The organism is Candidatus Binataceae bacterium (assembly GCA_035508495.1).
GTDB lineage: Bacteria > Desulfobacterota > Binatia > Binatales > Binataceae > JASHPB01.
In genome coordinates this window covers 1-57,671 of record DATJMX010000022.1, presented here as the reverse complement: position 1 = coordinate 57,671, position 57,671 = coordinate 1, and the positions used below count along the sequence as shown (strand labels likewise).

Annotated in this window: 58 protein-coding genes (1 of these 58 running past the window's edge); 17 read left to right on the top strand and 41 right to left on the bottom strand. The window is 60.8% G+C overall.

Annotation, left to right across the window (positions count from 1 at the left end; genetic code table 11):
* On the top strand, positions 1-352 hold the final stretch of the coding sequence (aroE, locus tag VMA09_07360; protein ID HUA33406.1) for a shikimate dehydrogenase. It extends 542 nt beyond the left edge of the window; only the last 352 of its 894 coding nucleotides appear in the window; the start codon falls outside the window, past its left edge; its stop codon occupies positions 350-352.
* Here aroE and VMA09_07355 read toward each other — a convergent pair whose 3' ends face one another.
* The gene (locus VMA09_07355; GenBank protein HUA33405.1) at positions 353-1,159 is read right to left on the bottom strand and encodes an ABC transporter permease; all 807 of its coding nucleotides are present in this window, start codon (positions 1,157-1,159) and stop codon (positions 353-355) included. It lies immediately after the preceding gene.
* Positions 1,143-1,874 carry an ABC transporter ATP-binding protein gene (locus VMA09_07350; protein ID HUA33404.1) on the bottom strand — a complete coding sequence of 244 codons (732 nt, stop codon included), beginning with the start codon at positions 1,872-1,874 and terminating at the stop codon, positions 1,143-1,145. The genes VMA09_07355 and VMA09_07350 overlap by 17 nt, the downstream gene beginning before the upstream one ends.
* A gap of 250 nt (positions 1,875-2,124) precedes the next feature.
* Here VMA09_07350 and VMA09_07345 point away from each other — a divergent pair, with 250 nt between their 5' ends.
* From VMA09_07345 to VMA09_07325, 5 genes are all read left to right on the top strand, one after another.
* Positions 2,125-4,236 carry a glycosyltransferase gene (locus VMA09_07345; GenBank protein ID HUA33403.1) on the top strand — a complete coding sequence of 704 codons (2,112 nt, stop codon included), beginning with the start codon at positions 2,125-2,127 and terminating at the stop codon, positions 4,234-4,236.
* 68 nt (positions 4,237-4,304) lie between these two features.
* On the top strand, positions 4,305-5,159 hold the full coding sequence (locus tag VMA09_07340) for a hypothetical protein (GenBank protein ID HUA33402.1): 855 nt from the start codon (positions 4,305-4,307) through the stop codon (positions 5,157-5,159).
* 9 nt (positions 5,160-5,168) lie between these two features.
* Entirely contained in the window at positions 5,169-6,017 is an 849-nt protein-coding gene (locus VMA09_07335; protein HUA33401.1) for a Stf0 family sulfotransferase, read from the top strand.
* Between the two features lie 41 nt (positions 6,018-6,058).
* Positions 6,059-8,050 (top strand): hypothetical protein, encoded by a 1,992-nt coding sequence (locus VMA09_07330; protein ID HUA33400.1) that lies wholly within the window; start codon positions 6,059-6,061, stop codon positions 8,048-8,050.
* An 8-nt stretch (positions 8,051-8,058) separates the two neighbouring features.
* The gene (locus VMA09_07325; protein HUA33399.1) at positions 8,059-8,433 is read left to right on the top strand and encodes a VOC family protein; all 375 of its coding nucleotides are present in this window, start codon (positions 8,059-8,061) and stop codon (positions 8,431-8,433) included.
* A gap of 6 nt (positions 8,434-8,439) precedes the next feature.
* On the opposite strand, the gene VMA09_07320 is transcribed toward VMA09_07325, so the two are convergent.
* Positions 8,440-9,090, bottom strand: coding sequence for a DJ-1/PfpI family protein (locus VMA09_07320; GenBank protein ID HUA33398.1), 651 nt, complete (start codon positions 9,088-9,090; stop codon positions 8,440-8,442).
* 26 nt (positions 9,091-9,116) lie between these two features.
* On the bottom strand, positions 9,117-10,166 hold the full coding sequence (locus VMA09_07315; protein HUA33397.1) for a GlxA family transcriptional regulator: 1,050 nt from the start codon (positions 10,164-10,166) through the stop codon (positions 9,117-9,119).
* A gap of 165 nt (positions 10,167-10,331) precedes the next feature.
* Here VMA09_07315 and VMA09_07310 point away from each other — a divergent pair, with 165 nt between their 5' ends.
* Entirely contained in the window at positions 10,332-10,739 is a 408-nt protein-coding gene (locus VMA09_07310; GenBank protein HUA33396.1) for a nuclear transport factor 2 family protein, read from the top strand.
* 47 nt (positions 10,740-10,786) lie between these two features.
* On the opposite strand, the gene dnaJ is transcribed toward VMA09_07310, so the two are convergent.
* The 4 genes from dnaJ to hrcA all read right to left on the bottom strand — a co-directional run bounded on the left by dnaJ (position 10,787) and on the right by hrcA (position 15,789).
* Complete coding sequence (gene dnaJ, locus VMA09_07305; GenBank protein HUA33395.1) at positions 10,787-11,923, bottom strand: molecular chaperone DnaJ; 1,137 nt, start codon at positions 11,921-11,923, stop codon at positions 10,787-10,789.
* Between the two features lie 84 nt (positions 11,924-12,007).
* Positions 12,008-13,939: a molecular chaperone DnaK gene (gene dnaK, locus VMA09_07300; GenBank protein HUA33394.1), complete on the bottom strand. Its 1,932-nt coding sequence runs from the start codon at positions 13,937-13,939 to the stop codon at positions 12,008-12,010.
* Between the two features lie 62 nt (positions 13,940-14,001).
* The gene (gene grpE / locus VMA09_07295; GenBank protein ID HUA33393.1) at positions 14,002-14,634 is read right to left on the bottom strand and encodes a nucleotide exchange factor GrpE; all 633 of its coding nucleotides are present in this window, start codon (positions 14,632-14,634) and stop codon (positions 14,002-14,004) included.
* A 108-nt stretch (positions 14,635-14,742) separates the two neighbouring features.
* Positions 14,743-15,789, bottom strand: a complete 1,047-nt coding sequence (gene hrcA / locus VMA09_07290) for a heat-inducible transcriptional repressor HrcA (protein ID HUA33392.1) — start codon at positions 15,787-15,789, stop codon at positions 14,743-14,745.
* Positions 15,790-15,907: 118 nt separating this feature from the next.
* Between hrcA and VMA09_07285 the strand changes: the two genes are divergently transcribed.
* Genes VMA09_07285 through VMA09_07275 form a run of 3 tightly spaced genes read left to right on the top strand, consistent with a single transcriptional unit; the run spans position 15,908 to position 19,004 of the window.
* On the top strand, positions 15,908-17,506 hold the full coding sequence (locus tag VMA09_07285; protein ID HUA33391.1) for a VWA domain-containing protein: 1,599 nt from the start codon (positions 15,908-15,910) through the stop codon (positions 17,504-17,506).
* A 6-nt stretch (positions 17,507-17,512) separates the two neighbouring features.
* Complete coding sequence (locus tag VMA09_07280) at positions 17,513-17,998, top strand: GNAT family N-acetyltransferase (GenBank protein ID HUA33390.1); 486 nt, start codon at positions 17,513-17,515, stop codon at positions 17,996-17,998.
* A 25-nt stretch (positions 17,999-18,023) separates the two neighbouring features.
* Entirely contained in the window at positions 18,024-19,004 is a 981-nt protein-coding gene (locus VMA09_07275; protein HUA33389.1) for an amidohydrolase family protein, read from the top strand.
* A gap of 29 nt (positions 19,005-19,033) precedes the next feature.
* Here the strand turns inward: VMA09_07275 and VMA09_07270 are convergent, their stop codons facing one another.
* The 20 genes from VMA09_07270 to bioF form a co-directional block, all read right to left on the bottom strand.
* On the bottom strand, positions 19,034-19,534 hold the full coding sequence (locus tag VMA09_07270; protein HUA33388.1) for a hypothetical protein: 501 nt from the start codon (positions 19,532-19,534) through the stop codon (positions 19,034-19,036).
* Between the two features lie 165 nt (positions 19,535-19,699).
* Entirely contained in the window at positions 19,700-20,149 is a 450-nt protein-coding gene (locus VMA09_07265; protein HUA33387.1) for a PIN domain-containing protein, read from the bottom strand.
* A 106-nt stretch (positions 20,150-20,255) separates the two neighbouring features.
* The gene (locus VMA09_07260; GenBank protein ID HUA33386.1) at positions 20,256-20,450 is read right to left on the bottom strand and encodes an AbrB/MazE/SpoVT family DNA-binding domain-containing protein; all 195 of its coding nucleotides are present in this window, start codon (positions 20,448-20,450) and stop codon (positions 20,256-20,258) included.
* A gap of 23 nt (positions 20,451-20,473) precedes the next feature.
* Complete coding sequence (locus VMA09_07255) at positions 20,474-21,739, bottom strand: MFS transporter (GenBank protein ID HUA33385.1); 1,266 nt, start codon at positions 21,737-21,739, stop codon at positions 20,474-20,476.
* 102 nt (positions 21,740-21,841) lie between these two features.
* Complete coding sequence (locus VMA09_07250) at positions 21,842-22,840, bottom strand: ferritin-like domain-containing protein (GenBank protein HUA33384.1); 999 nt, start codon at positions 22,838-22,840, stop codon at positions 21,842-21,844.
* Positions 22,833-23,381: a TetR/AcrR family transcriptional regulator gene (locus VMA09_07245; protein ID HUA33383.1), complete on the bottom strand. Its 549-nt coding sequence runs from the start codon at positions 23,379-23,381 to the stop codon at positions 22,833-22,835. Before VMA09_07245 ends, VMA09_07250 begins: the two co-directional genes overlap by 8 nt.
* A gap of 218 nt (positions 23,382-23,599) precedes the next feature.
* Positions 23,600-24,529 (bottom strand): hypothetical protein, encoded by a 930-nt coding sequence (locus VMA09_07240; GenBank protein ID HUA33382.1) that lies wholly within the window; start codon positions 24,527-24,529, stop codon positions 23,600-23,602.
* 294 nt (positions 24,530-24,823) lie between these two features.
* Positions 24,824-25,681 (bottom strand): CPBP family glutamic-type intramembrane protease, encoded by an 858-nt coding sequence (locus tag VMA09_07235; protein HUA33381.1) that lies wholly within the window; start codon positions 25,679-25,681, stop codon positions 24,824-24,826.
* Entirely contained in the window at positions 25,678-26,502 is an 825-nt protein-coding gene (locus VMA09_07230; GenBank protein HUA33380.1) for an enoyl-CoA hydratase-related protein, read from the bottom strand. Before VMA09_07230 ends, VMA09_07235 begins: the two co-directional genes overlap by 4 nt.
* A 61-nt stretch (positions 26,503-26,563) precedes the next feature.
* Complete coding sequence (locus VMA09_07225; protein HUA33379.1) at positions 26,564-27,043, bottom strand: DUF2231 domain-containing protein; 480 nt, start codon at positions 27,041-27,043, stop codon at positions 26,564-26,566.
* Positions 27,044-27,047: 4 nt separating this feature from the next.
* A complete protein-coding gene (locus tag VMA09_07220; protein ID HUA33378.1) occupies positions 27,048-27,458 on the bottom strand; it encodes a hypothetical protein in 411 nt (136 codons plus the stop codon).
* 67 nt (positions 27,459-27,525) lie between these two features.
* Positions 27,526-27,714: a hypothetical protein gene (locus tag VMA09_07215; GenBank protein HUA33377.1), complete on the bottom strand. Its 189-nt coding sequence runs from the start codon at positions 27,712-27,714 to the stop codon at positions 27,526-27,528.
* 38 nt (positions 27,715-27,752) lie between these two features.
* The gene (locus VMA09_07210) at positions 27,753-28,730 is read right to left on the bottom strand and encodes a LysM peptidoglycan-binding domain-containing protein (protein ID HUA33376.1); all 978 of its coding nucleotides are present in this window, start codon (positions 28,728-28,730) and stop codon (positions 27,753-27,755) included.
* A gap of 56 nt (positions 28,731-28,786) precedes the next feature.
* Positions 28,787-29,779: an ROK family protein gene (locus VMA09_07205; GenBank protein ID HUA33375.1), complete on the bottom strand. Its 993-nt coding sequence runs from the start codon at positions 29,777-29,779 to the stop codon at positions 28,787-28,789.
* A 4-nt stretch (positions 29,780-29,783) separates the two neighbouring features.
* Positions 29,784-30,524, bottom strand: a complete 741-nt coding sequence (locus VMA09_07200) for a TlyA family RNA methyltransferase (protein ID HUA33374.1) — start codon at positions 30,522-30,524, stop codon at positions 29,784-29,786.
* 117 nt (positions 30,525-30,641) lie between these two features.
* The gene (locus VMA09_07195) at positions 30,642-30,923 is read right to left on the bottom strand and encodes an exodeoxyribonuclease VII small subunit (protein HUA33373.1); all 282 of its coding nucleotides are present in this window, start codon (positions 30,921-30,923) and stop codon (positions 30,642-30,644) included.
* A gap of 10 nt (positions 30,924-30,933) precedes the next feature.
* Positions 30,934-32,355, bottom strand: coding sequence for an exodeoxyribonuclease VII large subunit (xseA, locus tag VMA09_07190; protein HUA33372.1), 1,422 nt, complete (start codon positions 32,353-32,355; stop codon positions 30,934-30,936).
* Between the two features lie 319 nt (positions 32,356-32,674).
* Complete coding sequence (gene bioD / locus VMA09_07185) at positions 32,675-33,346, bottom strand: dethiobiotin synthase (GenBank protein ID HUA33371.1); 672 nt, start codon at positions 33,344-33,346, stop codon at positions 32,675-32,677.
* 6 nt (positions 33,347-33,352) lie between these two features.
* A complete protein-coding gene (gene bioA, locus VMA09_07180) occupies positions 33,353-34,720 on the bottom strand; it encodes an adenosylmethionine--8-amino-7-oxononanoate transaminase (protein ID HUA33370.1) in 1,368 nt (455 codons plus the stop codon).
* Between the two features lie 24 nt (positions 34,721-34,744).
* The gene (bioF, locus tag VMA09_07175; protein HUA33369.1) at positions 34,745-35,923 is read right to left on the bottom strand and encodes an 8-amino-7-oxononanoate synthase; all 1,179 of its coding nucleotides are present in this window, start codon (positions 35,921-35,923) and stop codon (positions 34,745-34,747) included.
* 154 nt (positions 35,924-36,077) lie between these two features.
* On the opposite strand from bioF, the gene VMA09_07170 reads away from it, so the two are divergent.
* Positions 36,078-36,623 (top strand): DUF1003 domain-containing protein, encoded by a 546-nt coding sequence (locus VMA09_07170; protein HUA33368.1) that lies wholly within the window; start codon positions 36,078-36,080, stop codon positions 36,621-36,623.
* A gap of 77 nt (positions 36,624-36,700) precedes the next feature.
* On the opposite strand, the gene VMA09_07165 is transcribed toward VMA09_07170, so the two are convergent.
* The 3 genes from VMA09_07165 to VMA09_07155 all read right to left on the bottom strand — a co-directional run bounded on the left by VMA09_07165 (position 36,701) and on the right by VMA09_07155 (position 39,640).
* Positions 36,701-38,116 carry a S41 family peptidase gene (locus VMA09_07165; GenBank protein ID HUA33367.1) on the bottom strand — a complete coding sequence of 472 codons (1,416 nt, stop codon included), beginning with the start codon at positions 38,114-38,116 and terminating at the stop codon, positions 36,701-36,703.
* Positions 38,117-38,194: 78 nt separating this feature from the next.
* Complete coding sequence (locus VMA09_07160) at positions 38,195-38,794, bottom strand: TlpA disulfide reductase family protein (protein HUA33366.1); 600 nt, start codon at positions 38,792-38,794, stop codon at positions 38,195-38,197.
* A 3-nt stretch (positions 38,795-38,797) separates the two neighbouring features.
* Positions 38,798-39,640, bottom strand: coding sequence for a prolipoprotein diacylglyceryl transferase (locus VMA09_07155; GenBank protein HUA33365.1), 843 nt, complete (start codon positions 39,638-39,640; stop codon positions 38,798-38,800).
* 91 nt (positions 39,641-39,731) lie between these two features.
* Between VMA09_07155 and dtd the strand changes: the two genes are divergently transcribed.
* From dtd to VMA09_07140, 3 genes are read left to right on the top strand one after another with little or no spacing between them, the layout of a single operon-like run.
* A complete protein-coding gene (gene dtd, locus VMA09_07150; GenBank protein ID HUA33364.1) occupies positions 39,732-40,178 on the top strand; it encodes a D-aminoacyl-tRNA deacylase in 447 nt (148 codons plus the stop codon).
* A gap of 7 nt (positions 40,179-40,185) precedes the next feature.
* Positions 40,186-40,659 (top strand): DUF1285 domain-containing protein, encoded by a 474-nt coding sequence (locus tag VMA09_07145; GenBank protein ID HUA33363.1) that lies wholly within the window; start codon positions 40,186-40,188, stop codon positions 40,657-40,659.
* A gap of 9 nt (positions 40,660-40,668) precedes the next feature.
* The gene (locus VMA09_07140) at positions 40,669-41,151 is read left to right on the top strand and encodes a tRNA (cytidine(34)-2'-O)-methyltransferase (protein ID HUA33362.1); all 483 of its coding nucleotides are present in this window, start codon (positions 40,669-40,671) and stop codon (positions 41,149-41,151) included.
* Between the two features lie 159 nt (positions 41,152-41,310).
* On the opposite strand, the gene VMA09_07135 is transcribed toward VMA09_07140, so the two are convergent.
* The 7 genes from VMA09_07135 to VMA09_07105 form a co-directional block, all read right to left on the bottom strand.
* Entirely contained in the window at positions 41,311-41,580 is a 270-nt protein-coding gene (locus VMA09_07135; GenBank protein HUA33361.1) for a hypothetical protein, read from the bottom strand.
* A 52-nt stretch (positions 41,581-41,632) separates the two neighbouring features.
* Entirely contained in the window at positions 41,633-42,025 is a 393-nt protein-coding gene (locus tag VMA09_07130) for a VOC family protein (GenBank protein ID HUA33360.1), read from the bottom strand.
* A 58-nt stretch (positions 42,026-42,083) separates the two neighbouring features.
* Entirely contained in the window at positions 42,084-42,995 is a 912-nt protein-coding gene (locus VMA09_07125; GenBank protein ID HUA33359.1) for an ABC transporter permease, read from the bottom strand.
* Positions 42,988-44,055 carry an ABC transporter permease gene (locus VMA09_07120; protein ID HUA33358.1) on the bottom strand — a complete coding sequence of 356 codons (1,068 nt, stop codon included), beginning with the start codon at positions 44,053-44,055 and terminating at the stop codon, positions 42,988-42,990. The genes VMA09_07125 and VMA09_07120 overlap by 8 nt, the downstream gene beginning before the upstream one ends.
* A gap of 4 nt (positions 44,056-44,059) precedes the next feature.
* Positions 44,060-45,520 (bottom strand): ABC transporter ATP-binding protein, encoded by a 1,461-nt coding sequence (locus tag VMA09_07115; protein HUA33357.1) that lies wholly within the window; start codon positions 45,518-45,520, stop codon positions 44,060-44,062.
* Positions 45,521-46,855 carry an HDIG domain-containing protein gene (locus VMA09_07110; protein HUA33356.1) on the bottom strand — a complete coding sequence of 445 codons (1,335 nt, stop codon included), beginning with the start codon at positions 46,853-46,855 and terminating at the stop codon, positions 45,521-45,523.
* A gap of 325 nt (positions 46,856-47,180) precedes the next feature.
* Positions 47,181-47,969, bottom strand: coding sequence for an SDR family oxidoreductase (locus VMA09_07105; GenBank protein ID HUA33355.1), 789 nt, complete (start codon positions 47,967-47,969; stop codon positions 47,181-47,183).
* A gap of 160 nt (positions 47,970-48,129) precedes the next feature.
* Here VMA09_07105 and VMA09_07100 point away from each other — a divergent pair, with 160 nt between their 5' ends.
* Positions 48,130-48,357: a hypothetical protein gene (locus tag VMA09_07100; GenBank protein HUA33354.1), complete on the top strand. Its 228-nt coding sequence runs from the start codon at positions 48,130-48,132 to the stop codon at positions 48,355-48,357.
* 9 nt (positions 48,358-48,366) lie between these two features.
* Here the strand turns inward: VMA09_07100 and VMA09_07095 are convergent, their stop codons facing one another.
* The 3 genes from VMA09_07095 to VMA09_07085 all read right to left on the bottom strand — a co-directional run bounded on the left by VMA09_07095 (position 48,367) and on the right by VMA09_07085 (position 53,616).
* A complete protein-coding gene (locus VMA09_07095; GenBank protein HUA33353.1) occupies positions 48,367-51,615 on the bottom strand; it encodes an adenylate/guanylate cyclase domain-containing protein in 3,249 nt (1,082 codons plus the stop codon).
* An 82-nt stretch (positions 51,616-51,697) separates the two neighbouring features.
* Positions 51,698-52,771: an AI-2E family transporter gene (locus tag VMA09_07090; protein ID HUA33352.1), complete on the bottom strand. Its 1,074-nt coding sequence runs from the start codon at positions 52,769-52,771 to the stop codon at positions 51,698-51,700.
* Between the two features lie 65 nt (positions 52,772-52,836).
* Positions 52,837-53,616 carry a hypothetical protein gene (locus VMA09_07085; GenBank protein HUA33351.1) on the bottom strand — a complete coding sequence of 260 codons (780 nt, stop codon included), beginning with the start codon at positions 53,614-53,616 and terminating at the stop codon, positions 52,837-52,839.
* Positions 53,617-53,817: 201 nt separating this feature from the next.
* Between VMA09_07085 and VMA09_07080 the strand changes: the two genes are divergently transcribed.
* A complete protein-coding gene (locus VMA09_07080; GenBank protein HUA33350.1) occupies positions 53,818-56,280 on the top strand; it encodes a hypothetical protein in 2,463 nt (820 codons plus the stop codon).
* Between the two features lie 714 nt (positions 56,281-56,994).
* Positions 56,995-57,459: a tetratricopeptide repeat protein gene (locus VMA09_07075; GenBank protein ID HUA33349.1), complete on the top strand. Its 465-nt coding sequence runs from the start codon at positions 56,995-56,997 to the stop codon at positions 57,457-57,459.
* Positions 57,460-57,671 lie beyond the last annotated feature (212 nt).

Below are 57,671 nucleotides of genomic sequence, written 5' to 3'. Positions count from 1 at the left end.
GCCCAGGATCGAGGTTCGCGGGCTTGATGCCTTGTTCGACGCTCAATTGCTCGCGGGCGCGCACGGCATTCTGAACGCGACACCGATGGGCCTGACGACGCGCCGCTTCGCGCGGCTCAACTACGAGGCCGCGGCCGAAGACTGCTTCTTCTATGACTTGATCTATGCGGCGAAGCCCACGCCGTTTCTCGAGCCGGCCGTCGAAGCGGGACGGCGCGCCGCCGACGGCGCGGGCATGCTGGTGAACCAGGGCGAGCTCGCTTTCAAGCTATTTAATGGTGTCGCGCCGCCGCGCGGTGTGATGAGCTCCGCCCTCTTCGAGAGCCTGGGTCGCACGCTCGACGTCGAATGACTATTCCATCTTTACCAGCAGCCCACGCTGCTTGGCCGATTCGAACATCGCGCTGAAGAAGATCATCGCGAGACCGAAATAGCAGAAGTTGAGTGCGAGACCCCAGTTGAAGTGGGCAATCGAAAACTCACCTCGAGTGATAATCTGACGCATCCCCTCGAAGCTGTGAGTGGTCGGCAGCAGCCACGCGATGGGGCGAAGGAACCCGGGCAGAGCATCAAGCGGATAGAAGACGCACGATAGCGGCATCAGCACGCCGGCGAAACTCCATGCCAGCGTCTGAAACTTCGTCGTATAACGAAAAATCAGCCCGGTCACTGCGACGCCGATCGCGAGCGCGAATAATGCCAGATTGAGGATGAAGGGCACGAACTGCGGCAGCATCGGAAAAATGTTGAAGTGGTAAAACATCCATGCGATTACCGCTTCAAACGCGACACCGATCATCACCTTGATCGCGTTTACCGCGACGAGGCCGGTGACGTATTCCGGAACACTGAGGGGCGAGGCGAATAGATTCACCAGGTTTCGCGACCATAGCTCGTCGAGGAAGCCAACTGCCATGTCGCGCTGAAAGCCATTGAACAACCCCCACAGGATTACCGCGCCGAGCAGGCAACTCACCAGGCCCGGGCGCATCGCGTCGCGCCTCAGATAGATAGTAAAGAAGCCCCAGACCATGATGTTCATGATCGGCCAGTAGATCATGTTCGTAACGTGATTCGCATTGCGGCGGATCTCGTAGAGGTGCCGCACGATTATGGCGACGATACGATGCATCCGCATCCGGCTAGCGCCTTGCAACATGGACGAATACTTCCTCGAGCGCAGGATGCTCGCGCTCCTCTCGCAGTACTTCACGAGTGATCTGGAGGGGCGTGCCGCTTACGACGATTCGGCCGCGATTAAGAAATATAATTCGATTGCACATGCGCTGAACCTCGCGCATGTTATGGGAGGTATATAGAATTGTAGTTCGTGAGGTCTTCTGCATATCCAGGAGGATTTCTCTCACCTGCACGGCGGCCTGCGGATCGAGATACGCAGTCGGCTCGTCGAGCAATAAAAGCCGCGGCTTATTAATAAACGCTTTACACAACCCAACCCGGGTAGTCTCGCCCGACGACAATCGCGATACAGGTTTGTTTCTGAGGTGAGCGATTTCGAATCGCTCGAGCAATTCCATGATCGCAGAGCGCGGATTTTCCACTTTGTAGATTCGCGCAAAGACCGTGAGATTCTCGAGCACGGTGAGACGCGGCGGGAACGCCGTGTAAGGGGAGCTGAAATTCAGATTTTGCAGGATCGTCTCGCGGTCCTCTTCGAGACGCTTGCCCAACAAACGGATCGTTCCGGCGCTCGGAGTGATGAGGCCGAGCATCATGTGAATGGTGGTGCTCTTGCCCGCGCCGTTCGGGCCGACCAGGCCGACGATCTCGCCCTCGGCGGCGGAAAATGTAACGTCGTTGACCGCGATGAAGTCCTTGAAGGCCTTGGTCAGGTGCTCGACCTCGATCAGCATTGCGCCACGGTATGTTGAGTCGGCGCGCAGAACAAGATTCGATGGCGTTACAAAAGACCCGTCGGATGGAATCGTCATCATAACGGCAGCGCTTGCGCTGATCTGCGAGCAGGCGATGCTTTGGCATCACTTCGCCAATGAAACTTCATTGAAACAGAACAATAGACCTGCTAAGGAACACCCGCGGCGCGTGCGACGTCGCGCGAAGCCGCGAGATGAAAAGGCCAGGAAGGATTGAGCTGTGGCAGTGATGTTTCCCACGTTACCCGAAGTCGAGGTGACCACCAGCAGGCGCCCGCGCGTTTGCATCGCGACCTGGGAAATCGAAGGACCAACTCGCAACGGGGGTATCGGCACCGCCTACACGAGCCTTGCCGACGCGCTGCGCCGGGCGGGTCAGGAGGTCACCGTCCTCTATCTGCAGGGCTCGGTGTGCAATGACGGCAACATCGTGGACTGGGCCGAGCATTATCGCACGCGCAAGGGGATCAACCTCGTCCAGTTGCCGCTGCCGCACAATCCGCGCATTCACGCCTCGTGGGCCTCGAGCGTTTCCTATCATGCCTACAACTGGCTCAAGGAGCATCAGGCCGATTTCGACATAATTCACTTCCCGGAATGCCAGGGAATTGCATTTTATAGCCTGCTTGCAAAGCGCCAGGGACTGGCGTTCCGCAATGTCACCTTCGTAGTAAGTACGCATGGACCCACCTTCTGGGTAAAGGAGGGCAACCAGGATTTCCTGCGCAATATCGGCGAACTCGAAATTGACTATATGGAGCGAGTCAGCGTCGCGGCCGCCGATATAGTAACCAGTCCCAGCCGCTACCTGCTCGACTGGGTGCAAAGCAACGGATGGCAGCTTCCCGAGCAGACTTACATAGCTCCATATGTTCTTCCAGAAGGAATACTCGACCAGGAACGGCCGTCGCTAGCCAGAAGCCAGGAAATCCGTGAAGTAGTATTCTTCGGCCGCCTCGAGATCAGGAAAGGTCTGAAGGTATTTTGCGACGCGCTGGACGAACTATCAGTGAATCCGGGTGAACGACCCTTCGAGGTTACCTTTCTCGGCAAGGAAACCGAGATCTACGGCCGCTCCAGCATTGCGTATATCAGCGATCGGGCGCGGCGATGGTCGCTGCCCTGGCACGTCGTCTGCAACAAGAATCAGCGCGGCGCGATCGAGTATCTGCGTCAGCCCGGACGCCTCGCGGTCATTTCGTCGCTCGGCGATAACTTCCCGAATACCGTGCTCGAATGTATCGGCGCGCGTATTCCGTTCCTGGCCAGCAACATTGGCGGGATTCCGGAAATCATGTCGCCCGAGGACAAGGAAAAGGTTTGCTTCGAACCGCGCGCGGATGTCATGGCCGAGCGAATCCGCGCCGCGCTCAAATCGGGCGGACCAACTGCACGCCCCTCGGATGCGTTCGAGGACATCGAACGAAGATGGGTGCGATGGCATACCAGTCTGGCTGCGGCGCCAAAGAATAGTGCGCCGCGGCGCTCGCGTAACGGCGCACGCACCGAATCGATCTTTCCACTGGTCAGCATATGTTTCGCGTACAGTGGCAACGAGAACGGTATCGCGTCCACGTTGGAATCGTTGCGGCAACAGGACTATCCGCACCTTGAACTGATCCTGATCCAGTGCGGCAGCAACGATCCGGGGTCGAACCAGAATCACGGCGCAAACCTGAACTTCGAAACGGTGAAGAGGTTCGCGCGCCCAAGCTGGGACATCGGGGCAGCGCGCAACGTCGCTTCGCGCGAAGCTCGGGGCGAATATCTATTTTTCATAGACGACCACACTCTGCTGCTCAATCCCTCGGCACTTTCGATTTTTGTTCAAGTCGCGCAGCGAACTGCTGCCGACGTAGTAACAGCCACTTTGAGTTTCTACGTTGGCTCGACGTCCGAGCGCTTCGAGCATTCGCGGCGGCCGTTCCTCGGCGGCGACGCCGCGACTGGAGCATTCATTAATTGTTTTGGCAGCCCCAATGCTCTCATGCGCCGCGAAACGTTCGATCGTATCGGCGGTTTTACCGACGTCGCCGTGGGAACCCTGGACGACTGGGAAATCTTTTCCAAGGCTGCGCTGATGGGGCACACGATAGAGACGATTCCCGAAGTCCTGGTCGGCTATCGGGAGGATGTCGATGCCGAGAGCATGGTGCATTCACTGGTCAACGCGGTGCGGAGCGTTCGGCCTTACACCACGCTCAACGGTAAAATTTCACCCTCGGTCAGCAGGTCGCTTTCGAAAGCGATTCTCTTCAGCCAGGGCCTCAAGTTCGAGCGCGATGTGATGCTGGGCAGCCCGCTTTCGCGCGGCGAGCAGGGTCCCGCGGTGACAGGGTGAAGCGGCAAGAAAGGCCGGCGTCGACACGCGGCCGATAGTCCAGCGTCCAGGGCTGGTTGGTTTGCGCCATGCCTAAATCACGCGCTGTTGTAGTTCTCGGGATGCATCGCAGTGGCACCAGCGCCTTCGCGCGCGGCCTCAAAGCGCTGGGTGTATATCTCGGCGATGATTTCCTTGAGACTAAGCCGGATAATCCAACTGGCTATTGGGAAGATCGCACGATTGTGGCTTTGAACGAACGTCTTCTCTCAACGTTGGGTCTTCGCTGGGAAGACGTAGCTTTAATCGACGACGACTTCTGCGAAAAGCCCGCCGTCGCAATCATAAAGGATCTCGCCGTCGATCATCTCCGGCGGAACTTCGCCAGCCATCCGTTGTGGGGCTTCAAGGATCCACGCACCATTCGGCTTCTGCCCTTCTGGCGCTCGGTGCTGGAAACGATAGGGGTCGAGGACAACTACCTGGTCGCCGTTCGCAATCCGCTCAGCGTCGCCAGCTCGCTGCTCCAACGTCAATACATGGACGCGCCCACCGCTCACAAGCTGTGGCTCGCATACTCAGTTCCGAATTTGCATTTAATCAGGACCCGGCCTTTCGTCGTGGCCGACTACGATTACCTCATGGACGACGCGCGCAGCGAGCTGGATCGAATTTCGTCCGCATTAAAGCTTCCCGGTGAAGCCAATTCGAATGAGATCGAATACTTTATCAACGAATTCCTCGCCGCGGAGCTCCGTCACAGTGAATTCAGCGAGTTTGACTTCGAGACGATCCTGGGAATCAGCACGCTGACGCGCGAAGCTTATTTGTGGCTGCGACGGCTCGCTACGACCGACGCAGGATCAGAAAATCAAGAGTTTTGGTCGGCATGGGCGCGCGTCAACCTCGCGGTCCGATCGCTCATCGGCGCCAGGACTAGCTAGTCGTCGCACGTGAGCGGAAAACGGCGAGATTTGCTCTTCGTGGTAGTCGGTGCGCAGCGGACCGGCACGAACCTGCTGCGCGAGATCCTGAACACAAATGGCGACATCGCGATGCTCGGCGAAGTTTTTTCGCCCAGCACTGCGCCCGCGCACTGGGCAAACTTCCTGGCTATGCTCCCGGTGGCGGAACGCCCGATCGTATCGGCGAATCGCGCGCGGGCACTGCTCGACAAGTATATCGCGTTCGTCGACTACCGCGTTCGAAATCATTGGATCGATGGCGACAAGAGCGATGTGAGCGCGATCGGACTGGATATTAAGTACAACCAGCTTCGAAGCCTCGATCCACCTGACCGGCAATACGACGATACTCCATTTTTCATCGAATATTTGAGAGCAAGGGACGCAATTGCGATCCACATTGTGCGTCGGAATATCATTCACTGCGCAATCTCCGCGATGATCGCAGAGCAGCGAGGCGTCTGGCACGATTACGTGGGGATGTCGATTGACGGCAAATACACGATTGCTCCGGAGGAATGCCTGGTACGCGCGCGTCAGATAGTACGGGATCGCAAAGCATTTCTCCGATTCTCCACGGGCGTGCGCGTGATCGATTGCAGCTACGAAGAGCTGGTAGAGCAACTCGACGACGCGGCGGAAGGCGAACGCGTACGGGCCCCGGGGCCGCTGATGGACATTGCCAAAGGCTTCGACGTTCCATTCGATTTCCACCCTGATGTCCGGCTTCGCAAGGCGATTAATTTGCCGTATTCGAAACTAATCGCTAATCATGCCGAACTGGTCGCGGCATTGAGAAATTCAGACTTCGCCGATTTCGCGAGCACAGTTAGTTGACGCCCAGGAATCGACTATCGCGAAGTTGCCTTGTACATGCCATGCGCGGCGCGCTTGCCGACTATCGCGGGAAGGCGGCGCTTGCGATTTTAACGATCAGCTTACTATCCGCTATCTTCCTGGCGTGGTCGGCTACACTTTCTCTCCGCGGAGTTTTTGAACCGACGCCAAAAGACGTATCGAGATTTACCATCAATGTGTCCGGGTCAAGGCCCAGCACGCCAGAAGATACTCACGCTGGAGTTTCAGTTGTGCGTCTGGTCGTTGATGGACGCAGGGCACGCCCCGGCGATTTGATCCTGAGCGGCAGTTGGGAGCCCGGCTGGGATTCGGCAGATCGTCCGAAGGATCCCGAAGGGAGTGATCCGACAGCTTGGCCGCGGCGCGCAGGCTGGGCGGCGCGATTGAATCCTTCCGACACGGCCGAGCCAGCATCAGTTTCGTTCAGCGGCACAAGTGCTGCTGTTCTGTTCAACCGTGGCAATCCTTGCGAACATCTCAGTATCAGTACAGACGCCGGCAAGATTTGGGGGGATGATTGTTCGCACCTGCCAGCCGATCCTATCGTGGCGGTGGACTTGCCGACGCCGGTAGTGGCATCTCACTGGCCGTTCGCCTTCTGGCTAGTCGTGAGCTTCGTCATGGTTGCTGCGGTTCGACCTGGTCTGGACAGGAGACGAACGGAGTTTTGGTTAACAGCGTATCTAAGTGCGCTGCACCTTCTCGTCTGGTCCGCTCAGTGTGTCGGATTGATATACGACAGTCTGAATCAGCTTCCGACTTTGAAATTCAATGTCCAAGGCTGGCCTGCATACTTTCCGCCGGGCTATCCGCTTTTGGTTGGTATTGGGTATCTCGTGTCAGCAGTCAACGTCGGTTCAGTCATTACCCTGATCCAACATGTAATGATGATTGCGACAATTGTGTGGTGCTTTCGACTTCTGCGGCGGTGCGTTGCCCAGCCGCTCGCATATCTGACTACCTTGGCGATGGGCGCCGCTGCTCCCACGCTCTTTCTGCCTCAAGCGATCATGTCCGAGAACGCGGCGCTGTTTGGAATGGCCGGGGCGCTCTATTTCGCGGTTTGTTATCGGGACTCCCATGTGAGGCGCCATGGGATCATTAGCGGCCTGTTGCTGGGCTGGGCTGGACTGGCCCGGATCGTGCCGTTGGCCGCCGCGGGTCCGGCGATTCTTCTCGTGATGTTGGGCGCCGAGCCGTTAATAAATGGGGTCAAACGCTTCGGCCTGATCCTCGCGATAGCCATAGGAACAGTTGCCTTGCCCACTATCTGGTTTGGATTGAGATCAGGCTCCTTCGCTCTCGCCAATTCGCTCGGACGCCATCTGTACAATCGTGTCGTCACCGATCAGTTTCTGCTTGATAAGAGCGCGCCTGCCACAGCGCGATTCCTCCGGTTAATCGAGCCAGTGAATCCCGAAGGTAAAGCCCACTGGGAGATCGCGGCGCTTCTGAAAAAGCAGGGATTGGACTACGAAGAAACCGAGGCCTTGATGAGACGGGTTTCCTGGGAGGGTATTTGCGAATCACCCTGGCAATTCATTGTTTTCTCGTTGCAGCAGTCATGGACGCAATTCTTCCATAATCCAGTTCCTCTGGTCCCATGGTGGTCAGTGCCGGATAAATACACCGCGGAACTCGAGTCGGTGCCTATTCTAGGCGTTCATGCGGGCAGTTTGTTGTGGCGAGAACGACTGGAGCAGCAGTTCGCTGCAACCTGGACCTTCCTTCCCTGGCTGGCTATAGCCGGCCTCGCCTCAATCCCGTTCCTGCGCCAGCGTATGATTTTGCTTTCATTTGCGATAATTCCGTCCGGATATATTGTTTCGAGCGCATTTGTCGAGTTTGAGTACGGACGATATACGGTGGCGATTATACCCTTTATCTACTGTCTGGTGGCCGAACCCTTTGCCGCGGCCATTTCGAAACGCACGTCGAAACATTCCGAGTTGATATTATTGCCTGACCAGAACGAGGGAGCAGACCAATCAACAGCCCAATCAACCATCTGATGATAAACGTGAATCGATTCGAGGAGGCGAAAAAGTTCTACTCGTGGCTCATGCTGCAGATTGGCTATTCGCGCTCATTTGAATATCCGCAAGGGGGCAAACGCGGCATCGGTTTTTATAACGACGCCGGTTCATTCTGGGTCCAGGAGGCCGAGGCGCCATTCCATCGCGACTCGTTTCATCGCCATCGCGTGGGACTCTGCGAGATTGCCTTCTTAGCCGAAAGTCGCGCTCAGATAGACAGCCTCGCGAGTGAGATCGCATCGCACGGCGGAACGGTTACCGATCCGCCGCGCGAGTATGACTATGCGCCCGGCTACTACTCCGTGTTTTTTACCGATCCTGACGGCCTCAAGCTCGAGTTGGTTCATCTGCCGAGCTAACAGCGATCAACGCCTCGCTGCGGCCGGATTCAACCTATGCTCATATCTTTTCATCAGGTAGGTGAGCACTCCTTGCGGGGCGTGTTCGAATACTCCGTCGAAGGGCGGCTGCGGATCGTATTCGATGCCGACCTGGATCGCCTGCGCGGCTTCGTCACCCGCCAGTCGCCGGGCTAGGCAGAGGGCCAGATCGATTCCAGCGGAAACGCCCGCGCCGGTGATGATCTTGCCCTGCTCCACCACGCGTTCCTTGACCGGCGTCGCTCCGAAACTACGCAACTGTTCGCGTGCCGACCAGTGAGTAGTTGCGTTCAGGCCTTTGAGTATTCCTGCCGCGCCGAGAATCAGGGCACCGGTGCAAACCGAGGTCGTCCACCTGGTATTGGCGTGAATCGATCGAACCCATTCGAGCATCGCGGGCTTCGCGCGCACCTGTTCTTCGCCGAATCCTCCCGGCACGAGAAGGATGTCAGTGCGAGCGATATCGCCAATCGAGAAATCGGCGTTGAGCCCCAGTGAGCCTTGCGACGTTCGCTTAATGCCCTTCGTCTCGCCGACGAATGATACGTTCGTGTCCGGAAGGTTTGACAGCACGTCGTAGGGTCCGACCGCGTCGAGCGCCGTTATGCCATCAAAAATCAGAATTGCGATATCCATTGTTTTTCTCCTGGACGTTCTGAGATTTAAGCTGCATCGGATTTATGAAATCGGTTGCGATACTCACTCGGCGCGACGTTGAGACACCGGATGAAAGCGCGCCGCATCGATTCACGCGTCCCGAACCCGCAATCCGAGGCTACTGCTTCGATTCCATCGTTGGATTCTTCGAGGCGCCTGCGCGCAGATTCGATACGCGTCTGCTCGACGAACGCTGCGGGCGTTATTCCAGTTTCGCGCACGAACACGCGGGCGAAGTTTCGCGGACTCATCGCGATTCGTTTCGCCATTTTTGCCACACTGAGGTCCGCTCCGGGATTGTCGACGATGTACGACTGCAGCTCGCGAAGCGGTTCCCGATCGGCTGATTGCGTAGCGAGCTGAACTGAGAATTGCGACTGGCCACCGGGCCTGCGCAGAAACATTACCAGCTCGCGCGCAACTGCGAGTGCGACGCGGCGGCCGTGATCCTGCTCGACGAGGGCGAGCGCCAGATCGATACCGGCGGTGACGCCAGCCGAGGTATAGATCTTTCCGTCACGAACGAAGATCGGATCGGTCTCGACCCGAACCTTCGGATAGTTCGCAGCGAGTTGCTCACACCACCGCCAATGCGTAGTGGCGCTGCGTCCGTTGAGCAATCCAGCTTCGGCCAGGATGAATGCGCCGGTGCATACCGAGCACAAGCGGCGCACGCGCGGCGCCATTCTTGTTATCCAACGAATCAACTCACGATCGCGAACCGCCTCAGTCACGCCGCGTCCGCCTGACACGATCAGCGTATCGATTGGCTCACTCCAATCGCGTATCGAGCTTTGCGCGATAAGTGAAAGCCCCGACGATGTGACGATTGGTCCGCGGCGATTCGCGGTAAGCGCGACATGATACGGCGACTCGGTCGCTATGCTCTCGTCAACCATGAATCGGGAGGTGCGCGAGAAAACTTCGAGCGGCCCGCTGATATCGAGAATCTGGGCGTCGTCAAATCCGACCATCAGGATCTGACGAACTGCTTGCTTGCGCCGCGGAACGATCTTCATGGCCGCGATGATCGCATCGTCCGCACTTGGCGGCAACAGATACTACACCACAGATCCTGCCATCAGCGAGATAAGAACGGACGAAGGCCGCTCGCATGATGCGTCTAGCCGATTCCGCGGAGCTGTAGCCGCAGTTTGACGCAGCGAGGGTCCTTTCCTAGCTTAGGCAAACCACAACAAAGCTCACCCGACGAGGGGCCGATGAACGAGACCGACAACGTTGAGACTGTACGCCGGCTGTACCAGCTCACTAACGACGGAAATCTTCCGGCCGTCCTAAGCTTGCTGGCTGACGACGTGGAGCTGTTTTTGTACGGCTCGCAACGGGTTCCGTGGGCGGGACATTGGCGCGGCCGTCTCGGCGCGGAACGGTTTCTCATCGCAATGGGCGGTGTTGCCGAGGTCAGGGATCATCCCGATATCATCGTCGGTTCCGGGGATTCCGTTATCGCCGTTCATCGTCCAGTGGTCCGAATCCGCTCCACCGGGCGCGATGGCAGTTTCAATTGCGTCCATGTATGGACGTTGCGCAGCGGACTGGTCGTCCGGATGCGAGAATATGCCGATACCGCAGCTTGGGAAGCTGCGTTCGACGCGTCGGGCGCCTAACAATTTGTCTGGTAGATATAGATACGATCAGAATCGCAAAACAGCGTCTAGCCGAACATTTCCTTGAGCTTATCGACGAAGCCCTTGGAGAGCGGATGATTGACGGCCTTGCCGTCGAGCTTGGCGAACTCCTCGAGCAGTTCGCGCTGACGGGCGGTGAGGCTGCGCGGCGTCTCGACGATCACCCGCACGAGTTGATCGCCGCGGCCATAGCCGTGGAGATCGACGATGCCCTTGCTCTTGAGGCGCAGCACTTTGCCGGATTGCGTTCCGGCTGGAACTTTCACATTGACTTTGCCGTCGAGCGTCGGCACTTCCATCTCGGTGCCAAGTGCGGCCTGCGGGAAGCTGATCGGCACTTCGATGACAACGTCGTTGTCCTGCCGCACGAAGAGCGCGTGCTCTTTGACGTGGATTACGACGTAGAGATCGCCCGGAGGTCCACCGCCGAAACCGGCCTCGCCTTCGTTGCGAAGCTTGAGCCGCGAGCCGTTGTCCACTCCCGGTGGAATCTTGACTGCGAGTGACTCGGCCTTGCGGACGCGTCCCTGCCCCTGGCACTTCGGACATGGATCGGAAATCGTCTGACCTTCGCCGCGGCATTGCGGACAGGTCGTCGAGATCGAGAAGAATCCCTGCTGGGTACGGACCTGGCCCGTGCCGCGACAGTTGGGGCATTGCTTCGCGCCGCCAGAGCCGCCCTTGGCGCGAGTGCCGTTGCACGCGTCGCAAGTAGTCAGGCGCTGGAACTTGATCGTTTTTTCGATTCCGCGCGCGGCGTCTTCGAATTCTATTTCGAGATCGTAGCGAAGATCGTCACCGCGCCGAGCGCGCGATCTTGAGCGACCGCGGCCAGTGCCGAAAAAATCACCGAAGATGTCTGAGAAGACTTCCTCGAAGCCCTGGCTGAAATCGAAGCCGCCGAAGCCGCCGGGCCCGCCTTGCGCGCCCTGGAACGCGGCATGTCCGAAGCGATCGTATTGCGCGCGCCGCTCCGCATCGGAGAGGACCTGGTAGGCCTCGTTGCATTCCTTGAAACGTTCCTCGGCTTCTTTGTTGCCGGGATTGCGATCAGGATGGAACTGTATCGCGAGACGCCGATAGGCCTTCTTGATTTCGTCTTCGCTGGCGCCGCGCGCAACGCTGAGGACGTCGTAATAGTCTCGCTTCTGAGCAGGAGGCACGGCGACTTACTTTATTCGATAACCCCAGCGGACGCTACGCGGCGGCGGGCAACTACGCCCGCCGCGCGAGTTTCGAGTCGGTGGTTACTTGACTTCTTTGAAGTCCGCGTCGACCACATCGTCTTTAGGACCTTGCGATTGCTCGCCGGGCTGCGGACCCTCCTGCTGCTGCGCGCCGCCATCGGCGGAGGCGCCGTCAGCTCCAGCCGGGCGAGTCTTGCTGTACATCGCCTCGGCCAACTTGTGCGACGCGGCGGTGAGCTTCTCGGCCGCGGCATTCATCTCGCTCGGGTCCTTGGACTCGAGCTTGGTCTTCGCTTCCGCGAGCGCATCCTCGACGCCCTTGCGCGAGGCCTCGTCGAGCTGCGCGCCGTAATCCTTGAGCGTCTTCTCAGTCGTGTAGATCAGGTTGTCGAGCTTGTTGCGCGCCTCGGCCTGCAGGCGGCGATTGTGATCTTCGGCCGCGTGCGATTCCGCCTCGCGCACCATCTTCTTGATCTCCTCCTCGCTAAGACCCGAGGAAGCGGTGATGCGAATCGACTGCTCCTTGTTAGTGCCGAGGTCCTTGGCGTGCACATTGACGATACCGTTTGCATCGATATCGAACGTGACCTCGACCTGCGGCATCCCGCGCGGAGCCGGTGGGATTCCGATCAGATCGAACTGGCCGAGTATCTTATTGTCAGCCGCCATCTCGCGCTCGCCCTGGAAGACGCGCACGGTGACTGCAGTCTGATTATCCTGCGCGGTCGAGAACACCTGGCTCTTGCGCGTCGGGATCGTGGTGTTCTTCTCGATCAGCTTCGTGAACACGCCGCCCAGCGTCTCGATACCGAGCGACAGCGGAGTCACGTCGAGCAGCAGGACGTCTTTGACTTCGCCCTTGAGCACGCCGGCCTGGATCGCCGCGCCGATCGCGACGACTTCGTCAGGGTTCACGCCCTTGTGACCTTCCTTGCCGAAGATCTTTTTGACGCGCTCCTGCACCGCCGGCATACGAGTCATGCCGCCGACGAGAACGATCTCGTTGATCTCGGTCGGCTTGAGTCCCGCGTCCCGCAGAGCGGTGATGCAAGGCGCATCGAGCCTGTCGAGCAGGTCGGCGCACAACGCTTCGAGCTTCGCGCGAGTTAACTTGATGTTGAGATGCTTGGGGCCGGCCTGATCCGCCGTGATAAACGGCAGATTGATGTCGGTCTCCATCACGGTCGAGAGCTCCGTCTTGGCTTTCTCGGCCGCTTCCTTAAGGCGCTGCAACGCCATCCGATCGTTGCGCAGATCGATACCCTGGTCCTTTTTGAATTCGTCAGCCAGGTAGTCGATGACGCGCTGGTCGAAATCCTCACCGCCGAGGAAGGTATCGCCGTTGGTCGCCTTGACCTCGAAGACGCCCTCACCGAGCTCGAGGATCGAAATATCGAAGGTGCCGCCGCCGAGATCGAAGACCGCGATCTTCTCGTCCTTCTTCTTGTCGAGGCCGTACGCGAGCGACGCAGCCGTCGGCTCGTTGATGATACGCAGAACGTTTAGCCCCGCGATCCGGCCAGCATCCTTGGTCGCCTGGCGCTGGCTGTCGTTGAAGTATGCCGGAACGGTGATGACCGCCTCGGTGACTTTCTCGCCGAGATAATCCTCGGCGGTCTGCTTCATCTTCTGAAGCACGAAAGCCGAAATCTCGGGCGGGCTATACTTCTTGCCGCGGATTTCCACCCACGCGGCGCCGTCGTCGTTCTTCACCACTTTGTAGGGCAGAACCTTGAGCGCCTTCTGCACTTCGGCGTCTTCGAACCTGCGGCCCATCAGGCGCTTGATCGCGAAGACGGTATTGGTCGGATTGGTAATTGCCTGGCGGCGCGCGATCTGGCCAACGAGCCGCTCGCCCGCTTCGGTGAATGCCACCACCGAGGGCGTGGTCCTGCTGCCTTCTGAGTTCGCGATAACGACGGGGTCGCCGCCTTCCATTACCGCAACGCAGCTATTCGTCGTGCCCAGGTCGATGCCGATTACTTTTGCCATTTTTCTTAACGGTCCTTTGATATTGAGATAATCACGATTGCTGCGATTTCAATGCTTAGCGGCTAATCTTCGCCCGGATTTCGCTCCGTACTGCCGCCGTTAGACCCCTTCCCCTTGGCAACCGAGACCCGCGCCGGACGCAGTGTCCGGTCGCCGATCTGATAGCCGCGATGGAACTCCGCCACGATCGTGTTCGGCGCGTGCGAATCGCTTTCCACGTGATCGACAGCCTCGTGCAGATTGGGGTCGAAGGACTGCCCGACCGCCGCAACCGGCGTCACGCCGTGGATTCGCAGGAAATCGAGCAACGACCGCACGACCATCTCGACCCCCTGGATAATCGTGTTGGCGTCGCTTTTTCCGCGCGCCGCTTCGAGCGCCCGCTCGAGGTTATCGACGATCGGCAGCACGTCGCGGAGCACGGCTTCCTTTTGCAGCTTGGCCGATTCCTCGCTCTGCTGGCGAAGCCGCTTGCGGCCGTTCTCGAAGTCCGCCAGAGCGCGCAGGTACTTGTCCTTGAGCTCCGTGAGCTCCTTATCCTTGGCTTCAAGCTCCGCCCTCAGCGCAGCTTCATCGCCAACTGGCCCATCGCCAGCAGGATCCTGAGCGTGCTGATGCTCATGGCCGTGGCCATGCGGATGTGCAGGGTCGTGTTCCTGATGCCCGTCTTCGTGGTCGTTGTGTTTCTTGGTCATCTTCAGAAATCGCACCGACACTCAAGATAAGCACGATTTCTGAACGCGCCACCGCGACGCCCTCGATTGGAGCGCAGCTTTAGATGCTCGAGATGGCGGGAAGGATCGTTAGTGCTCGATTACGCGGGTAAGCGCGCGGGCTGTGTACTCCACCAGCGGGATGACTCGGTCGTAGTCCATCCGCACGGGACCTACGATGGCGAGGCCGCCGAGGGTCGTCGAGCCACTGGCGTAGGACGCGGCGACAACGCTGAGCGACGTGAGACGCGGGTTGTCGTTCTCCGATCCGATCGATACGACCAGGCCGTCGCGCTCGAAGACCTTTTCCAGAAGCTCGAGCAGCGCGCTCTTGTCGTCCAGGGTGCGCAACAGATCGCGCATCCGCTGACGATCCTCGAACTCGGGTTGCTCGATGGCCTGCAATCCGCCTTCGACATAGAGCTCGGGACGGCCGACCTGGCCCGCGATTGCGCCGCCGATCGTCAGCGCTTCGTGCATGAACTGATCGTAACTCGCACGCTCGTGCTTGAGCTCGGCTTCGATCCAGGCGCGGGCCTGCTCGAGCGTGTGTCCTTCGAGCGACTCGTTCAGGTAGCGCGCCATCCGATCGAGCTCGGCCTGCTGATGATCGCGATCGGTATCGACGATCCGATTGTAAGTCGCGCCCGACTTGACGATGAACACCGCCAGCACCTGGGATTGCCGCAGGCGCACGAAGTTCACGCCCTCGAGCGTGATGGCCTCCAGCCGCGGCGCCGTGGTAAGCGCGGCCTGCCCTGTCAGCAGTGACAGGAGCCGCGGCGTATCGCGCAGAACCTCGGCCATGTCGCGCGTGCCGCTCGAATAATGAAATTCGATTTGTGCGCGATCCTCGAAACCGATTCGCGACGCTCCCGAAAGATGATCGACGTAGTAGCGAAACGCCCGGTCGGTTGGGACGCGGCCCGCCGACGTATGCGGCTGGCGCAGGTAGCCGGTGTCTTCGAGCTCCGCCGCGAGATTGCGCACCATCGCCGATCGCACTCCGAGCTGATGCCGCGCGGCGACCTGCGCCGACCCGACAGGCTCGGCGCTCGCGATAAACTCTTTGACCATCGCGAGCAGCAGGGTGTGCTGGCGTTTGGGGAGGGTGATAGATGGCGTCTCAGTGGTCATCGCGAGCGGCCCGCTGTTCGCGCGCCGTTCCAGAATTAATTGTGCTGCGCTTCAACGGATACATTCAAGTACCGTTTCATTGCAACGCCATCGCGCTGATAAACTCGAATCTATCCACATGCCTGGCAAGAGCAGGAAAATCGCGCCGCGCCGCCTTTACGTTCCGACCGTCGCGCCAACGGCTTCGTGGCTTACCAGCGATCGCTACGACCGCCGGATGTGGAGCGAGATTTTGGCCGACGCGCCGTCGATAGCCGAACTCGTCGAAGCGGGCAGCGAAGCGGTGCCGCACTTCGGCGCGCTGATGCAGGATCTGTTCGTCGGGCTCTACAAGATGAACGTCGAATGGAATCCGCACGACGGTGTGCGCCGCGCAGCCGCACTCAATCGCACGATCCTCGAACAGATGCTGCCCTCGGCGCCGTTCCAGGCGCTCAAGCACAAGACCTCGCTCGAAGAGGACAAGGCCGCGATCGCGGCGATCGTCCTCGGCCAGCAGGTGCTCGACGGTATCCGCAGCGAGAAGCTCCTCAACGAAAGCGAGCGCCGCGATCTTTGGGATCTCGATCGCCAGGAAGAAGACCTCGCTGCGCGCGCCGCCGCCGTCGAGACCGCGCAGGATTTGCTCGATCCCAAGGAAGGCGAGCCGCAGCCCGACGCCGACGCGAAAAAGAAACTCGCCGAAATGGCCGAAGCCGCCGAGCGCGCCGGTAAAGTTTCCGAAGCGCGGCTCAATCAGAAAAGCCGCTACCTCGAAAGCGATCTCAAAAATCGCGACCAGAGCGAGCTGAAGCGGATGCAGCTCAAGACCGCCGAGCTCGCCGCGGAAATCGAACGCGCCGCCGAAGATAGTCACGATTTCAGCCGCGAGTTCGGCCAGGGCGGCAGGATGAACGCGGGCGCGCGCCTCGAGCTCGGACGGCATCTCGCACGCAACAAAAAGCTCGGCGAGCTGGCGCGGATGGTCGGGCGCTTCAAGCAGGATGCGCGTGCGGTCAAGCGCCGCACGCTCGATCGCGGCGTGGCCGAGGCTTACGACATCGAACTCGGCGCCGACTTCGGCCGCCTGATTCCGTCGGAGCTGCTGGCGATGCATCATCCCGGGCTCAAGCGCGACTTCCAGCGCCGCCTGCTCGATGGGGGCATCCTTCAATATCGCCTGCGCGAGGACGAGCAACGCGGCAAGGGTCCGATGGTCGTGTGCATCGATGTCAGTTCATCAATGTCTGGTGACAAGGAGTTATGGGCGAAGGCCGTCGGCTTGACCCTGATGGATATCGCGCGGCGTGGGCGGCGGCTCTTTCGCGCGGTGCTGTTTTCCTCGGGCGATCGCGATCTCAAGGTGCTCGATCTGAATCGCGAGCGCCGCTACCAGCCCGATCTCAACAAGGTCGTCGAGATGGCCGAGTACTTTCCCGGCGGCGGCACCGATTTCGAGCGGCCAATCGACGCGGCGGTCGAGCTGCTCGCGGAAAAGAAACTCAAGCGCGGCGATATCGTGATCATCACCGACGGCGAATGCCAGGTCAGTCCCGAATGGCTCGCCCTCCTCAAGCATCGCCAGCACGAACTCGATTTCAAAATTTTCGGCGTACTCGTCGATGTTGGCTCGGCAGAAACGTCGTCGCTCGCGCAGTTCGCCGACAAGATCACCTCGGTCAAGAAGTTAAGCCAGGAGGGCACGCGCGAGATTTTTCTGAAAGTCCAGGCCGCGTGACGACCGATGGCGATCGTTTTCAAACCGCTGAATCGCTCGAACTTCCAGGCAATGCTCGCGCTCAAAGTTCATCCTCATCAGGTGACCTTCGTCGCGCCGCCGTCGAAATCGATCGCGATCTGCTACACGCGCGCGTTCGGTGACGATTTCGATCATGTCCCGCACGTGATCTTCGACGATCAGATCGCGGTCGGCTACGTGACGATCGCCTGCAACCCGTCGAGCAGCGATGACTATTGGATCGACGACATCATGATCGACGCATCGCACCAGGGCAAAGGCTACGGCCGCATCGCGATCGAGATGACGATCCGGCTGATCCTCACCTGCTACCCACAGTGCGAAACGATCCAGCTCACGTGCTTCGACGGCAACGACGTGGCAGCGCGAATCTACGAAAACCTCGGCTTCCGCAAAACCGGCCAGCGCAACGAAGACTACGATCAACCGGAGTACGCGTTGACCGCCCCCGCGCTCGATCGATTCAGATAGCTCGGCCAGCGCAAGGAGAAACGCGGTGTGTGCGAACCCGAATCTCAGTCGAAAAATCGACGTGCACGCGCATTATTTGCCGCCCGGCTATGCCGACGAAATGCGGAGCGGCGGCCTGGTTCATCCGGACGGGATGCCGGATTATCCGAAATGGAGCGTGGAGCTGGCGCTGGAAGCCTATGACAAGCTAGGAATCGAAACGGGCGTCCTGTCGATCTCATCGCCCGGCGTTCACTATGGCAACGATGCTGCGGCGCGGCGGCTTGCGCGCAAGGTCAATGAAGCGGGAGCCGAGGCGGTGACAAAGCATCCCCAGCGTTTCGGTTTGTTTGCCGCGCTGCCGATTCCGGACGTGGAGGGTTCGCTCGACGAGCTCGCATATGCGATGGATACGCTTAACGCCGACGGGATCGGGCTCAAGACCAATACTCATGGAGTCTATCTCGGCGATGCGAAGTTCGAGCCGATTTTCCAGGAACTCAATCGGCGCAAGGCCGTGGTGTTTATCCATCCGACGTCGCCGTCGTGTTGGCAGCAGTGCGCAATGGGCTATCCGGCGCCGATGATCGAGTTCCCGTTCGACACTGCTCGCGCCGTAACCAATCTGATTTTCAGCGGGACGCTGGAACGATGCCCGGACGTCACGATCATCGTCCCGCACAACGGCGGTGCCCTGCCAATCCTGGCGGGCCGGATTGCCGCAGTCGGGGGGCGCCTGCGGCTCGGTCCCGCGGGGACCAGGGACGCGATTACTTATTTGCGGCGCCTTTACTACGATACCGCGATTCAGTCGAAGCACACTTTGTCATCGCTGCTACAGCTCGCCGATGTGGGGCAAATCGTCTATGGAAGCGATTGGCCCTGGTATCCGGAAGCTGCTGGCCTTGAAACCAACAAGGAGCTTGAAGAGGGCAGCTTCTTCAGCGACCAGGATCGCGAGGCGATATGCCGCAGCAACGCGTTGCGACTTCTGCCGCGTATAAGAGGTCTCTCGGCTAAGCGGTAACCTGCTCGGGCGATCGATTTCGCTCGCGATCAGGTCAATATGTCGAGCAGCGTCGAGTCACTATTCGATTGACTATTGCTGTTGGAGTTCGAGCTGCTGTTCTGCGAGCTGCTCGGACTGGTGAACAGGCTGTCAGACGAGTTAGTCGAGCTCAGGGCGCTAAGCAGTTCGCCGCCACCACCGCCGCCGCCGCCATGATGATGGTGATGGCCGCCGATTCCGCCGGCGCTCTGCACGTCCTGCTGGAGCGTCGCAAAAGCCTGCTGCGCCGCCGGCAGGTTTCCGGACTGGAGCGCCTGCCCCAACGCCTGGAAGGCCTGGCTCGCGGGGCTGCTCGAGTTCTGAGTGCCGGAATCTTTCTGGATTTGGGCCAGCGTGCTGTAAGCCTGCTGCGCGTCTGCCAGGTTCCCTGACTGCAGGGACTCGGCGAGTTCTTGAAACGCAGCGAAAGGATTGGTTGCCTGACTGTTGCTCGCTTGCGTCAGCTCCGGAATCGCACCCAATCCACCAATTGCTGATATCGAGGACATACTACCCTCCTGCACGTGAGGACGTGCTGACGAAATATTTGAGCAAGGAAGATGCCGCCCGCGGTGATTGAGTTCACACAACTTCGAGCGAGGTTCAATCGTAGCCCCTGTCGCATTCTGCGACACGACTTGTGCGATTGTGAGAGAGCGTTGTTCGTTGCCGGGTCACTTACGGATCGATCGGATGATATGTCGATCCAGAAATTCCGCCGAGGTCAGTGTCTTAACTCCCATGATGGTTTTGCCGTATAGGTGACCAAAGTGACAGCGGTCGCCGGTCAGCAAAAATTCAACGTGTGCAGCTATCGCAGACGCAAGGATCGGCCGATCTTTGAAGTCGTCGAGCGTTAAAGAATCAGGTAGTTCGACTTCTGCAACTGGAGCCAATTCAGTTGAGCGCATAAGCGATTCCGGAACTGGTACCGCGCCTGGTCGATCCATCGACAAGTTTCTACGCGCTTCGGCCAAAGCGTATCGAGAAGTTAACAAAACAACGCGCGGCAATTTCCATAGACTTAGAAGTCGTGAGTCGGGTCGATAAGCGGCGGAATAAAGAACGTTGGCATCGAGAAAAACCGACTCAACCAGCAGACTGCGCGAAGCTTTGTCGCGCAACCGCGGCATCAGGCGAGTTTGCGATGCGGGATCGACGCCGGATCGATACCCATGTGGCGCACCTCGCGCAGTGCGCGGCGGTAGTCTTTGGCATCTACGGCGTTGTTCAGCAGAAACTCCGCGCGCGGCGCGCGGGCGTATAGGTTTCGACGGCGACAATCTCGGCCGGCCGGATCAGCACTCCACCGTCACGCTCTTCGGCCAAGATGAAACTACCCTCTTCCAGTGCAAACTTCTTGTGCAATTTCGCAGGAATGACGATCGTCCCGCGCCGTCCGACCTTACTCGCGACAGACTTCATTCTAATAGCGGAATATCAGGATGTCAGACTCTCTGTATTTCTGGCATCTGCGGCGGCTGTCTTATACGAGTCAGAATGAGAAGGATCGCGGCCACAATCGCGACGGCACCGAGAACTATCAACGACAACTTCACCATAACCGCTGCGAGGACGCCGCCTAACAGACCCGATAGAGACTCCGCGCCTACCTGGAGCGCCTGGTTGTTGCCCATCACGCGGCCTTGCTCCGGACCGGTGGCTGCGATCGACAAGAGCGTGGCGCAGGACGGAAGGCAGAGCGCCAGCGCCATTGAAGTTAAGAAGAGCGTGACCCACAACGCATTCAGCGGATGCGGTATCACTACGACGATCATGAATACGCCCGTCAGCAGAGCCGACCAGAACGTAAGGGTTCGGATCGAAACGCGCACCGAAAGAAATCCCGTGAGCCACAGATTCGCGAGCACGATCGGCACGCCCACCCATGCGATGAACTCCGACACTCGCGATACGCCGAGCCGATACTCGTCAACCAGGTACATCGGATAGCATCGGAAGAAGCCGAAAATCGCGAGATAAAAAAGAAAGTTCAGCCAGTAGAGCGCGCGCAATCGTCTGTCAGTCACAACGCCGGCGAGATTCGTGAACGCTTCCGAGTAGCTCACCGCGCGCCGCGCCTCGGGCGGATTGGTCTCCGTGAATATCGCGGCGGTCGCGAGCGCCGTCAGCACGAGCAGAATGAATACCGCCCAGAACGGCGTCGCGTAGTTGAACCACGGCTCGATCGTCGAATCCGCGAGCTTGCCGCCGACGAGCGGTCCCACGATATAGGCAGAGCTGACGCTCAAATAGATATAGCCGAAGAAGCGATTTCGCTCGCTCGCCGGTATCACGTCGGAAATCGCGCTCTGCGCAGTTACGATATTCGCCTCGGCAAGGCCGGCGACAAGCGACGCGCCTGCGAGCATCACGAGGCTCGCCATTGCGAGCGCCGTCGCGATCAGCGCGTAAGACACCGTGGTGACTGCAAGTGATATGAGCAGGATTGGCTTGCGGCCGAATCGATCCGACAGCGAGCCCATGATCGGCGAGCCGACGAACTGCCCTGCTGGATAAAGACACAAAAGCACGCCAAGCAAGATCGTCCGCCGCGCCATCGGCATCGCCGCGGAGATCATCGCGCTGTCGGAGCGCAGGATCATCGGCGTGAACACCGTGATCATCAGGCTGTAGCCGACAAACCCCGCGAAGATCACGAAGTAGAGCGGCAACAGCGATCGAAACGGCGGGCGCTGCGATGTGGATTCCATATCCCGGCCGATTTGTACCAGCATCGCGCAATTCGTCCGCAAAATGAAACGGGCCGGATACTCGATGCATCCGGCCCGTTATTTTTCAGATATAGACTGAGTTTACGCGGCGGAGGCGAATTCCATCACGCCGAGTTGGCGGTACCAGCTTTCGGTGCGATCGTTGATTAGATCGATCTGGCGCAGGCAGGGGATGATCGTGTCAACGAACAGGAAGGAGTTAAACTGCTTTTCCATTTCCTGCTCGGCTTCGGCCCACTTCGGATTGCGCTTGAGCTCTTCCTGGATATCCGAGGCCGAGATGCCGACTTCCTCGAAGATCTGCTCGCCTGACAGAAAGCCGTCCTTCGGCTTATCGTCGACGATCTTCGTCACCATCATGTCACACGCGGTAAACGCGAAGTCCTCGAGGTCCTTCTTGTCCTTGCCCTTGAGCTTGGTCACAGCGTCGCGCAGCGCAAGCATCCCAAAGCCGACGTGGCGCGACTCGTCCTTCATGATGTACTCGAGCAGCTCTTTGAGCAGATCGTCCTTGGTCTCGCGCTGCATGAAGCGGAAGGCCGCGATCGCGAGGCCCTCGGTGATGACCTGCATGCCGACGTACTTGGGCTCCCAGCTATCGTGCTCCATTACGGCGCGCAGCAGGCGCTCCAGAGTCGGGTCGATTGGATAGATGCGATCGAGCTTGGTGATGTACTTGCGGAAAGCTTCGACGTGGCGCGCCTCGTCGAAAACCTGGGCCGCGGCGTTCATCTTGGCGTCGAGGTCCGGCACCGCATCGACGAGCTGACCGCAGACCATGAGCGCGCCTTGCTCGCCGTGCAGGAACTGCGAGAGCCGCCACGCCGCGAACTTGCGCATCAACTGCGTCTTCTGATCTTCGCTGAGCGAGCGATAGAGCTCGGTCTGGAACATCGGCATCATCGACATGTCGAGCACTTCGCGCTCAATCGGGCGATCCCAGTTGATCGTAGTCGAGACATTCCACTGATCGCGCTTGGCGTTCTCGTACAGGCGATCCATCTGCGGAAACTTCACCGAGTAGTCCCAGTGAAATACGCTCTTCAGATCAGTGTGGAGTTCAGTCCGTTCGTTATTCATTGACGCCTCCGGAACGCTTCATGGCGGCTGCATTCGCAAGTCCGCCGAGCGCAAAATTTACGATGGTCTGCTTGGTCTGCTCGAGCGGCAGGTCGCGATTGTCGAGCAACCATGAGATCGCCTGCGAGAGCATCCCAACGATCAGGTTGGCGATCGTCTCGGCCTGATCACCTGCCAGCGGCGCCAGGTCGTTGCGGAAGTCCGCGATAAAGGGATCGAACACACGCTGCATCAGATCGAGGAACGCGGGGCTGTGCCCGAACACGATGCGAAACATCTCGGGCTCTTCGGCGGCGGCGCTCAGGATGCAATCGATCGCGATACGCATCTTGTCGGCGGGCTCGGTCGCCGCGGCCTTGGCCTCGGCAATCTCTTGGCGCATGTGAGCCGCGCCGAGCTCGATGAGCTCGATGAAGATTTCATTCTTGGTCTTGAAGTGGAGATAGAAGGTACCGAGGCCAACGTCGGCTTCCTCGGCAATGTCGGCGATACGGGTCTGATGGAAACCCTTTCGCGAGATGACACGCTCGGCGGCTTCCATGAGCTCCTCGCGAGTTTTCTCGCGGCGCCGGTCGAATCGATTCGGAGCGTCAGGATTTCGGATAGCTGCAGCGGTCACGAGATGAATTTATACTCGGAACTGAATGTGGTGTCAATTACGAAGGCTGCCATCATAACTGAATGCGAATTCAGCGCAAGTCCGAAAAAACGGCGCACCCAAAGGCGATGCGCCGTCGAAAATCCAATTAAATCGGGCCTTTAGGGCCCCCCGTTGAGGGCTGGATCGCCCCGAGGAATGTTATTCGGATTGATCATACCACCCAGAGGGCCGAGAGGACTGCCGCCTCCGCCCGCACCGCCTCCGCCATCACCCGTTAAATCGACAGGCCCTGACGGCGCGCTCGGTAGTCCTCCAGCGGAATCAGGTGATTCAGCCGCGCCCTGCCCTTCGCCGGCCGCGGCTTCGGGAGGCGCGGGCGGGACCTGCGTGCTCTGATCAATCTGGTCGGCAGCCTGCTCGACTGCCTGCGCGGAATCCGGCAGCACTACAGGATCGGTAAACGCCGTATCGATGTTGCAGCAGAGAAGGTAGCTGTTGCCGGCGCGCGGCTGAGCGTTGTATGCGACGAGCGATCCGTCACCCTCGACCTTCACGGCTTGATAGCTTATCGAGCCCGACGCGCGGGCGATCTCGAAGACATAGAAACTGCCGCGATCGAGCGGCTCCGGCGGTCCCTCGTCGGGGATTACCTGGGTGAAATGCTCCGGCACTTTGCCGTAGGAAACATTCTTCAGCGAGTAAGTCTTGTTACCGACGCCGGTGACCGAGCCGAAAGTGCTGCGCTGAGCCTTGAACTCCCATACCGGCACGCCGCCATCGAAGCGCACCAGAGACTCCTGATGTTGCGGGTCGTGCGGGATGTTCTGAATAACCTCGGCGCTGAAGAACTTGATTACGGTCGCACGCTCAAGCGTGTCGCCCTTTTGCTTGTAGCTGACCTGGACCGACGCGGTCGGCGCGGGCATCGAGTCGCCGCTATCGCCGGTGTCATCCACCTCGATATCGGGGACATCTTCCTTTTTCTTCATCATCGAGCAGCCTTGCAGCGCGAAGCCCGCAAGGACGATCGCGATCACGGCAAGTGTCGCTGCCCGCGCGAAACCATAAGGCTGTTGAGGCCTGCTCAACGCGCCATGCGCGTCGCTCAAATTTGGAGCTTTGTATGCCGGCATCCTAACTGTAGTTTTTGCGCCCAGTGAAAAATCGGGATTCAAACAAGAGGATTGGAACGCGTCCCCTATTAATTTATGCGCAGGCGCAGGCCAGCCTCAACCTGTGCTCGGCACTGCTCGGTCTGCATCCGCTTTATTTCTACACCGATCGGAAGGGATTTTCACCATCGCCCGCCGGACTTGCGATTTTCCTGTACTCGGTCTCCGACGGGCGCAATACCTCCGCTAATTTCACGGTGCGCTCCGAGATCACCTCGGTCCCAGGCTGGCGCCGATCATGCCGATCATTGCGAGCAGGAAGAGCATCAAGTCCATGATCGTGTGGGCGAAGATCGCGGCTTCGAGGCCTTTGCTCAAATAGAGCCGCCCGAAGACCACCCCCTCCCACGTTTGCGGCATCAGGAAGCCGCCCGCCAACAGCATCAGCGGACGCCCTTGCAGAGGGCCGGCATTCGGCAACAGATGAATCAGGCCAAAGGCGTAGCCTTGCGCGATCGTCGCGAGCCATACGACTCGCCGGGACGGCAGCGCGATCTTCCCCGATGCGAACAAGCTCGCGCCTGCGGCGAGAATCGCAAATAAGGCAAGCCGAAACTCGATTTCCTCGCTGATTCCCGCGGCGAGCGCGACCGGAATCCCGGCCAGGGCGAGTCCGCCCGGCCCCGTGTTGAATCCCGGCAGTTGGGGCATGTCGATTTGGCCGTGGTGTGCCATGAACATCACGGGCAGCATCACACCCGCGAGCAGCGCCGCGCCGATCGCAGCCGCACCCAAGGCATATTGTGCAGCCGACCGAAGCACGCTCAGCAACGCAAACGGCGGCGGCTCGCCTTCGAGCTTGGCCGCGATCCACGGCGCGCCGGGAAACCCAATCTGCGGACATAGCCGGAGTCCCAGCGGCACCATCGCCGCCAGGATGAATGACAAAATGATTACAAGCCCGACGCGAGCAAGCCCCGGGCTTTGGCCGGCATTGAAAATGAAGCCGAAGGGAACCTCGATCCCGACGCAGACGATCGCGAGCGCCGTCAGCAGAACTGCCTGGCGACGCAAGGCGCTCCGCGAATCGACGCGCACCTCCGCGCCGGGCTCGGTGTCAAAACTCACTTGATCGGCGGCAGGAAGTCCGGAAAATCTTTCGACGCTTTCATCTTCCAGGCTGGCTTGCGCTTCTCCAGGAACGCGCTTACGCCTTCGTGCGAGTCAGCCTGCCTGCCGACCCACGCAAACGCTTTGCTCTCGACAGACTGCACGCCGTCGGCCGAATCCTCGCCCATAAGGCCGTAGATGAGCCGCTTCGTCATCGCGACCGAAATCGGCGCCGTATTCTGCGCGAGATCGAGCGCGAGTTCGCGCACCTTCGACTGGAACTCGCCGTCGGGCCATACGTGACTGACGATTCCAAATTCGAGCGCCTCACGTGCGTTGATGATTCTGCCGGTCAGCAGCAGTTCGTTCGCTTTTGCGAGGCCGATCATGCGTGGCACCGTCCACAGACTCAGCGCTTCAGGAATAACGCCGCGGCGCACGAACACAAATCCGATTCGCGCGCTCTCTGCCGCGACGCGAATGTCCCACTGCATCGGCAGCGTGATCCCGACGCCGACGGCCGGTCCATTGATCGCCGCGATGATCGGCTTCTTCATGTTCCACGGCCGGATCGCATGGGGACGTCGCTCGTTGCGCTCTGGACGCTGATTGGAATCGAAGGTATCGCCGCCGCTCGAGAGGTCAGCGCCCGCGCAGAACGCGCGGCCCGCTCCAGTCACGACGATCACACGCGCGGCGTCGTTTTCGTCGAGCTCGGCAAAGGCGTCGTGAAGCTCGGCTCCCATCTGCGCGGTGTAGGCATTGAGTTTCTCGGGACGGTTGAGCGTGATCGTCGCGACGCCGTCTTTCAGATCGAGCAGAATCTGTTCGTACGCCATAGCCGCCTCCTGCGATCGATACGTTTATACCCCGGCCAGATGCGAGCGGAAAATTAACGCCTTAGTGCGTGAAATCGATCGGCTGCGGACACGCGTCGCCGCCCGCGTTGTAGCCGTACACCATCGACGAGCCGAGATCGGCGCCGAGCGCAATCAGGATGAGCGCCGCGAACATCACGGCCATGAATCCGATCCTTCCACTCTCCGGCATTGGGCGCGTAAGAATCGCCCATACGATCAAAAATCCGGTCACCGCAGATGCCGCGATCATCAGATGCTTGTGATGGTCAAGCAGATGCTCGCGGACCGAGTCTGAGATCATCAGACCAGGCGCCGCGTACAGGCCGGTCGCCAGCGCGGCCGCTGCCGCAATCCCCCCAAGGCAGAGCGTCCAGAACGCCGCCCACTTGATCGAGTCGGAGCCGCCAAGCCATCCGATGAGATAGAGCAAGGCGGCGCCATAGATCAGCCCGATCGGAAAATGCACGAACAACGGATGATAATTCTGTACGTGCCCGAGCCCCGGCAGGAGTCGCGCCACTCGACTACTTGACGGATTCTACAACCAGAAAGTTAACGCCGCCCTTCGAGTATTCCTTGCCGGTCACGGTCACCTGATCTTCAGCCTTGTTTATTACGTCATCTGGCAGAGGCTGTTCATTGTTCTTCGGCAGGAGCACGTAGATATTTCCGGTGTTGTTCTCGACCAGCGACGCGGGGATCCCCGCCTTGATGCACTTGACGGCGCAGGATTTGTGACCCTCGCCGTGCGCGCCCATCGTCCCGTAGCAATAGCTGTCCTCGATCACGCCCGAGACGGTTTTGGATGCTCCGTCCGCGAGCGCCGCAGAAGCCAATCCGGCCGCGATCGTCAGGGCAAGTCCCGCCGTAAGAAGTGTGCGCATCGATGCCTCCGAGGTGCAGAGTTTTGCCGCCACGACACGCCGCTTGCGCATCATGTGCCTGCCCAAGATTATTGACCAGCGGCGCGACCGCTACCAGCCCGAGTTTTACCGGAGATGCTTATGACGCCATCGGGCAATGCGCGCCCATGCTGTGGCTTCCGCCCTTGCAGCATGCCTGGGTGGGACAACACGCGCTCTTGCTCGCGCAGCATGCCGGCGTGTCAGCGTTTCCCTGCGCGAGCCTTGAGAACTCCAGCGGCGCAGCGAGAACCATCAGTGCGAGGCCGATCCATGCAAGCTTCTTCATGGCAGAATCCTTTGATTGAGAGCGACCTGCGGCTGACATTAGCGCCGGACGGACGGCGCTTCAACCGCAGAGTCGACACCGCCGATCATCTCGCGCCACTTGCCGCGTTTGCGCGAGCCGTGAAGCTTGGCGCCAAGCTTTTCGAGATGCTCGGCGAGCACCTGCTTCAACTCCTCGTTGAGGCGATCGATCTCCATTTCCTCGGGTAGCCGCGGGCGCGGCTGCCCTTCGGGGAATCCCTGGCGGCGCCGTCCATAGAGCTGCTGGAGCCGAAGCTCCGCCTTTGCGAACATCGCCTTGTACTTGTAATCGAGCCGGCTGAGCGCTTCGGTCATCGCCGCGAGCGCCAGGAACTTGCGGCGCATCCGCCACCATTCGAAGAGCGTCACCACCATCGCACCGAACATGAACAGTGCCGCACCCGCCATCGTCACCGAGGTGGCGCGCCACCACGGCAATTGCTTGAGGCTCGCGTTGAGCGACTGATTCTCACCCTGCAGCTCCTGCACCTGGTCTTTCAGTTGCTGGAGCTGATTCTCTGCCGCGTCGGCCTTTTGCTCGGCGGCCTGGAGCTGAGCCGTGAGCGAATCGACCTGGGTACGGAGGGAGTTGACTTCGTTGGTGAAGGGCTTGGGAACGCGCAGCACCTCGCCCGCCATCAGCTCGTCATCTGGATGGATCCGATTCGCGCGGGCGACTTCGTCCGGAGTGACACCGAACATCGCCGCGATTGCTCCGATCGAATCTCCCGGACGAACGGTGTAGGGAATCACGCGCGCCGGCTGCGGATGAACAACGGGCGCGCCTGCCGATGTATCGGCAGCGGGCGCAGGCGATACCGCGCCGCTATCTTCGTCGCCCGTCACAGGCGCTGCCTGAACGCGGGAGGGCGGCGACGGCGGGACGTTGCTCTCGCTGAATTCCGAAGTCTGGGCGCACACCCGCCCCGTCATCGAGACGAAGAATAACCCGACCGTCGCGACAGCCGCGACCATCGCTATCGATAACCGCTTCATCGAAAGCGCCCCTCCTTTATAGGGTATTCCAAATGGCCGCTTAAGCAAATGAGACGTTAATGGATTCTTGGAGGCAGTTTGTGTGGCGGATGCTGCGCAGCATACGCCGCGCCCACGACGCCACTGCGCGGACCCAGTGCGGCGCGCACGATTTTAGCCTCGCCGGCGATGGCAGTGAATGCGCGCCGGCTTATTTCTTTCGTCATTTCCGCGCGCATATACGGTAAAGCTCCAGCCACCCCGCCACCAATAACGACCAGCTCGGGATTGAAGACATTTAGAAAAGACGCGACTGCGATTCCGAGGTAACGGCCGGCGACTGAAAATATTTCGCGCGCAAAAAGGTCACCGCCTCGCGCAACGGCCGTCATCTGACGCACTGAAAAATTTCCGTCTTCGTCGAGAAGCTGTTCTGGAATCCGCCCGCCGCGCGCGACGCCGAGACGTTGCTCAACGAGCCCGCGCAATCCTGACGTCGAGGCGTACGCTTCGAGGCATCCATGCGAGCCGCAATCGCACGGCATCCCGTCCGGCTCGACCGTGACGTGGCCGAGCTCGGCTGCCATGCCGCTGCGGCCACGCACCAGCGCGCCATCGACAATCAGGCCGCCGCCCACTCCGGTACCGAGCGTCAGCAGCACAACATCACGCCGGCCGCGCGCGGAGCCGCGCCAGTATTCGCCAAGCGCCCATGCGTTGGCGTCATTCTCAACGACCACGGAGCGGCCGAGCGATTGCTCGAGACGCGCGCGCAGCGGGAATGCTTTCCAGGCCGCGACGTGCGGCGCCGCCATCACCGTTCCCGAAAATACATTGAGCGGACCCGGCACTGCGATTCCGATCGCGCGCGGCGAGCCGAGTCCCGCATCGCGCGCTGAATCGAGCAGCAATGAAACCTGCGACGCGATATTCGAGGCGACCGCCTCTGCCGCGCGTGACGCGAACGACGGCCCGCGCTGCAACATCAGCACGTCGCCATCCACAGACACCGCGGCGCAGCGGATATTCGTGCCGCCCATGTCGCATCCCAACGCCCATGCGCGCTTCATCTAATCACTGCGCCGCTTTCACTCTCATCCATGCGAGATACTCGCGATTGCCCTGCGCGCCCTCGATCGGCGACTCGATCACGCCTGCGACTTCGAGGCCAATCTCACGCGCGAACGCCACGATCGCGTCCACGGCCGCGCGCCGCAGCGCCTCGTCGCGCACGATCCCGCCCTTGCCGACCTTGCCCTTGCCGACTTCGAACTGCGGCTTGATGAGCGCAATAATTTCCGCCTCGGGCGCTGCAAGCGCAAGCGCCGCGGGCAGCACGGTGCGCAGCGAAATGAAACTCGCGTCGATCGTGATGAGATCGGGCGCATAGGGAAGCTCGCCCGGCGTCACATATCGAACGTTGGTACGATCGAGAACGATCACGCGCGGATCGTTGCGCAGCCGCGTCACGAGCTGGCCATAGCCGACATCGAGTGCAATCACGCTGGCCGCGCCGCGCGCGAGCAGCACATCGGTGAATCCTCCAGTCGATGCGCCCACATCGAGCGCGCGGCGCCCCACGACATCGATCGCAAAATTATCCAGCGCACCAATTAGTTTGTAGGCCCCACGGCTCGCATACTCAGGCCCGCCGCTGAGCACTTCGATCGGAGTATCAGCATCGACGCGAAGATCCGGCTTGTCGGCGGGCCGCGAATTCACGCGCACGCGCCCGGCCATAACCAGCCGCTGCGCACTCTCGCGGCTGTCAGCCAATCCACGCCGCGCCAGTTCAGCATCAAGCCGGTTTTTCATCGCCGTCGCTTTCTGAAAATCCCTCTCCCTGGTCAGGGAAAGGGAACTAAAAATCAGGGAGAGGTTGAATATGGATGAGAGTTCGGCGTGCTCCTGTCGCTTCTTCCTTAAAGAATCTCAGAATGGGATATCGTCATCGTCGGCTGCTTCGGATGATTGCGAGGCGGCGCTTTCCGACCCGAGGACGGCGCTTTCGAGCTGGCCTTCGGCGTTGCGCGTCAGCAGCTCGACTTTGCGCTGCACATCGTCGAGCTTGTGATTGAGCGCCTTCACCAGTGCGACGCCGCGTTCGAACGCGCCGATCGCATCTTCAAGCGAAAGCTCGCCCGAGTCGATCTGACTCACAATCTGCTCGAGGTCCTTGAGCTCGTCTTCGAATTTTCTGCCCTTCGATGCCATCGGAGTCCTGTCAGCTTTGACGCGCGATCGTTCTGGCGCGGAGTCTTCCGCGCGCGAGCCGAATGTCGAGCTCATCATCCACCTCCACCTGCGCCGAGTCGCTCACGAGCCGCCCGTCGCGTGAATTGATCACGACCGCGTAGCCACGATCAAGTACCCGGAGCGGCGACAGCGAATCGAGCTGAGCCGCAAGCATGCCGAGCGCGGCGCGCCGCTCTTCGAGTTTGCGCCGCACGGCGACGGCGAGGCGCGCATCGAGCGCATCGATTCGATGGTCGCGAGTACCGCGCTCCATCGCATGCGCGAGCGTGAGCGAAAGCCGGCTGATATGCAACCGCGCCTCACGCACCGCGGCGTCGGGAGCGCGCAGGCCGATCATGCATTCGCGAATCGTGCGGCGATTGTCGGCGACCTGCCGCGCGATCGCGCTTTGCAGTTCAGCAGTGGTTTCAAGGAGCCGCTCGCGCGCCGCGGCCATAAGATTCTTCGGATGGCGCAGCCGCGCCGTCAGATCGTCGATGGTCTCGCGCAGCTCGTCGAGCGCGCGTTCCATCGTCATTTGCAGCGACGCATCGTCGGCCGCGATTCGCTCGCGCAGCTCTGCTTTGCTCGGCACGACCATCTGCGCAGCCGCGGTGGGAGTGGGCGCGCGCAGATCGGCGACGAAGTCCGCGATCGTGAAATCGACTTCGTGGCCGACCGCCGACACGATCGGGATTCGCGAGCGGACAATCGCCCGCGCGACGACCTCTTCGTTGAAGCACCACAAATCTTCGAGCGAGCCGCCGCCGCGTCCGACGATAATCACTTCGGCGCGGCCGTCCTCGTTGAGATCGGCGATCGCGCGCGCGACTTCGTTGCAGGCGCCATCGCCCTGCACTCGCGCCGGCCGGAAAATCACGCGCAGATTCGGAAACCGATCGAAGAGGATGCGCAACATGTCGCGCAGGCCCGCACCGCCGCGCGCGGTCACGATTCCGATCGTGCGGGGCAGATACGGCAGCGGCCGCTTGCGGCTCTGCTCGAAGAGACCTTCAGCGGCGAGCCGCCGCTTAAGCTGCTCGAACGCGACCTGGAGCGCGCCGACGCCGCGCGGCTCGATCTCCTCGGCATAGAGCTGCAGGGCGCCGCGCTGATCGAACAGGCTCACGCGCCCGCGCACGACGATCTCCATCCCGTCGGTGATCTTGAAACGCACGCGCTGGAACGCGAGCCGGAACATCACGACGCTAATCGACGCGCGATCGTCCTTGAGCGTGAAATAAAAATGATTCGAGGGTGCAAGCCGCGCGTTGGAGACCTCGCCAACGACCCAGAACTCGCCCAGGTTTTCATCGAGCGTGTCGCGGATTCGGCGCACCAGGTCCGAGACTTTGATCATCGCGCCGCGTCCGGCGCGAAACGCAAAGTCAAGCTGGCCCTGTCCGCCCATGAGCCCTCAGGCTAGCAGATGCATCGGCAGGGCACAGGAGGTGCAGGCGCGGGTACGAACAGGCGCATCGCGAAGTGCCATTCCTGCTTACGGAAAACGAACGTCGCAGCGGAGTCCTCGCTCGCGTGACTAAATGATAAGAGCAGAAAATAAGGAGAGCGCTTCGCGCGCTCACCGGTACCAGCCCTTTCGGGGCCTCCGAGATCTTTCGACTCCGCAGACTCCGCTCAAGATGACGCAATGGATGGCAGCCAGAGAGAGGACAGACAAGAACTTTATTTAAAGTGACTCGATCGTGAGAGCGTTCATTGTGTCGGATTCAGCCGAGCAACTTTTCCACGATCGATTTCGCGAGCGGTTCGCGGTAGCGCATGCGGCCGAGGTAACGCTCGTGGGTGAGGCGTGCGAGCGAGGCCTCGTTGGTTTGCGCGGCGGGAGAGTCGGCGGGTTCGACGTCGTTCAGGATGTAGCCGGTGATCTTGAGGCCGCGGCTCGCGGCGTAGTTCAGGGTCAGAACCGCGGCATTCAGGCATCCGAGACGATTTCCGATCACGACGATCGTTTCGAGATCGAGCAGCCAGGCAAGGTCGGAGAAATTGCGCTCCCAGGTAATCGGCACGGCGATACCGCCGGCGCCTTCGACCAGCATCACCTCGCTCGTGCTTTGGATCGTTCTGAAACATTCGGCCAGCTTGGCAAAATCCGGCGCGGGAATTCCGTCGAGAACAGCCGCCGCAGCGGGCGCCAGCGGTGAGCGATAGCGGAAGGGCGCGATCGTTTCGAGCCCGAGCGGGCATGCCGCGGAGAGCGCGAGCGCGCGCGCATCGGCCGGATCGAGCGTGCCGTCGGGCAGCTCGGAGCACCCGGTCTCGGCCGGCTTCATGACTCCAACGCGCATGCCACGCGCCTTCATCGCGAAGCCGAGCCCGCATCCGACAGTAGTCTTGCCGACGCCGGTGTCTGTGCCCGTGATCAGATATCTGTGCGCCATCTTCGCTCACCGCCCTGCCCGCTCGGTCACATCAACTACAGCGTTACACGTCACTTCGATCAATGTGTTGAGCTCGTCTTCGCGAATCGAAAGCGGCGGCATCAGGATGATCACGTCGCCGAGCGGCCGGATGATGACGCCGTGGCGGCGCGCCTCCTTGATAACGCGGACGCCAGTGAGATTGGCCGCCGGAAAAGGAATTCCGCGATCGCGATCCTGCATCAGCTCGATGCCAGTCATCAGGCCCCATCGGCGGATGTCCGCCGCATGCGCCAGCGATGCAAACATTTTGTCAAGTCCAGCTTCGAGCTGCGCGATACGCGGCTGAATACTCGCGATCACGGCTTCGTCGCGAAACACTTTCAGACTCGCCAGCGCGACTGCGGCGCCAAGAGGGTTACCGGTGTACGTATGCCCGTAGTAGAAGGCGCGATATTCCTGCGGCTCGCCGAGGAACGCCTCGAAGATGCGCTCAGTCGCGAGCGTCGCGGCCAGCGGCAGGTAACCGCCGGTGATTCCCTTGCCGAGACAGAGCAGGTCAGGCGTGACACCGGCGAGCTGCGAGGCGAACATCGCACCGGTGCGGCCGAAGCCGGTCGCAACCTCGTCGCAGATCACCAGCGCGCCCGCTTCACGAGCCATCGCGGTGATTTCGCGCAGGTATTGGGCCGAATGCGCCCACATACCCGCCGCACCTTGCATCAGCGGCTCGATCACCAGCGCGGCGAGCTCGTCGCGATGCGCCATTATTGCTTCGCGTGCTGCCTCGAGCGCTGCAGCCGTCGCCGCGGCGCTGTCCATCCCGCGATAGAAACGGAACGCGTGCGGCGGATCGACCTTTAGCGCCGGGAAGAGCAGCGGCTTCACGTGGCGATGGAACGCTTCGCTGTAGCCGAGGCTTACGGAGCCGACGGTGTCGCCATGATACGACTCGGTGAGCGTCAGGAACTTCGTGCGCTGCGATTCGCCGTTAAGCTGCCAATATTGCGTCGCCATACGGATCGCGACTTCAACCGCCTCGGCTCCCGAATCGGAATAGAAGACGCGTGAAAGTCCATCCGGCGCGATCGCGATCAGCTCGCGCGCGAGCTCGATCGCGGGAACGTTCGATAGACCGAGCATCGTCGAATGCGCGATTCGATCGACCTGCTCCTTGAGCGCGCGGTCGAGCTCGGCCTTGCGATGACCATGGACGTTACACCATAGCGACGAGACGCCGTCGAGATAGCGCCGCCCTTCGACATCGATCAGGTAGTTGCCGTCGCCGCGCTCGATGACAAGCGGATCCTGGCTCATCCAGGTGCGCATCTGCGTAAAAGGATGCCAGAGGAAACGGTGATCGGTGGATTTAAGATCGGGATACTGCAAACTCATTGTGCGCCAATGCTGCCAGTGCGTTCAGAGCAAGCCAAGCGCAAGTCCGGCTGAACGAAACGCGGCGAGCGCCTGGTCGAGATCGGCGCGCGTGTGCGAGGCGATCGGCGTTACGCGCAGGCGCGCCGTGCCGCGCGCAACGGTAGGCGGACGAATCGCGATCACGTATACAGCGCGATCAATCAGCGCCGCGGCCATCGCGACCGCGGCATCGGATTCGCCGATCATCACGGGCAGAATCGGCGATTCGGTCGGCGCGATCGCAAATCCCATGGCGGCGAGACCGGCGCGCACATAATTCGCGTTGTCCCATAGCCGCGCCATCAGTTCAGGCATCGATTCGATTAGATCGATGGCGGCGCCTGCCGCCGCGGCCATCGCCGGTGCGAGGCCGGTCGAATAGATAAAGCTGCGCGCGCGATTTAACAGGAAGTCGATCAACACGCGCGAGCCCGCGACGTATGCGCCGTAAGAGCCGAGCGCCTTGCTGAGCGTGCCGATGTGCACGTCGATATCGCGATCGAGGCCAAGATGAGCCGCGAGACCGGCGCCGCGTGGACCCACGACGCCGACGCCGTGCGCCTCATCGATCACCACCGCGGCACGATAACGTTTCGCGAGCTCGACGATCTCCTTAAGCGGCGCGAAATCGCCGTCCATGCTGAATACGGAATCGGTCACGATGAGACGCCGTCGCGCGTCGCCGCCCTCGGCCAGCATCGCGCGCAAATGATCGACATCGCGATGCCTATAAATTCGCAACTGCGCCTTGCTCAGACGGCACCCGTCGATCAGGCTCGCGTGATTGAGCTCGTCGCTGAAAATCATGTCGCCGGGTCCGGTCAGCGCCGTAATCGTTCCGAGATTGGCGAGGTAGCCTGAACCGAACACGAGCGCCGCCTCGACCCCTTTCAGATGCGCCAGCTTGACTTCGAGTTGATGAAGCGGCGCGAGGCTGCCCGCGATGAGGCGTGAGGCGCCAGCGCCGACGCCAGAGCGCTCGATGGCGTCGATGGCGGCACGCCTGAGCGTCGGATGCGAGGCGAGGCCGAGGTAGTTGTTGGAGGACATCATCAAAAGGCGCCGCCCGCCGATCGTGACGTGTGTATCGTGCGCGCTGTCGATGATTCTCAGGCTGCGACGAAGCGAAGAGCGCTCGAGCTCATCGAGCGCGGTGGTCAACTCAGAATCGAGCAAACTCATCTGAACAATTCTTTCGGCAGGTAGTCGGCGACATCACTAGCAGATCGCCCGGCGCGAAACCCGCACTTCACTTTGATTGCCCGCGTCGAGTGCGATACTGCAAAATTCAATTAGCGCGGCCGTATCCCTCTACCCGGGCCGCGCGGAGACATTTATGAGTCGAACCGCACAGGCAATCGCCGGCGTTGCCGAACACTGGGAAAAACAGCGGATTAAACACGCGCACCTGCACGCTCCGGTGCTCAACGTGAACGAGATTCACGCCCGGCACCTGACGACCGGCGAGCGAATCGCTGACTCATTTGCCGCAATGATGGGAAGCTGGACGTTCATCATCGTGCAGACTCTAATGCTCATCGTATGGATCGCGTTTAACGTGATCGGGTGGATCCGCCACTGGGATCCCTACCCGTTCATCCTGCTCAACCTTGCGCTCAGCTTCCAGGCTGCTTACGCGGCGCCGATAATCATGATGTCGCAGAACCGGCAGGCCGCGAAGGATCGCCTGATGGCGGAGCAGGATTACCAGGTCAACGCGAAAGCCGAGGAAGAAGTGAAATCGATCATGCGTCACCTGGAGCAGCAGGACGAGGTGATGATCGACATCCTGAGGCGACTCGAAACACAGCAACAACTGCTGCTCGCGGCGCACGCGATCCTGGATTCGAGCCGTCCGCCCGGCGGCGCGCTTCCCGCCTGACGCGATCTTCGATTCCTGAAAAACGCGCGCCGGACCATGAGGGCCCGGCGTGCGTTTTTCATGTCTCGGCTAAGCCGTTACGGCTTCGCGCTATCAGAGGGATCGTCGTTGTGGGCGAGCTGCATCTTGAAGGAGTCCCAGTGCTTGAGAATATCGATCGCCTTCTCAAGCTGAACGTCCTTCTGTTCCTTGGGCTGCTTTTCGGCCTTGGCTCCCAGGCCCGGCGAAGGCTGCGCACCAGGCTTGGCGGGCTCGGCCTCGGCGCCAGTCTTGGGCTTCTCCTGCTTCTGCGTGTTCTTGAAGTGATGCGGCAGGTCGGCCTCGTGAATCTCTTCATCCTGATCCACTTGCGCGCCCTGGAGTTCGAGCGCAGCTAGTGTCTGCTTGGGCGGCTCGCTATCGACATCGGGCGTGATACCAACTGCCTGGATCGAGCGTCCGAGCGGCGTGTAATAGCGCGCCGTCGTCAGGCGCAATGCGGAATGATCGTCGAGCGGCAGGATCGTCTGCACCGAGCCCTTGCCAAAGGTCTGCGTGCCGACGACCACGGCGCGCCGCTGATCCTGGAGCGCACCCGCGACGATCTCGCTGGCGCTGGCGCTGCCGCCATTCACCAGCACGACCATCGGATAGTCGACGAAGTCCTTCTTCTTGTGCGAGAAGTACTTCTGCTGCTGATTCTCGTTGCGGCCCTGCGTGTAGACGATGAGCCCGCCGTCGAGGAAATCGTCGCTGACCTTGACCGCCTGATTCAGCAGGCCGCCCGGATTGTCCCGCAGATCGAGCACGACGCCTTTGATCTGTCCGTGATCCTTTTCGCGGATCTCGTCGATCGCTTTCTCGACGCCGTCGTCGGTGTTCTCCTGGAAGGTCGCAATACGGATGTAGCCGTATTGTTCGTCAACCATCTTCGACTTGACGGCTTGGATCTTGATCACATCGCGCGCGAGCGAAACCGTGAACAGGTCGGGCACGTTGGGGCGATGAATGGTCAGCTTGATCTTGCTGCCCTTGGGCCCGCGCATCCGTTTGACGGCTTCGTTGAGCGTCATGTCCTTGGTGAAGTCGTCGTTGATCTTGATTATCTGGTCGCCGCCCTTGATTCCGGCCTTGTAGGCCGGCGTGTCTTCGATCGGTGACACGACGGTAAGCACGCCGTTTTTGATCGTGATCTCGATTCCGAGGCCGCCGAAGCTGCCGCGGGTTTCGACCTCGAGGTCGCGATACAGGTCGGGCGTGAGGTAGGCGCTATGCGGATCGAGCGACGACAGCATCCCGGTGATCGCACCGTCGATCAGCTGCTTGGTGCTCACCGGCTCGACGTAGTTTTTCTGCACGATTGCGAGCACGCTCGCGAACGTGTCGAGCTCCTGGTAGGTGTCGTCGGGCAGCGCTTGGGCGCGGCGAACCGCGATCTCCTGGAGCGCCACGAACGTGAGCGCTGCCGCCACTGCCACAGTGATAGACCAACGATGGCGCTTAAACATCGACATTAATGAACCGCCAGAAAGAGTTTGAACATTGAACCATATGGACGCGCCGGATGCACACGACGAAGAGGCAGCACCCGGTCATCCTTGTTTAGCATCGAGCAATTGTTGCAGGGCGTCCTTGACGTCGGGCCGCGACCAGTCAAAACCACCCATGTGATGGGCGACGATGCGCCCGTTGCGGTCGATTATGAAGGTCTCGGGAACCCCGCTCACGTCATACGATGTACTCACCTTGTTTTCCGGGTCGAGCAGAACCGTGAAGTGATAGCCGTTCTTTGCAACGTACGGCGCCACCGCCGTGCGTCCCCGCTCGTCCTGGCTAACGGCCAGCATCACGAAGTCCTTGTTGGTCATGAATTCGTTGTACAGCGTCTCCATCGAAGGCATTTCCTCGCGGCACGGCCCGCACCAGGTCGCCCAGATATTGAGGAACACGACCTTGCCCGCGAACTGATCGAGCGTAACGGTCGCGCCGTCGAGTGATTCGAGCTTGAAATTGGCGGCCTTGGGCCCAGCGGCGACCGGCTCATCCTTTGAGGACGACGACGGGGCCGGGATCGTTTCGCCGACGAAGGGCTGCTCGGAAGCGCGCCGATTCTCAATGATGATCGCGAGACCAAGTCCAACGACGACCACGAAGGCCGCAATCACGTAGAGAAATCGGTTACTGTTCTCCATCGCTCAGGCTCTTAGCGCCTCTTTGGGTTCAACCGCCTGCGGAGTCTCGCGCGACGAAGTCAGCAGGAGACCGACCGTACCTCCGACCATCATCGCAATCGCGATCAGTTGCGCCTCGCTCAGGCCCATGAAGACTCGCGGATTGATCCTTACGAACTCAACCAGAAAGCGCGCCCCCCCGCCGAGGACAAGATACCAGTAAAAGAGCCGTCCCGGGGCGCCATAATTCTTCCTGATCGACCACAAGTAAGAGAACACCAACATATAGAGGATAGTTTCGTAGATCGGCGCCGGATGAACCCTGACGCCGGGGAAGTAGCCCGAGACAAGCTGTCCGTGCTCATCAAGTTTCAGAACGGTCTGCGCGTTCCATCCGACGATCGCGTTTTTGTAGGCCACCGCCCACGGCAGCGTCGAAGGCAACCCCCAGTCGCCGTCACCCGACAGATGGCATCCGATTCGCCCAAGAGCCTGTCCGATTGCGAGCGCGGGCCCGGCCAGGTCGCAGGTTATCGCGAAGGGAATTTTGTACCGTCGCGAGACGAGAAAGACCGCTGCCAGGCCGCCGATCAGGCCACCATACCAGACAAAGCCCGAGCCGGAGAAAATCATCGATTTCGGGTCGGCGAGGTAGGCCGGCAGGTCGTCAAGGATCGCGTAGATTCGCGAGCCCGCGATTCCGCCGATCGCCGCCCAGATAACCATCGACGAGGAATACTCGGGGTCGATACCGCGGCGCTTGCAATCGAGGCGAATCACCAGATCCGCCGCCAGGAAGCCCAGCGCCATCATCAAGCCGTAGCTGTAGACGGTCAGGGGTCCGAGCTGGAAAAGAACAGGAATCATATCTGGTTGAACTATATTACCGGCTCGCCACCCAGCACCACAGGGGCCAATTCGCTTGCGCCTGCCCGACTCACCATTATAGGACGCACGGATGCGCGCAGTTCTTCAACGTGTAAGTCAGGCTGAGGTCCGAATCGGGGGCAAAATCGTCGGCCGGATCGGGCGCGGCCTCGTCGTTTTGCTCGGCGTGGCGCGCGATGACACCGAAGCTGACGCCGATTTTATCTGCGATCGCACGCTCGGGATGCGCATCTTCGCCGACGCCGACGGCAAGATGAACCTCGCGCTGACGAAGGTTGGCGGCGAGTTGCTGGTAGTCTCGCAATTCACACTCCTGGCCGATACCGAGTCGGGGCGGCGGCCATCATTTATACGAGCGGCAGCGCCCGACGATGCGCGGCGGCTCTACGAGCACTTTCTCTCGCTCGCCCATCAAGCCGGTGTTAAAGTTGAGGCAGGTGAGTTCGGCGCGATGATGGAAGTCGACCTAGTCAACGACGGCCCGGTCACGATCCTCCTCGACAGCCGCAACCGGTGAAATCCACATGGCACGGGCGGGCTTTTACGCCGTCGAGTCGGGAAAAATCTCCTTTCGACGCGACGGCAACTGGTACAGCGACGACGAGCGCATCGACAACCCGCGCATCGCGCTGCTCTTCAGCCAGAGTATCCGGCGCAATCCCGACGGCTCGTACTATCTGCAAGTCGCCGAGGAACGTGCGTCGATCACGGTCGAAGATACGCCCTACGTCGTGAAGGCAGTCGAGGACGACGAGCTCGGCGGCTTCATGATAGTGCTCAACGACGACTCTCGCGAAGCGCTCAGCGCCGACGCGCTCGAGGTCGGTGATGACAACGTGCTCTATGTGCGGGCTAAAGGCGGCGAGTATCGCGCACGCTTCTTGCGCTCGGCGTACTACCATCTCAGCGATCGATTCGAGTCCGACGAGCACGGCAACTTCTTCATCACGCTCCGCGGCAAGCGCGAACCTGTCGGCCATAGCGCCGCGCGCGCCTGAACGAATTCGATGCGCCTCGAGGAGCCCAATCTGCACATCGTGCTGGTGCGTCCCGAGATCCCGCAGAACACCGGCTCGATCGCGAGGCTGGCCGCGGCGACGCGCACGCAGCTGCATCTCGTCGGCCCGCTGGGATTCTCGCTGGAAGATCGCTATCTGAAGCGCGCCGGCCTCGATTACTGGCCGCTGGTGGATCTGATCACGTATCGCGACTGGGATGAATTCGCCGCCGCGCATCCGGGCATACCCTCCAAATATTTTTCGACGCACGCGCGCAAATCATACCTCGACGCGGCGTACTCGACCGGCGACTACGTATTCTTCGGCAGCGAAACGAAGGGCCTAGGCCGCGAATTCGTCGCAGATCGAATCGAAGACGCGTATCGAATCCCGATCTTCGAATCCGGCGTCCGCAGCCTCAACCTCTCCAACGCAGTTTCGATAGTTGTCTACGAAGCGCTGCGCCAAACCGGCGCCCTCGAAGGCAAATAACTTCTGAAATTCTGAAAAATACAGCAGGGTGGGCGTCCCTGCCCGCCGTTGAGACGGCGCGCCGCGCGCCTTCGATGCTTTACAAACTGTGGCGCGGGCCGATGGCTCGCGCATCTCAATGGCGGGCAGGGACGCCCACCCGACTATATTTTTTCAGGATCAGGACTTCGGGGCGCGCTTCGTGCCGCAGGAGCCGCATCCAGAACCGCACGCCTTCTGCACCGGCGGCGAGCCAATGAAGTAGCCGGTCGCTTCGAGCTCCTCCGCATCCACCCAATCGAGGCGCTCGTCGATCGGCGCATCGCAATGCACACACATCCGATGCTCATTGCCGTCGGCGTCGAATCCCACGTGGGTGAGCACTGTTTTCTCGCACCCGCCGCAAAACGCCATCGGAAACGAGCCGAGAATCTGAGGATTCGCCGCCATAATCTAAGACTCTATATCGCAGCGGCGTGCAGGCGAAAGTGCTGCTCCGGGTTCACTTCGGTGGCGTGTGCGTGGCGATCCACCACGTGTTGCCATAGGCGTCTCTTACGCCGCCCACGCGATCGCCCCAGGTCATGTCGGCAGGCTCTCGCACCGCTTTGGCGCCTACGCTCAGCGCCTTGACGAATGTCGCGTCGACATCGGGAACGTACACCCACAGCGCAGAGGCCATCGACTTGTCGGCGAAATATCCCGAGCCAAAATCCACGCGCGAGTCACCGATCATCACTTCATTGTGGCTGCTACCGTCGGCGGCTACGTCGCCGCCGTGCAGCACTTCGGCGCCGAACACATCTATCAGGAAATCAATCAGCCCTTGGCCGCCATACAAGTACGGCGTGATCGTGCGATATCCGGGCTGGATGTAGCCTTTGTCATCTGCCATCAAGGTGCCTCCGATCGCGTGACTGCCGCTCCAACTAAACGTGCGAAAGGCTCGAAAGTTACGATCGGATGTAAGGCTCGCCGAGCGCGCTGGGCGCGGCGGCCTGGCCGCCGACCGTCGCCAGCACGACGAGCGTCAGCGCGTAGGGCAGCGCTAGAAAGAACTGATACGGGATCGCGGTGCCCAGAGCCTGCATCGCGAACTGCAGCGCCATCGCGGCGCCGAATAGTAATGACGCCGCGGCGAGTCCCCACGATTTCCAACGGCCCAGGATAACGACCGACAGCGCGACGAAGCCGCGGCCGGCCGAGATGTTCTCGACGAAGGTGTTCGCATACGCGAGCGTCAGGAAAGCGCCCGCGACTCCGGTGAGCGCGCCCGACACGAGCAGCGCCTCCCATCTGAGGCGATACACTCCGAGCCCGAGCGCATCCGCGGCATCGGGACGCTCGCCCGCGGCGCGCAAGCGAAGTCCGTATCGCGTGCGCATCATGATGAAGCCCGCGATCGGGATCAGCGCAAACGTGATGTACACGAGCAGGTTATGATCGAAGAACGCGGGTCCGATAATCGGGATGCTGGCGAGCGGACCGAGCGGCAGCCGCGGCATCGACTTCACCATGAATGACGACCCGGTGACGCCGAAGAACTGGCGGTAGAAAACTCCGGTGAGACCTAGCGCCAGAATATTGAGCGCGGTGCCGGCGACGACCTGGCTCACGGCGAGGTTCACCACCATCGCGGCGAAGATCGCATTGATCGCGACGCCAGCCGCGATTCCCGCGCCGAGGCCGAGCAGCATACTGCCGCTGAAGTACGCGACCGCGAACGCGAAGAACGCGCCCGACAGCATCGCGCCTTCGATTCCAATATTGATGATGCCGCTTTCCTCGACCAGGAGTTCGCCGATAGCCGCGAGCAGGATCGGCGTCGTCATGCCGATCGTGGATTTGAGGAACGCTTCAAGCATCGCGCGACACCGCCGGCTGTGCGGGCCCCTCAACCACCGGGCGGAAGCTCGCACCGAGCCGCTCCGCGTATGGCGTATCGAACGCGAGCAGGATCAGAATCACCGTGCCTTCCATCACCTGCACGAGCACGGGCGAAACTCCGACCGCGCGCTGCATCGCTTGCGAGCCGTTGTCGAGCGCGCCAAAGAGGAGAGCAGCGACGAGAATCCCGAGCGGATTCAGCCGCGCAACGAGCGCGACCGCGATCGCCTCGTAGCCCCAGCCCGGAGAAATCTTCTCGTACAGGCGATGAGTGATCGCCGCGATATGGGCAGCCCCGCCAAGTCCTGCGAGCGCGCCGCTCAGCGCCATCACACGGATCGTAAGCGCGGCGATCGGGATACCGAAGAAAGTCGAGGCGCGGCGATTTCGTCCCATCGCGCGCAGCTCGAAACCGACGGTGGTGTGGAACATCAGCAGGTAGCATCCTGCCGCCAGCGCGATCGCGATCACGACTCCGAGGTTGAGGCGGCTCGGCTGGAAATAGAATCCAAGCTCCGCCGCGTGCGCGATCGGCGCGCTCTCGGGAAACGCGCGCGTCGGTTCCATCAGCGGACCGTGCACGACCCAGCTTAGAGTCTGCGCGGCGACGAAGTTAAGCATGATCGTGCTGATAACTTCGTTGACGTCGCGCCGCGCGCGCAGCCATCCCGCGATTCCGCCCCAAATCGCGCCGCCAAACGCGCCCGATGCGAGCAGGATCGTCACCGCTATCGAATGAGGCCAGCCGTCGAGCCATGGGCCGATCGCGCCCGCGGCGATCGCACCGGCCACCAGCTGCCCGTCGGCGCCGATATTCCACAGCGCCCCCGAGAACGCGAGCGAGACGGCGAGGCCCGTGAACACCAGCGGTGTGGCTTTGACGATCGTGTCTGTGAACGCGTACCAGCTTCCGAATGCGCCATCGCCGAGCGCGGCGAACACGGCGATCGGCGACGCACCCAGCGCAAGAAGAACGATCGAAATGATCGCGGCGGCGAGCGCGATCGCGGCGGCGGGTTTGATCAGCGCCGAAAGCATCGAATCAGTCCCACGCCCCCGCCATCAGAAGCCCGAGCCGCTCGGGATTGCGCTCGTGCGACTCGGCCTCGCGAATTTTCCCGCGGCTGATTACGAGCAGCCGGCCGCATAGCACTAGCAGCTCGTCGAGATCGCTCGAGATCAGCAAGACCGCGCCGCCGCCCGCGGCGAACTCGACGAGCGTGCGATGAACATCGGCAGTCGCCGCCAGATCGAGGCCGCGGCAGACGTTGTGCGCGATAATGATCCTCGGATTGAGCGCGAGCGCGCGCGCAACTTCGAGGCGTTGGCGATTGCCGCCTGAAAGCGAGGCCGCGGTCGCGTCGGGACCCGGCGCGCGCACGCGAAAGCGCTGGATAAGCTCCGCGCAGAGCTCGATCGCGCGCGGGCGATCGAGCCATCCCCGGCGCGCGAAGCGCTCGCGCAGCGGCCGCTCGAGCAGCATGTTCTCCCACAGCGTCATATCGAGCACGAGTCCGTCGTGATCGCGATCTTCGGGAATCACGGCCATCGACGATGAGCCCGCCGCTTCGATCGTGCCACCATCCGGTTTGCGTACGCGCGCCAGTAGCTCGACCAGCTCCGGCTGTCCGTTGCCATCGACGCCCGCAAGCCCCGTGATCTCGCCGCCGCGCAGCTCGAGATTCAAATGATCGAGAATCGTGCGCCCGTCAGAAACGAGATTGAGGTTCGCGATCCGCAGCAACGGCTCGGTCGCATGCGACGGCGTTGCTGAAACCTCGGCCGGCGCAGCCAGATCGCCGATCATGAATTGCGCGAGCTCGCGCTGGCTGGTTTCCGCGACTGTCGTGCGCGCGACGACGCGGCCCTGCCGCAAAACTGTGATTCGATCGGCGGCGGCCATCGCCTCGGCCAGCTTGTGAGTTATCCAGATGATTATTCGATTCTCGCCGCGCAGGCGCCGCAGCAAATCGAGAAAGCCCGCAAGCTCCGACGGCGCCAGCACGCTCGTCGGCTCGTCGAAGATCAGCACGCGCGGCTCGAAGCTGAGCGCGCGCAGCAACTCAAGCCGCACACGTTCAGTCACCGAGCGCTGCTCGACGAGCGCGCCGGCACTTGGCAGCTCGAAGCCGAGCCGCTGCGCCATCGCGCGCGCTTTGGATGCGACAGCCGCGAGATCGTATTTGCCCTGCGCACCGAAGCCGCCGAGCGCAAGATTCTCTTCCCACGTCATGCGCTCGAAGAGCAGCGGGCTCTGATGCACCGCGGCGATTCCCGCCGCGAGCGCGTCGTGCGGCGAGCCGGCGCTGAGCGCACGTCCATCGAGCCTCGCCTCGCCGGAGTCCTGGCGCACTGCGCCCGCGATCACGTTCATGAGCGTGGTTTTGCCGGCGCCGTTCTCGCCGATGAGCGCGTGGATCTCGCCGGGGCGAGCCGCGAAATCAACTGCGTCGAGCGCGAGCGTGCGCCCGAATCGTTTCGTTATGGCGTGTGCTTCGAGCACCTACGCGGCGCTTTGCGGCGAGGGCGATCCGTATTGGCTGCGCACGTAGTCGAGCGCCGCCTCGCGCGAAGTCAGGACGCCGTCGAGTTGCTGATCTTCGACATCCTTGAGGATCGCCTTGAAGCGCGGGCCCGGTGCGAAGCCGAGGCCGATCAGATCGTTGCCGCCGATGAGGCGCGGCGGGCGGATTTCCGCGGCGCTCATCGTAGTGCGTGCGCGGTGACACAGGTTCCAGAAGCCCATGTACGAGCTCGACGCAAAGGTGTCCATCAGCGCGACTTCCATCAGCTCATCGAAACCGTCTTCCGCGAGCATCCGCTTGAGCGTCGCCGGGCGCATCCGCGGCGCCATCGTGAGCCGCAGATGATTTCGCACGAGATACGCGACACGCTCCTGTACAAAGCGCGAGCGCTTGAGCCGCGCCATGATCCCGGCCGCCATTTCCGCGCCGATATCCGTATGCCCATAGAACGTGACCTTGTCGCCAACTACGGCGCGCGTGCGCGGCTTGGCGACATCGTGAAACAGGATCCCGAACGCGACGGTCTCGGAGCAGTCCGCGGGCAGCATCGAAACCGCGAGCCGCGTATGCGTATAAACGTCGCCCTCGGGATGAAAATTCTCCGGCTGCGCGCATCCAACCATCTCGAGCACTTCGGGGATCAGGGCCTGCATCAGTCCACTTGCAGTTAGCAGGTCGATGCCGCGCGCGGCGCGTCCCTCGGTCATCAACCTCATGAGCTCTTCGCCGATTCGCTCCGCGGAGATATCGACGATCGTCGGCGCCGAGCGTTTCATCGCCGCCCAGGTCGCGGGATCGATCACGAAATCGAGCCGCGCCGCGAAACGCGCCGCGCGCAGGATACGCAGGTGATCTTCTTCGAAACGGTCGTAGGGATTTCCGATCGCGCGCACGATCCCAGCGCGCAGATCGCGCATCCCGCCGACCAGATCGATCAGCCGATCCTCCATCGGATCGTAGTACATGCCACCGATCGTGAAGTCGCGGCGAATCGCGTCTTCCTCGATCGTGCCGAAGCGGACCGACGAGGGACGGCGGCCATCGATATACTCGGCATCGGCGCGGAACGTCGCGACTTCGTACTGTTCATCGTCGAGCAGCACCGCGATCACGCCGAACTTCGCGCCGACTGCGACGGTGCGATCGAACATCCGCTGCACGACCTCGGGCCGCGCGTCGGTCGCGATATCGTAGTCCTTGGGCGCGACGCCGAGCATTCGATCGCGCACGCATCCGCCGTTGAAGTAGGCCACGAAGCCCGCCTCCCGCAGCTTGCGCACGATCGCAATCGCTTTCTGTTCGTTCGCGTTCAATCGATTCCTCGGACCTTGTTCTCTGTCCCGAATCTCAGCCCGCATTATTCTTATAACCTCGCCCGCAAAGCGGAAGAGGTCGACTGGATCGCGACTTGAGATGTCTGAGTTCAAGTCGCGATCCGGTCGGGTTAGGGTTCCGCGCTCGGAGCTTGCACAAATGTTCTTGACGGAGATCGCTGTATGCTCCGAACGCTGCACCCTCACCCGCGCGTCACGGCGCTTGCGAAAAAATCGCAACCGCCGCGCCACGCGACCTCTCCCACAAAAAAGTGGGCGAGGTGGTTCATATTCTAACGGGCTGTGATGCGGGCGCTACAGGGCCTCACTCGCGGCGCAGCGTGGGCGCGCCGAGCACGATGCCGCCGTCGACGGCGATTACCTGGCCCGTCACGTTGATCGCCTTGCCGGAGCACAGCCACGCAACGGTGTGGCCGATATCGTCCATGGTCTGCTCGCGGCCGAGTGGCACCAGCGATTTGACCGTCGCCTCGAACGTGGCGCGCGCGTTGCTGTCGCCGCCGCCCAGCGCCGCGCCGAGATTCTCCCACACCTTCGTATAGATGAGACCCGGGGCGACGGCGTTGACGCGGATTCCATCGGGACCGAGCTGCAGCGCGAGCGTCTTCGTGTACGAAATCACGCCGGCCTTGGCCGCCGCATATGCCGCCAGCACGGGAGACGGCAGCAGACCCGCGATCGACGAGGTGTTGCAGATCGCGCCGCCGCTCTTCATCCGCGGCGCAATTTCGCGCGACACGATATAGACCGAGTTGAGATTCAGATCGACATAGCGCCGCCAGGTATCGACGCTGTCCCACATCGTCTGGTGTCCCGACTCAAACCACGCGCGCTCGCCGCCGCCGGCGTTGTTGCACAGCACGTCAGGATGCGGTCCGAAGCGCGAGGCGATCTCCTCCATCGCGGCGTGAATCTGCTTTTCGTCGGTCACGTCGGAGGCGAAGCCCTCGACCTTGTCTTTTATCGAGGGTGGCGGCCCCGCGAGCTCCTTGTCGATAACGGCGATTCGATCGACGACTTTTTCATTCAGCAGCGCGTTGACGATTCCAAGTCCGAGTCCGCGCGCGCCGCCAGTCACGATGGCATACTTCATCGAATTTCGCGGCGCGGTTGAGATTCGCGTCCGCCCTCCAAAGATGCGTGCAGTTGCAGGTCAGAACGTTACTAGACGTGGCGCGCGCGCGACAACCGAATCGTTTTGGGACGCAAAGCGTCTCCATATACAGGGAGGTCGCTTCGAGCGAACCACAAAGATGTTCAGCATGGTTCTGTTCGCGGTCGCCGCGTTTGCCGCTAACTTGATCGCAGTTGCGATTACCTTTGGCACATTGATTCTCGAACGCAGACTCGGCCTCGGCCGGGGCGTTGCGCTTGACGCGATTCTGATTATGGCCGCCTCTTATGGATTCGGCGCATGGCTGCTCGGCCGCGCCCTGGTGCGGCGCTTCAGCAGCGCATCTGGTGAGATCAGCGTTCGCTGAGACGCGGCGCTAGTTCAATTGATCGAGCATGGACCTCGCGGCCTTGAGATCCGCGGTGTCGAGGCCGTCGGTAAACCAGTTGTAGACGGGATTCAGCAACTCACGAGCGCCCGCGCGATCTTGCCGCGATGCCAAGAGTCTCGCGAGGCTGGTCGCGGCGCGTATCTCCCAACATTTGGTGTTCATCTCGCGAGCGAGCCTGATCGCTTCGCGAAAATCAGCTTCCGCCGCATCCTGTTGTCCAGTCCTGATGCGCAAGTCACCGCGGCATCGCAGGATATCCGGCTGATAGATCAGTTCCTCGGGATTGGCCGCGAGCGCATTCTCGATTGATGCGAGCGCATCTTCCAGCCTGCCATCGAGCGCCTGCACCTCGGCCAACTGCGTCAGCAATTCCGTGAATCCGACGCGCGCGCCGAGCTCGGCGAGCGAATCCAGCGCCTCGCGCATCGACTTCAAACCTTCGCTCGTATCGCCGAGATGCGCCACGGCCCATCCGATCGAAAATCGCGCCAGGTCGCGACAATACGAAAAGCCGCGCTCTTCGCAGATCACCAGGCTCTCGTTTGCCGCTTCCTGGGTGAGTCGAGGTTCGCGCAGGAAGCAATGAAACCAGCTCTCAAACCATCGCGCGAAAGCTTCGTCGTAAGGATTGTGACTCTCCTTGGAGAGGGCGACGCCGCGGACCGCCCGCGCACGGGCTGCGTCGATGCGGCCCGTCGCCCATAGGCCGATGCTCGAGAAGCCATAGACGTTTGAGAGCACGCCGGCGAGCTTCCTCGGACCGATCGACTCAATACAAGCGTCGAAACGCTCGAAATACTCCTCCGCTCCCGCCATGTCACCGCGATACAGACGCACCGTGACCTGACTGTTGTAGGCAAGCCCGCGTTCCTGTTCGGTGCCTTCACGTTCGACCAGGTCCATCATTTGATCGGCGAGCGCGGCCGATGCCGCATGATCGCCAGCCGCATAAGCGGCAGCCCATGCGCTGAATCCTTGTCTGAAAATATCGCCGGTGCTGCCAGTTTTCTCGGCCAGAGCGCGGGCGCGCCCGAGCATCTCGACGGTTTCGCGCGCCGCGTAGCCCCACGCTCTTTGCAGCAGCCAGAGCAGCGGCAGCACGAGTTTGAGCTCGCGAGCATCGCGCTCGGGCGACTCGGGAAGCGTAGCCAGGTCGGCCAGAGCCTGACGCAGATTCTGCTCGGCTTCACGATACGCGCCGCGCGCTTCGGCGCCCTGGCTGGCGTCCTTCCAGGCCGCGACGGCGAGTTCCGCTTCACCCGCGTCGGTCCAATGACGCGCGATCGTTTCGCCGCGCGCCGAGGCCATCGCAGGGAATTTCTCGACGATCGTTTGCGCTACGCGTCGATGCATCTCCTTGCGTCGGGTCTTGAGCAAGGCCTCGTACGCGGCATCCTGGATGAGCGCGTGCTTGAACTGGTAGGTGGCCTCGGGCGGGATTCCGCGCGCGTAAATCAACTCGGCGTCAGCGAGTTTGAGCAGGGCCGACTGCAACTGCGTTTCAGGTATCGATGCGACAGCGGCGAGGAGTTCGTAGGAGAAATCACGGCCGATAACTGCCGCGATCTGCGCGACTTCCTTCGCGCGGCCGAGGCGATCGAGCCGCGCCTCGAGCGAATCGTGCAGCGTCGCTGGAATCTCGTGCGCCGCCGAACGGCCGCGGCGCTCGAGCATCAGGCGCGTCAGCTCTTCAGCGAAAAGCGGCACGCCGTCGGTGCGCTTGACGACCGCCTCGATCACATTCAGGTCGAGCGCGTGCCGGGCTGCGACCCCGGCCACCATCTCGCGCGTCTCGCGGTCGCTCAGCCGGCTCAGCATGATCTGCGAATGATGCGCGCGGGCCGGCCATGGCGCGCGAAACTCAGGCCGCGCCGTGAAGAGCAGCAGGATCGAGGCGGTCGCGCCATGGTCCACCAGCATCTGGCTGAGCTCGAGCGTCGAAGGATCCGCCCATTGCAGATCTTCGATCACAATGACGAGAGGCTGCGACCTGGCGAGACTCAGAATCCACATCGCGAGGTTCGCGAGCAGGCGGCGGCGCTTCTGATCCGCGGCGAACATCAGCGGCGAATATTTTTCTCCGACCGCAAGATTGAGCATTTCGGCGATCAGCGGCACCGCCTCGCTGACCTTCATTCCCGCCGCTTCCATTGAACGCTCGAGGTCGTTGATGCGCCGCTCGTCGGGTTCGCCGCCGCTCCATCCAAGGCTCTGCGCGAGAATCTGCGTCACGGCATGAAAAGGGGTACTCTGAAAGAACTGCTCGCCCGCGCATTCGATCCAGATATGAGGCACGTTGGCGACTCGCGCGCGGAACTCCTCGACCAGGCGCGACTTGCCGATTCCGGGCTCTCCCACCGCGAGCACGATCTGACCCTCGCCCTGGCGCGCGCGCTCCCATCGGCTCAGCACGAGCCGCAGTTCCTCGTCGCGGCCGACGAACGGCGTCACGGCGCGAGCATCATCGCGATAGGTGCGGCGGCGCGCCGCAACCGGCGCAATCACGCGATGCAATTGAACCGGCTCCGCAACGCCCTTGAGCTGATGCGCGCCGCGATCGTCGAGCTCGAACGCGCCGGACACGAGCTGATGCACTGCGTCGGTGATAAAGACCGAGTCGGGCGCGGCGGCGCCCTGCACGCGCGACGCGATATTCGGAGTATGGCCGAACACGTCGGCCTCCGCGCCGCCGGCATGTCCGACGACGACCGAGCCCGCATCGATACCGACGCGCACGGCGAGCTTCACATTGTGACTGGCGGCAAGTTTCTTGTTGAGCTCCGCGACCGCCTCGACGATCGCGAGCCCGGCGCGTACGGCACGCTGCGCGTCGTCCTCGTGCGCCTCGGGCCATCCGAAATAAACCATCAGGCCGTCGCCGAGATACTTGGCGACATGACCGCCCGCGCGCTCGACCGCGTCAGCCGCGGTACGCTGATACTGCGCGGCAATCTGGTGCCATTCTTCGGGATCGATATGCGATGCGATCTCGGTCGAGTTGACCAGGTCGCAGAAGAGTACCGTCAGATGACGCCGCTCGCCGTCGGCGGCGCCCTCGGGCGTTGCGGATGGAGCTGCAATGTCGGAAACCGACGTTCCGCACTCGACGCAGAATCGCGCTCCGGGTGAATTCTCGAAGCCGCAGCCAGGACAGGCGCGGCGAAGTTGTGCGCCGCATTGCGCGCAGAACTTCGACCGGTCGGAATTATCAGTCCCACAAGAGGGACACCGCATTGGTTCCTCGTGCCCCCTCGAGCCCACTATCGCGGAATCGCATGCGAAGTCCAAGCGAAGCAGAACGTGTTTTAACTGGTGATTATGCGGCTTCGCGCCGGTTCTCGCCGTAGGTTTTCCGATATACGCGAAGGAGAGCAGCGAAGATCGAGATGATCGCCGGGCCGAGGAACAGGCCGAGCGGGCCGTAGGCCTCGATCCCGCCCATGATCGCCAGGAACAGCGCGAGCGTCGGCAGGCTGGTGCCGTGGCGCATCGCGATCGGCTTGATGAAGTTGTCGATAATCGCAAGGCAGATCGCGCACCACACGACGAGGCCGATTGCCGAGCCCCATCCGGCGGTGTAGAGCAGCCAGATCGCCGCGGGGAGCCAGATGAGCGCCGTGCCGCCGATCGGCAGGAGGCCCGCCGCCGCGGATGCGAGCGCGAGGAACAACCAGTAGGGCACACCGAAGACCAGCAGGCCGATTCCGATCGTCACGCCCTGGAGCAGAGCGGTGAGCATCAGACCGCGGATCACTGAGGAGAGCGTCGCGCGCAGCGTCTCGAAAATCGCGGCCTTGTCATCTTCATGCAGCGGGGTGAGCGAGCGCAGCGATTGGTAGTAGTAGTCGCCGTCGCGCAGCATGTAGAAGAACGCGAGCAGCGCGATACTGAAATCGAACACGAAGCCCGCGATATTGCGCGCGACCTGTGTGCCGTTCTTCATAACGTAGTCGCTGGTGACCTGCGCCGCCTGCATCGCGACCTTGGGCAACTGGTCGTTGAGCTCGTAGCCATGCTCATGCATCCGCAGCGCGAGCCACGAGAGCGGCCCGATGTGAATCAGCATGTCGTTGATCTTGTGGATGTCCTCGCCCTGCGCCCACTTCGACGCTTCGGCATAGAGCGCCTGCGCCTCGACCACGAGCCGCCCGGAGAGCCATACCGAGGGCATGACGACAAGGAATCCGACGACGAGGCTGATGATCACGGAGGCAAGCGTGCGGCTCTTCACCAATCGCTGCACGTGGATGAGCGAAGGATGGGCCATGAAGGCGAGCAGGATTCCCCAGGCAAACGGCACGAAAAACGGCGTGAGAAGCTGGTACAGCTCATAGGCCATCAAGGCCAGAAAGCCGAAAAAGAACACCTGCACGATGCGCTCGCGATCCATGATCCCGGCGCGCAGCTTAGCAAATAGTGGGGCGATTGGCGCGAGCGCCGACAGTCGGGGGCAAATCAGTTGGCGGCGGCAATCGGCTGGGTTATCTGCTGCGAGGAGGCGCGGCCGAAGATCAGGAACTTATACGACAGCGCGACTGTGCCAATAACCGTCGCGACCTCAAACGTATGAATCCCCACGCCAACAATATCGAGCCCCGCGGTGATCAGTTGCCAAGAGTTGTTCCCGACGTGGTCGACCAGTCTGGCGACGACGAACCACGGACCGAGCGCGATCGCATCGATCGCGAGCATCCGTTCGAAATATCCACGAGTTTGACGAAGTGCGGGCTCAAATCCCGCATATCGTTGAATCGCGATCGCGGGGAAAACGAACGAGCACCTTATACACATGATGATCGCGATCGTCGCGCCGACGATTACAACCGCGGCGGCGCCCGTCAGCGGCAATGATTCGTGCGTGACGTAATAGTGGATATGCGCCGATTGCATGAGCATTGCGGGGAAGCCAACGGTCACCGCCACTGCAGTGACCAGGAGGGCGTATGCGGCTAGATACTGCAGCTCGACTTTTCCGACCGCGAAGACCGGCCGTCTGGCGATAGATTGCGGTCCGAGCAGGATCAGTCGGAACCACGCCACCGCAAATGGCGTAAACGCCAAAGTGTTCACGATCCAGGAGATGACGCGCTGCTGGTTCTGGCTCATCCCGTAATACGCGAGGACCCAGGCGAGCAGAGACACAACGGCGTTCGCCAAGGTTGGTATCCACACGAAGTTGGCAAAGGTGTCGAGATGCTGAAACGGCAGAATTACCGCCTCGATCGCGATTCGCACGATTGGGAGATCGCGAGACCGCTCTTTTTCACGCTTCGATGAAGGTTCGCCCGCTGTCACAGTTAACATGACGAGGTGTCAGGCCGCCAAGTTTCCCAACCGCATTGGAATCTGGCAAGGGCGGCGCATCGCGACTCCCCCTTGCCTTCAAATGGGCGCCTGATGTCTTCTGGAGGCGGCGCCGCGTACACTTCGAGTGACATGAACAGAGTCGTTGAGTGGTTTTCGCGCAATCGGGGGGCACTGCTGGGATTCGCTCTTCGCCTGTCAGTAGTTCCGGTCGTCTTTTTCCTCGTTTATCTCGATGTGATCGTTCATTTCGTGATCTTCATGACGATCGTCGGTGCGATCGCATCGATCGTCTGGAGCCTCACCTACTGGCGGCCGGGGCGCATCCAAATCGGCCGGCGGGGAATGCGCTACCGGAACGTCCGCCACGTGGCGCGCCTGCTTTCCTCACTTGGCGTCGCAATTTTAATCGCATACGTAGCGGGACATCAGTATTGGTCGCCGTCCGAACCGAAACATCCTCGCCTGGAATGGCCTTTCGAAGTCAAGTTGAGCATTGGCCTCGCCAAACTGGACAATGACAACGATGGGCACGTTGTGAACCTGCTCTACGACGAACTCCGCAATCATTCGTCGCGACTCAGCCTTAAGCTCAAGAAACTGGATACGTCGATCGAGCAAAAGAATGACCCGATCGCGACTCATATCGAGGCGTACAACTCGATGTACGACAGCCAGGTCGGGATGCTGATTTGGGGTTCTGCGAAAGACAAATCAAACCCATCCGTCACGGCACTCTTCCTCACGATTTGGCCGTTTTCATTCGGCGGCATGTTCCAGCCTTTGGATTTCAAACTGCCGGAGGTTCCACCCGAAGACCTTCTTCCGATAGTGACTCTCGTTGTGGCTCGGGAATCGCCCGAGCCTGACCTCTGGATGCATCCTGTCAACTCCGACTACCTGACCCCGTATACCACCCGCGTGCAGGAGCTACTTCGCGACAAGGGCGCCACCTGGGGCCCGGATGCAATCGCGCGTGTGAACTTCATCATCGGGGTCGCGCTCTCCGATACGGCGTGGCGGACCGGCGATGACAAGATGATGGCCGAGGCGAATGCCAGCTACGATAAATCGCTGCACCACTGGAATCGGAAGGACAACCCGCTCGAATGGGCAATGGTTCAGAGCAATCTCGTTGCCGATATGTATCACCAAGGCATGCTCGCTCCGGACACAGCTCTGCTGAAGCAGGCCGCCGCGGCATGCCGCGAGATCCTGGCCGTATACTCGCCTCAAAGCGATCCGTTCGATCTCGCAATAGTGCAGCGTGCGCTTGGCAGCATACTTGTGGATATCGGAACTCGCGATGCGGATACGGCCAGCATGCGCGATGGAGTTGCACTTATCGCCAAGGCGATGCTGAGCTTCAGCTTGTCCGACCAGCATTACGAATGGGCTTTAACACAAATGCAACTTGGCAATGCTCTCGCCCAAATCGGCCTGCGTGACAACGATGCAGCGGAACTGGACAAGGCGCGCCATCCCCTGAATGAAGCGCTCACGGTGCTCACGCGCCAAAGATTTCCTTTTGAGTGGGCGGAGATCATGCATAGCCTGGCCGGCACGATGGTCGGACTGGGCGACCTCCAGCATAATGTCGACTACGTCCAGTCGGGGATCGCGATGTACAACGAAATACTCCGTGTGAGAAATCGTCTTGACTATCCATACGCATGGGCGCAGACGCAGATTGCGCTGGGTGGCGCTCTCGAAACACTGAGCAAATCAGACGGGGATACGGCACACGTCACTGAGGCTGCTCAACATTTCCAACTGGCGCTTCAGGTCTTCACGCCGGAAAATGATCCGCCCGAGTACAATGCGGCGCGTGAGAGCTTGAATTCCGCGCTGGTTGATTTGGGGGATCGCAATACCGGCGAAAACGACTTGCATAATGCTATCGCCCAAGGCCGGGAAACGCTCCGACATCTTTCACCTGATCGGGATCCGAAAGCATGGGGCCAGGCGCAGTACGCATTGAGTATTGCCTATCAGCGTCTCGCCTCGCGCGAACCTAAGCCTCAGTATTTTCAAGCCGCGGTCGCCGCCGCGAGAGAAGCGGCAAAGGTATTTCCGCTCTCGACCGGAATCCAGGAATGGACTGATGGCCAATCAAATCTCGCTGGTGCCTTGTCGGCGGAGGGCAGGAGCGAAGGCAATCCAGCTCTTCTGGCGGAGGCTGTCGCAATTTATCAAAACGCACTCCCCAAGCTGCCGCGCGATCGCTATCCCGAGCGCTGGGCTGCGATGCAGGTTAACTTGGGAATCGCGCTAGCCGATCTCGCCGATCAGGAGAGCGACAATGCTGCCCACTACAATCAAGCAATAGAGGCCTATAAGCAGGCGCTCACAGTCTACTCGCGGGATAAGAGCCCGACGTCCTGGGCATGGACGAAATTTAATCTTTCCTCGGTGTATTACACGATGGGTGTGAAGGAGACCGGCACTCAACATTTGCAAATGGCCGCGGAGGAATTACGCGACGCACTTTCTGCGTTGTCGAAAGAAAAGAACCCCGAGCAATACCACGAGACCTACGAGAATCTGAACCAGACTTTGGAAGCTCTCCGCAGCCGCGGCTGGTACGGCGGCTGAATATCGCCGGGCTGGAACACTACGCTTCGCAAAATGAACTTGGGTGACCTCGGCCTATGTGAGCTTGAAGAAGATGACCCCTACGGTCTTAGCTTTCGCCGGTTTCTTGACGGCAGTCTTTGTTGTCAAAAATGCAGAGCACAGCCATACGGGTTACAGTGATGCTCGGCGTTGAAGTAGTTGGAAGCCGTTATTGAAGCCAGCTCATCAAGAAAACAACAGAGCTCTGGATCGACCCTACTTGGACTCAATGTACCGTTCGCGCAGTGGACGGTCTCCGCACCGAGTACCTCGCTAGAGTGGCGCAAACGGGTTGACCGGTGCCGACGTAGTGAACCATCCTCATGGTTGGGGTGCCGGCCCAGAGCAAAAAGCCTGCGACGCCGATCTATGTCAATGCATGTATGACATAGGCCAACCCACAGGGATGTCGAGGGTCGCGACCTCGTTTTTCTGTTATTGATTTGGCTAACGTCGGTACTGAATTTGAAGGATGCTCGCTGTCTGATTTAATAGAAAGTTTGTACTGAGGTTCCTTTATTCGTCGTGATTGTTGGGAGTAGGCGCCGCGCTGCAGGAATTCGGTATGCGTAGAGAAAAAAAGGGTCTTGGTCGGCAACTCAAACGCGCAGCGGATCGGTACGTTGACTCAGCCCAGATTTGTTCGCGCGAAGCTCCATTGATGCGTCGGAAGGAAATATTGAACAAAAACCTTTGCGCGAAGCTATTGCCCGCGCCAGACGAGCGCTGCTGCTCGACCCTTCGAACTACGATGCGTTGGTTCTATTAGGAACGATATATAGCGACTTCGACGACGAGAAATCTCTCGCCGAGGCACTGCAAGCCTATGATCCCGCAATAGGCCTGGAACCCGGGCGCTTCGACGCTTACCTGGAAAAAGCGGACCTCTTTATGGACCAGAAGCGCCACTCCGAAGCCTTACCCCTCGCCAAAAAGGGATTCGAACTCGCCTTACGCGATGAGAGCGACCCCTACCTCCTCGCTCTCGAGTATATGACATGGATTCGCGCGCTTTTCGAAAACAAGCGGTTTAAAGAGGCTAGGCGAGCGATTCAGGACGCACTACAGGCGTGCCCCGGCAAGTTGATGTCGTCGAGTGCGGACGACTGGCTCAGGCTCATTGCCGACGCCGAGAAGGCCAAACTGGTAGGGCATTGAGGTAGCACGTTTAGATCCGTCCCTCAAAACTCAGGTCGCCCGCTTCGTACGAATCCGTTACCGTTCATCGTTGCTTTGGACGCCAATGTATTGCAGGCACATAGCTCAATGGGAGAGCGCTTCCTTGACACGGGAGAGGTCGGCGGTTCTATGCCACGCTTAGCCAGTACCGCGTCCGGTGCCCTTTCTTCTTAGAGTTCTGCTGGCCACTG

Coding starts and splice junctions, on each gene's coding strand:
- VMA09_07355 (HUA33405.1), bottom strand. CDS start 1,159: ATGTTGCAAGGCGCTAGCCGGATGCGGATGCATCGTATCGTCGCCATA.
- VMA09_07350 (HUA33404.1), bottom strand. CDS start 1,874: ATGCTGATCGAGGTCGAGCACCTGACCAAGGCCTTCAAGGACTTCATC.
- VMA09_07345 (HUA33403.1), top strand. CDS start 2,125: ATGTTTCCCACGTTACCCGAAGTCGAGGTGACCACCAGCAGGCGCCCG.
- VMA09_07340 (HUA33402.1), top strand. CDS start 4,305: ATGCCTAAATCACGCGCTGTTGTAGTTCTCGGGATGCATCGCAGTGGC.
- VMA09_07330 (HUA33400.1), top strand. CDS start 6,059: ATGCGCGGCGCGCTTGCCGACTATCGCGGGAAGGCGGCGCTTGCGATT.
- VMA09_07320 (HUA33398.1), bottom strand. CDS start 9,090: ATGGATATCGCAATTCTGATTTTTGATGGCATAACGGCGCTCGACGCG.
- VMA09_07310 (HUA33396.1), top strand. CDS start 10,332: ATGAACGAGACCGACAACGTTGAGACTGTACGCCGGCTGTACCAGCTC.
- dnaK (HUA33394.1), bottom strand. CDS start 13,939: ATGGCAAAAGTAATCGGCATCGACCTGGGCACGACGAATAGCTGCGTT.
- grpE (HUA33393.1), bottom strand. CDS start 14,634: ATGACCAAGAAACACAACGACCACGAAGACGGGCATCAGGAACACGAC.
- hrcA (HUA33392.1), bottom strand. CDS start 15,789: ATGACCACTGAGACGCCATCTATCACCCTCCCCAAACGCCAGCACACC.
- VMA09_07285 (HUA33391.1), top strand. CDS start 15,908: ATGCCTGGCAAGAGCAGGAAAATCGCGCCGCGCCGCCTTTACGTTCCG.
- VMA09_07280 (HUA33390.1), top strand. CDS start 17,513: ATGGCGATCGTTTTCAAACCGCTGAATCGCTCGAACTTCCAGGCAATG.
- VMA09_07270 (HUA33388.1), bottom strand. CDS start 19,534: ATGTCCTCGATATCAGCAATTGGTGGATTGGGTGCGATTCCGGAGCTG.
- VMA09_07260 (HUA33386.1), bottom strand. CDS start 20,450: ATGAAGTCTGTCGCGAGTAAGGTCGGACGGCGCGGGACGATCGTCATT.
- VMA09_07255 (HUA33385.1), bottom strand. CDS start 21,739: ATGGAATCCACATCGCAGCGCCCGCCGTTTCGATCGCTGTTGCCGCTC.
- VMA09_07250 (HUA33384.1), bottom strand. CDS start 22,840: ATGAATAACGAACGGACTGAACTCCACACTGATCTGAAGAGCGTATTT.
- VMA09_07245 (HUA33383.1), bottom strand. CDS start 23,381: ATGGAAGCCGCCGAGCGTGTCATCTCGCGAAAGGGTTTCCATCAGACC.
- VMA09_07230 (HUA33380.1), bottom strand. CDS start 26,502: ATGGCGTACGAACAGATTCTGCTCGATCTGAAAGACGGCGTCGCGACG.
- VMA09_07220 (HUA33378.1), bottom strand. CDS start 27,458: ATGCGCAAGCGGCGTGTCGTGGCGGCAAAACTCTGCACCTCGGAGGCA.
- VMA09_07215 (HUA33377.1), bottom strand. CDS start 27,714: ATGAAGAAGCTTGCATGGATCGGCCTCGCACTGATGGTTCTCGCTGCG.
- VMA09_07210 (HUA33376.1), bottom strand. CDS start 28,730: ATGAAGCGGTTATCGATAGCGATGGTCGCGGCTGTCGCGACGGTCGGG.
- VMA09_07205 (HUA33375.1), bottom strand. CDS start 29,779: ATGAAGCGCGCATGGGCGTTGGGATGCGACATGGGCGGCACGAATATC.
- VMA09_07200 (HUA33374.1), bottom strand. CDS start 30,524: ATGAAAAACCGGCTTGATGCTGAACTGGCGCGGCGTGGATTGGCTGAC.
- VMA09_07195 (HUA33373.1), bottom strand. CDS start 30,923: ATGGCATCGAAGGGCAGAAAATTCGAAGACGAGCTCAAGGACCTCGAG.
- xseA (HUA33372.1), bottom strand. CDS start 32,355: ATGGGCGGACAGGGCCAGCTTGACTTTGCGTTTCGCGCCGGACGCGGC.
- bioD (HUA33371.1), bottom strand. CDS start 33,346: ATGGCGCACAGATATCTGATCACGGGCACAGACACCGGCGTCGGCAAG.
- bioA (HUA33370.1), bottom strand. CDS start 34,720: ATGAGTTTGCAGTATCCCGATCTTAAATCCACCGATCACCGTTTCCTC.
- bioF (HUA33369.1), bottom strand. CDS start 35,923: ATGAGTTTGCTCGATTCTGAGTTGACCACCGCGCTCGATGAGCTCGAG.
- VMA09_07170 (HUA33368.1), top strand. CDS start 36,078: ATGAGTCGAACCGCACAGGCAATCGCCGGCGTTGCCGAACACTGGGAA.
- VMA09_07165 (HUA33367.1), bottom strand. CDS start 38,116: ATGTCGATGTTTAAGCGCCATCGTTGGTCTATCACTGTGGCAGTGGCG.
- VMA09_07160 (HUA33366.1), bottom strand. CDS start 38,794: ATGGAGAACAGTAACCGATTTCTCTACGTGATTGCGGCCTTCGTGGTC.
- VMA09_07155 (HUA33365.1), bottom strand. CDS start 39,640: ATGATTCCTGTTCTTTTCCAGCTCGGACCCCTGACCGTCTACAGCTAC.
- dtd (HUA33364.1), top strand. CDS start 39,732: ATGCGCGCAGTTCTTCAACGTGTAAGTCAGGCTGAGGTCCGAATCGGG.
- VMA09_07145 (HUA33363.1), top strand. CDS start 40,186: ATGGCACGGGCGGGCTTTTACGCCGTCGAGTCGGGAAAAATCTCCTTT.
- VMA09_07140 (HUA33362.1), top strand. CDS start 40,669: ATGCGCCTCGAGGAGCCCAATCTGCACATCGTGCTGGTGCGTCCCGAG.
- VMA09_07135 (HUA33361.1), bottom strand. CDS start 41,580: ATGGCGGCGAATCCTCAGATTCTCGGCTCGTTTCCGATGGCGTTTTGC.
- VMA09_07130 (HUA33360.1), bottom strand. CDS start 42,025: ATGGCAGATGACAAAGGCTACATCCAGCCCGGATATCGCACGATCACG.
- VMA09_07125 (HUA33359.1), bottom strand. CDS start 42,995: ATGCTTGAAGCGTTCCTCAAATCCACGATCGGCATGACGACGCCGATC.
- VMA09_07120 (HUA33358.1), bottom strand. CDS start 44,055: ATGCTTTCGGCGCTGATCAAACCCGCCGCCGCGATCGCGCTCGCCGCC.
- VMA09_07105 (HUA33355.1), bottom strand. CDS start 47,969: ATGAAGTATGCCATCGTGACTGGCGGCGCGCGCGGACTCGGACTTGGA.
- VMA09_07100 (HUA33354.1), top strand. CDS start 48,130: ATGTTCAGCATGGTTCTGTTCGCGGTCGCCGCGTTTGCCGCTAACTTG.
- VMA09_07095 (HUA33353.1), bottom strand. CDS start 51,615: ATGCGGTGTCCCTCTTGTGGGACTGATAATTCCGACCGGTCGAAGTTC.
- VMA09_07090 (HUA33352.1), bottom strand. CDS start 52,771: ATGGATCGCGAGCGCATCGTGCAGGTGTTCTTTTTCGGCTTTCTGGCC.
- VMA09_07080 (HUA33350.1), top strand. CDS start 53,818: ATGAACAGAGTCGTTGAGTGGTTTTCGCGCAATCGGGGGGCACTGCTG.